The organism is Azospirillum brasilense (genome assembly GCF_022023855.1).
GTDB lineage: Bacteria > Pseudomonadota > Alphaproteobacteria > Azospirillales > Azospirillaceae > Azospirillum > Azospirillum brasilense_F.
In genome coordinates this window covers 474,688-529,321 of record NZ_CP059453.1, presented here as the reverse complement: position 1 = coordinate 529,321, position 54,634 = coordinate 474,688, and the positions used below count along the sequence as shown (strand labels likewise).

Annotated in this window: 58 protein-coding genes (2 of these 58 running past the window's edge); 31 read left to right on the top strand and 27 right to left on the bottom strand. The window is 69.1% G+C overall.

Translation table 11 applies throughout. The features are described from left to right. From H1Q64_RS32215 to H1Q64_RS32180, 8 genes are all read left to right on the top strand, one after another. A protein-coding gene (locus H1Q64_RS32215; protein WP_237907886.1) for a formate/nitrite transporter family protein crosses the window boundary here: on the top strand, positions 1–318 show its 3' end. 597 nt of this gene lie to the left of the window's left edge; only the last 318 of its 915 coding nucleotides appear in the window; the start codon falls outside the window, past its left edge; it ends in the stop codon at positions 316–318. A gap of 134 nt (positions 319–452) precedes the next feature. Beyond that, a complete protein-coding gene (locus tag H1Q64_RS32210) occupies positions 453–1,400 on the top strand; it encodes a DMT family transporter (RefSeq protein ID WP_237907885.1) in 948 nt (315 codons plus the stop codon). A 73-nt stretch (positions 1,401–1,473) separates the two neighbouring features. Next, a complete protein-coding gene (locus H1Q64_RS32205; protein WP_237907884.1) occupies positions 1,474–2,232 on the top strand; it encodes a GntR family transcriptional regulator in 759 nt (252 codons plus the stop codon). A 429-nt stretch (positions 2,233–2,661) separates the two neighbouring features. Beyond that, on the top strand, positions 2,662–3,648 hold the full coding sequence (locus H1Q64_RS32200) for a TRAP transporter substrate-binding protein (RefSeq protein ID WP_237907883.1): 987 nt from the start codon (positions 2,662–2,664) through the stop codon (positions 3,646–3,648). Between the two features lie 63 nt (positions 3,649–3,711). Further along, entirely contained in the window at positions 3,712–4,251 is a 540-nt protein-coding gene (locus tag H1Q64_RS32195; protein ID WP_237907882.1) for a TRAP transporter small permease, read from the top strand. After that, entirely contained in the window at positions 4,242–5,525 is a 1,284-nt protein-coding gene (locus H1Q64_RS32190; RefSeq protein WP_237907881.1) for a TRAP transporter large permease, read from the top strand. The genes H1Q64_RS32195 and H1Q64_RS32190 overlap by 10 nt, the downstream gene beginning before the upstream one ends. Before the next feature lie 78 nt (positions 5,526–5,603). Further along, positions 5,604–6,281: a TerC family protein gene (locus tag H1Q64_RS32185; RefSeq protein WP_237907880.1), complete on the top strand. Its 678-nt coding sequence runs from the start codon at positions 5,604–5,606 to the stop codon at positions 6,279–6,281. Between the two features lie 83 nt (positions 6,282–6,364). Continuing rightward, positions 6,365–8,563 carry a methyl-accepting chemotaxis protein gene (locus H1Q64_RS32180; RefSeq protein WP_237907879.1) on the top strand — a complete coding sequence of 733 codons (2,199 nt, stop codon included), beginning with the start codon at positions 6,365–6,367 and terminating at the stop codon, positions 8,561–8,563. A gap of 48 nt (positions 8,564–8,611) precedes the next feature. Here the strand turns inward: H1Q64_RS32180 and H1Q64_RS32175 are convergent, their stop codons facing one another. Further along, complete coding sequence (locus H1Q64_RS32175; RefSeq protein ID WP_014199687.1) at positions 8,612–8,815, bottom strand: hypothetical protein; 204 nt, start codon at positions 8,813–8,815, stop codon at positions 8,612–8,614. A 192-nt stretch (positions 8,816–9,007) separates the two neighbouring features. Between H1Q64_RS32175 and H1Q64_RS32170 the strand changes: the two genes are divergently transcribed. Next, positions 9,008–10,051, top strand: coding sequence for a DUF2863 family protein (locus H1Q64_RS32170; protein WP_237907878.1), 1,044 nt, complete (start codon positions 9,008–9,010; stop codon positions 10,049–10,051). Positions 10,052–10,180: 129 nt separating this feature from the next. Further along, entirely contained in the window at positions 10,181–10,504 is a 324-nt protein-coding gene (locus H1Q64_RS32165) for a hypothetical protein (protein WP_014199685.1), read from the top strand. 75 nt (positions 10,505–10,579) lie between these two features. Here the strand turns inward: H1Q64_RS32165 and H1Q64_RS32160 are convergent, their stop codons facing one another. Continuing rightward, complete coding sequence (locus H1Q64_RS32160) at positions 10,580–11,188, bottom strand: cold-shock protein (RefSeq protein WP_237907877.1); 609 nt, start codon at positions 11,186–11,188, stop codon at positions 10,580–10,582. 309 nt (positions 11,189–11,497) lie between these two features. On the opposite strand from H1Q64_RS32160, the gene H1Q64_RS32155 reads away from it, so the two are divergent. From H1Q64_RS32155 to H1Q64_RS32120, 8 genes are all read left to right on the top strand, one after another. Next, positions 11,498–12,730: a flagellar hook protein FlgE gene (locus H1Q64_RS32155; RefSeq protein WP_237907876.1), complete on the top strand. Its 1,233-nt coding sequence runs from the start codon at positions 11,498–11,500 to the stop codon at positions 12,728–12,730. 25 nt (positions 12,731–12,755) lie between these two features. Then, on the top strand, positions 12,756–14,153 hold the full coding sequence (gene flgK / locus H1Q64_RS32150) for a flagellar hook-associated protein FlgK (RefSeq protein WP_237907875.1): 1,398 nt from the start codon (positions 12,756–12,758) through the stop codon (positions 14,151–14,153). 4 nt (positions 14,154–14,157) lie between these two features. Then, positions 14,158–15,222, top strand: a complete 1,065-nt coding sequence (locus H1Q64_RS32145) for a flagellin (RefSeq protein WP_237907874.1) — start codon at positions 14,158–14,160, stop codon at positions 15,220–15,222. Positions 15,223–15,262: 40 nt separating this feature from the next. After that, positions 15,263–16,399 (top strand): flagellar basal body P-ring protein FlgI, encoded by a 1,137-nt coding sequence (locus H1Q64_RS32140; RefSeq protein ID WP_237907873.1) that lies wholly within the window; start codon positions 15,263–15,265, stop codon positions 16,397–16,399. Positions 16,400–16,423: 24 nt separating this feature from the next. Beyond that, positions 16,424–16,744: a rod-binding protein gene (locus tag H1Q64_RS32135; protein WP_237907872.1), complete on the top strand. Its 321-nt coding sequence runs from the start codon at positions 16,424–16,426 to the stop codon at positions 16,742–16,744. After that, positions 16,741–17,268 (top strand): flagellar protein FlgN, encoded by a 528-nt coding sequence (locus H1Q64_RS32130; protein ID WP_237907871.1) that lies wholly within the window; start codon positions 16,741–16,743, stop codon positions 17,266–17,268. The genes H1Q64_RS32135 and H1Q64_RS32130 overlap by 4 nt, the downstream gene beginning before the upstream one ends. Before the next feature lie 86 nt (positions 17,269–17,354). Beyond that, on the top strand, positions 17,355–18,356 hold the full coding sequence (locus H1Q64_RS32125; protein WP_237907870.1) for a glycosyltransferase family 9 protein: 1,002 nt from the start codon (positions 17,355–17,357) through the stop codon (positions 18,354–18,356). A 127-nt stretch (positions 18,357–18,483) separates the two neighbouring features. Further along, positions 18,484–18,648 (top strand): hypothetical protein, encoded by a 165-nt coding sequence (locus H1Q64_RS32120; protein ID WP_014199676.1) that lies wholly within the window; start codon positions 18,484–18,486, stop codon positions 18,646–18,648. Between the two features lie 37 nt (positions 18,649–18,685). On the opposite strand, the gene H1Q64_RS32115 is transcribed toward H1Q64_RS32120, so the two are convergent. After that, positions 18,686–21,070 (bottom strand): EAL domain-containing protein, encoded by a 2,385-nt coding sequence (locus H1Q64_RS32115; RefSeq protein ID WP_237907869.1) that lies wholly within the window; start codon positions 21,068–21,070, stop codon positions 18,686–18,688. A 127-nt stretch (positions 21,071–21,197) separates the two neighbouring features. Continuing rightward, positions 21,198–22,091 (bottom strand): LysR family transcriptional regulator, encoded by an 894-nt coding sequence (locus tag H1Q64_RS32110; protein WP_237907868.1) that lies wholly within the window; start codon positions 22,089–22,091, stop codon positions 21,198–21,200. Positions 22,092–22,368: 277 nt separating this feature from the next. On the opposite strand from H1Q64_RS32110, the gene H1Q64_RS32105 reads away from it, so the two are divergent. From H1Q64_RS32105 to H1Q64_RS32095, 3 genes are all read left to right on the top strand, one after another. Continuing rightward, positions 22,369–22,827, top strand: coding sequence for a (2Fe-2S)-binding protein (locus H1Q64_RS32105; RefSeq protein ID WP_237907867.1), 459 nt, complete (start codon positions 22,369–22,371; stop codon positions 22,825–22,827). A gap of 3 nt (positions 22,828–22,830) precedes the next feature. Further along, entirely contained in the window at positions 22,831–25,035 is a 2,205-nt protein-coding gene (locus H1Q64_RS32100) for a xanthine dehydrogenase family protein molybdopterin-binding subunit (protein ID WP_237907866.1), read from the top strand. 141 nt (positions 25,036–25,176) lie between these two features. Next, the gene (locus H1Q64_RS32095; RefSeq protein WP_014199671.1) at positions 25,177–25,824 is read left to right on the top strand and encodes a DUF47 domain-containing protein; all 648 of its coding nucleotides are present in this window, start codon (positions 25,177–25,179) and stop codon (positions 25,822–25,824) included. A gap of 66 nt (positions 25,825–25,890) precedes the next feature. Here H1Q64_RS32095 and H1Q64_RS32090 read toward each other — a convergent pair whose 3' ends face one another. Then, positions 25,891–26,655, bottom strand: a complete 765-nt coding sequence (locus H1Q64_RS32090; protein WP_237907865.1) for an SDR family NAD(P)-dependent oxidoreductase — start codon at positions 26,653–26,655, stop codon at positions 25,891–25,893. 103 nt (positions 26,656–26,758) lie between these two features. On the opposite strand from H1Q64_RS32090, the gene H1Q64_RS32085 reads away from it, so the two are divergent. Both H1Q64_RS32085 and H1Q64_RS32080 read left to right on the top strand, forming a co-directional pair. Next, on the top strand, positions 26,759–27,691 hold the full coding sequence (locus H1Q64_RS32085; protein WP_237907864.1) for a LysR family transcriptional regulator: 933 nt from the start codon (positions 26,759–26,761) through the stop codon (positions 27,689–27,691). A gap of 86 nt (positions 27,692–27,777) precedes the next feature. Next, on the top strand, positions 27,778–28,983 hold the full coding sequence (locus tag H1Q64_RS32080; protein ID WP_237907863.1) for a S41 family peptidase: 1,206 nt from the start codon (positions 27,778–27,780) through the stop codon (positions 28,981–28,983). A 19-nt stretch (positions 28,984–29,002) separates the two neighbouring features. Here H1Q64_RS32080 and H1Q64_RS32075 read toward each other — a convergent pair whose 3' ends face one another. From H1Q64_RS32075 to H1Q64_RS32060, 4 genes are all read right to left on the bottom strand, one after another. After that, a complete protein-coding gene (locus tag H1Q64_RS32075) occupies positions 29,003–29,176 on the bottom strand; it encodes a DUF1328 domain-containing protein (RefSeq protein ID WP_014199667.1) in 174 nt (57 codons plus the stop codon). 147 nt (positions 29,177–29,323) lie between these two features. Continuing rightward, on the bottom strand, positions 29,324–29,638 hold the full coding sequence (locus H1Q64_RS32070) for a hypothetical protein (protein ID WP_237907862.1): 315 nt from the start codon (positions 29,636–29,638) through the stop codon (positions 29,324–29,326). A gap of 100 nt (positions 29,639–29,738) precedes the next feature. Further along, positions 29,739–30,164, bottom strand: coding sequence for a PAS domain-containing protein (locus tag H1Q64_RS32065; protein ID WP_237907861.1), 426 nt, complete (start codon positions 30,162–30,164; stop codon positions 29,739–29,741). Positions 30,165–30,192: 28 nt separating this feature from the next. Next, a complete protein-coding gene (locus H1Q64_RS32060; protein WP_237907860.1) occupies positions 30,193–31,119 on the bottom strand; it encodes a PDR/VanB family oxidoreductase in 927 nt (308 codons plus the stop codon). A gap of 290 nt (positions 31,120–31,409) precedes the next feature. Between H1Q64_RS32060 and H1Q64_RS32055 the strand changes: the two genes are divergently transcribed. After that, entirely contained in the window at positions 31,410–33,164 is a 1,755-nt protein-coding gene (locus H1Q64_RS32055; RefSeq protein ID WP_237907859.1) for a thiamine pyrophosphate-dependent enzyme, read from the top strand. A gap of 33 nt (positions 33,165–33,197) precedes the next feature. On the opposite strand, the gene H1Q64_RS32050 is transcribed toward H1Q64_RS32055, so the two are convergent. Further along, positions 33,198–34,325: a saccharopine dehydrogenase family protein gene (locus H1Q64_RS32050; RefSeq protein WP_237907858.1), complete on the bottom strand. Its 1,128-nt coding sequence runs from the start codon at positions 34,323–34,325 to the stop codon at positions 33,198–33,200. 131 nt (positions 34,326–34,456) lie between these two features. Between H1Q64_RS32050 and H1Q64_RS32045 the strand changes: the two genes are divergently transcribed. After that, complete coding sequence (locus tag H1Q64_RS32045; protein ID WP_237907857.1) at positions 34,457–34,885, top strand: Lrp/AsnC family transcriptional regulator; 429 nt, start codon at positions 34,457–34,459, stop codon at positions 34,883–34,885. A 30-nt stretch (positions 34,886–34,915) separates the two neighbouring features. Here the strand turns inward: H1Q64_RS32045 and H1Q64_RS32040 are convergent, their stop codons facing one another. The 9 genes from H1Q64_RS32040 to H1Q64_RS32000 all read right to left on the bottom strand — a co-directional run bounded on the left by H1Q64_RS32040 (position 34,916) and on the right by H1Q64_RS32000 (position 42,024). Further along, entirely contained in the window at positions 34,916–35,455 is a 540-nt protein-coding gene (locus tag H1Q64_RS32040; RefSeq protein WP_237907856.1) for a hypothetical protein, read from the bottom strand. Between the two features lie 114 nt (positions 35,456–35,569). Then, positions 35,570–36,667 (bottom strand): flagellar biosynthesis protein FlhB, encoded by a 1,098-nt coding sequence (gene flhB, locus H1Q64_RS32035; protein ID WP_145626156.1) that lies wholly within the window; start codon positions 36,665–36,667, stop codon positions 35,570–35,572. 10 nt (positions 36,668–36,677) lie between these two features. Further along, a complete protein-coding gene (locus H1Q64_RS32030; RefSeq protein ID WP_109072436.1) occupies positions 36,678–37,436 on the bottom strand; it encodes a flagellar biosynthetic protein FliR in 759 nt (252 codons plus the stop codon). A gap of 24 nt (positions 37,437–37,460) precedes the next feature. Next, complete coding sequence (gene flhA / locus H1Q64_RS32025) at positions 37,461–39,554, bottom strand: flagellar biosynthesis protein FlhA (RefSeq protein WP_237907855.1); 2,094 nt, start codon at positions 39,552–39,554, stop codon at positions 37,461–37,463. A gap of 70 nt (positions 39,555–39,624) precedes the next feature. Next, positions 39,625–40,395, bottom strand: coding sequence for a lytic transglycosylase domain-containing protein (locus H1Q64_RS32020; RefSeq protein ID WP_237907854.1), 771 nt, complete (start codon positions 40,393–40,395; stop codon positions 39,625–39,627). Between the two features lies 1 nt (position 40,396). Continuing rightward, complete coding sequence (gene fliQ / locus H1Q64_RS32015; RefSeq protein ID WP_145626159.1) at positions 40,397–40,663, bottom strand: flagellar biosynthesis protein FliQ; 267 nt, start codon at positions 40,661–40,663, stop codon at positions 40,397–40,399. A 151-nt stretch (positions 40,664–40,814) separates the two neighbouring features. Beyond that, positions 40,815–41,177, bottom strand: coding sequence for a flagellar hook-basal body complex protein FliE (locus H1Q64_RS32010; RefSeq protein WP_237907853.1), 363 nt, complete (start codon positions 41,175–41,177; stop codon positions 40,815–40,817). 14 nt (positions 41,178–41,191) lie between these two features. Then, complete coding sequence (gene flgC / locus H1Q64_RS32005) at positions 41,192–41,611, bottom strand: flagellar basal body rod protein FlgC (RefSeq protein WP_237907852.1); 420 nt, start codon at positions 41,609–41,611, stop codon at positions 41,192–41,194. Positions 41,612–41,631: 20 nt separating this feature from the next. After that, entirely contained in the window at positions 41,632–42,024 is a 393-nt protein-coding gene (locus H1Q64_RS32000; RefSeq protein ID WP_237907851.1) for a flagellar basal body rod protein FlgB, read from the bottom strand. Between the two features lie 125 nt (positions 42,025–42,149). Here H1Q64_RS32000 and fliI point away from each other — a divergent pair, with 125 nt between their 5' ends. Continuing rightward, a complete protein-coding gene (fliI, locus tag H1Q64_RS31995; protein ID WP_237907850.1) occupies positions 42,150–43,490 on the top strand; it encodes a flagellar protein export ATPase FliI in 1,341 nt (446 codons plus the stop codon). Continuing rightward, on the top strand, positions 43,487–44,086 hold the full coding sequence (locus tag H1Q64_RS31990; RefSeq protein ID WP_237907849.1) for a hypothetical protein: 600 nt from the start codon (positions 43,487–43,489) through the stop codon (positions 44,084–44,086). The genes fliI and H1Q64_RS31990 overlap by 4 nt, the downstream gene beginning before the upstream one ends. Before the next feature lie 6 nt (positions 44,087–44,092). Here H1Q64_RS31990 and H1Q64_RS31985 read toward each other — a convergent pair whose 3' ends face one another. Then, positions 44,093–44,965 carry a LysR family transcriptional regulator gene (locus H1Q64_RS31985; protein ID WP_237907848.1) on the bottom strand — a complete coding sequence of 291 codons (873 nt, stop codon included), beginning with the start codon at positions 44,963–44,965 and terminating at the stop codon, positions 44,093–44,095. A 245-nt stretch (positions 44,966–45,210) separates the two neighbouring features. On the opposite strand from H1Q64_RS31985, the gene H1Q64_RS31980 reads away from it, so the two are divergent. Beyond that, positions 45,211–46,398, top strand: coding sequence for an MFS transporter (locus H1Q64_RS31980; protein WP_237907847.1), 1,188 nt, complete (start codon positions 45,211–45,213; stop codon positions 46,396–46,398). A gap of 24 nt (positions 46,399–46,422) precedes the next feature. Here the strand turns inward: H1Q64_RS31980 and H1Q64_RS31975 are convergent, their stop codons facing one another. The 7 genes from H1Q64_RS31975 to H1Q64_RS31940 form a co-directional block, all read right to left on the bottom strand. Beyond that, a complete protein-coding gene (locus H1Q64_RS31975) occupies positions 46,423–47,457 on the bottom strand; it encodes a hypothetical protein (RefSeq protein WP_237908185.1) in 1,035 nt (344 codons plus the stop codon). Between the two features lie 88 nt (positions 47,458–47,545). Beyond that, a complete protein-coding gene (locus H1Q64_RS31970) occupies positions 47,546–48,340 on the bottom strand; it encodes a DUF1217 domain-containing protein (protein WP_237907846.1) in 795 nt (264 codons plus the stop codon). After that, positions 48,337–48,714, bottom strand: coding sequence for a flagellar protein FlaG (locus H1Q64_RS31965; protein ID WP_237907845.1), 378 nt, complete (start codon positions 48,712–48,714; stop codon positions 48,337–48,339). Before H1Q64_RS31965 ends, H1Q64_RS31970 begins: the two co-directional genes overlap by 4 nt. Before the next feature lie 5 nt (positions 48,715–48,719). Continuing rightward, entirely contained in the window at positions 48,720–49,157 is a 438-nt protein-coding gene (locus tag H1Q64_RS31960; protein ID WP_149167335.1) for a flagellar biosynthesis repressor FlbT, read from the bottom strand. Then, entirely contained in the window at positions 49,147–49,539 is a 393-nt protein-coding gene (gene flaF, locus H1Q64_RS31955; protein ID WP_145703452.1) for a flagellar biosynthesis regulator FlaF, read from the bottom strand. Before flaF ends, H1Q64_RS31960 begins: the two co-directional genes overlap by 11 nt. Before the next feature lie 110 nt (positions 49,540–49,649). Further along, entirely contained in the window at positions 49,650–50,894 is a 1,245-nt protein-coding gene (locus tag H1Q64_RS34055) for a flagellin (RefSeq protein ID WP_035682206.1), read from the bottom strand. Positions 50,895–51,235: 341 nt separating this feature from the next. Beyond that, positions 51,236–52,030, bottom strand: coding sequence for a response regulator transcription factor (locus tag H1Q64_RS31940; RefSeq protein ID WP_237907844.1), 795 nt, complete (start codon positions 52,028–52,030; stop codon positions 51,236–51,238). A gap of 355 nt (positions 52,031–52,385) precedes the next feature. Between H1Q64_RS31940 and H1Q64_RS31935 the strand changes: the two genes are divergently transcribed. The 3 genes from H1Q64_RS31935 to H1Q64_RS31925 form a co-directional block, all read left to right on the top strand. After that, a complete protein-coding gene (locus tag H1Q64_RS31935; protein WP_237907843.1) occupies positions 52,386–52,862 on the top strand; it encodes a hypothetical protein in 477 nt (158 codons plus the stop codon). Between the two features lie 166 nt (positions 52,863–53,028). Continuing rightward, complete coding sequence (locus H1Q64_RS31930; protein ID WP_237907842.1) at positions 53,029–53,985, top strand: DMT family transporter; 957 nt, start codon at positions 53,029–53,031, stop codon at positions 53,983–53,985. 152 nt (positions 53,986–54,137) lie between these two features. Continuing rightward, positions 54,138–54,634, top strand: partial view of a sugar kinase gene (locus H1Q64_RS31925; protein WP_237907841.1) — the 5' portion only. The gene runs 436 nt beyond the window's last position; 497 of the gene's 933 nt are visible here — the first part of the coding sequence; the start codon lies at positions 54,138–54,140; the stop codon falls past the right edge of the window.

The following is a 54,634-nucleotide window of genomic DNA, read 5'->3' as shown; positions in this document are numbered from 1 at the left end:
GTGTGGCTGGCGCTCGGCGCGCGCAGCGTGACCGACAAGATCATGGCGATCGTCTTCCCGGTCAGCGCCTTCGTCGCCGCAGGCTTCGAGCACTGCGTCGCCAACATGTATTTCGTGCCGCTGGGCCTGCTGATCGAATGGGGCGCCCCCGCCTCCTTCTGGGCCGACCTGGGCCGCGCCGCACCAGTGATCCCGGTCGGGCAGTTCCTGCTGAACCTCGCCGCGGTGACGCTGGGCAACTGGTTCGGCGGCGCGGTGCTGGTCGGCGCCGTCTACTGGTTCATCTACCGCCGCCCGAGCCGCCGCACGGCGCATTGAAGGCAGACGTTTTGCCCCCACCCTAACCCTCCCCCGCTGACGCAGGGGAGGGGACCATTCTCCCTCCCCTGCGTCAGCGGGGGAGGGCCGGGGTGGGGGTAAGGTCAACCCATTCCCTCACCCGCAGGGCAACCATGGCCCAACCCATCCCCAGCCATCTCCAGGCGCGCAGCGGCATCGTCTCCATGCTGCTGGCGGTGTTCCTCTACGCGGTGCTGAACGCCCTGGCGAAGCACCTCGCAGCGGACTACCCGCTGGCCGAGGTGACCTTCTTCCGCAACGCTTTCGCCCTGCTGCCCGCCACCGCCATGCTGGCCCGCGCCGGCGGCTGGCGCGGCCTGCGGACGGAGCATCTCGGCGGCCATTTCTGGCGGGCGGCGATCGGCCTGACCTCGATGGTCCTGCTGTTCCTGTCCTATCACCTGATGCCGATGGCCGACGCGGTGGCGCTGTCCTTCTCCGCCCCGCTGTTCCTGACCGCGCTGTCCGTGCCGGTGCTGGGGGAACGGGTCGGCCCCTACCGTTGGGGGGCGGTGGCGGTGGGTTTCGCCGGGGTTCTGGTCATCGTGCAGCCGGGAAGCGGCATGCTGAACACCGGCGCGCTGGTCGGGCTGAGCGCCGCCGTCGCCTACGCCTTCGCCATGATGGCGATGCGGCAGTTGGGAAGGACGGAGGCGCCGGTCACCACCGTCTTCTACTTCACCGCCTTCTCCACGCTGCTCAGCGCCTTCGCCCTGCCCTTCGTCTGGACGATGCCGACGGCGGAGGGCTTCGCGCTGATGGCAGCGATGGGGCTGGTCGGTGGCGGCGCCCAGTATTTCGCCACCCGCGCCTACGCGCTGGCCCCGGCGGCGGTCATCAGCCCGTTCAACTACGCCGGAATCCTCTGGGCCTGCCTGTTCGGATGGCTGTTCTGGGGCGACTGGCCGGGAACCCATGTGCTGGCCGGGGCCGCCATCGTCATCGCCAGCGGCCTGCTGATCCTGATCCGCGAGACGCGCCGCCGGGCGGGGGCGGAGACGTGCGACACTTCGCCCGGGGTGCCCCACACTTTGCCATTCAGCACCGGGCGCAAACACTAATATATTAGCTTTCACACGTTCACCGGGGCGCCGGCCCACGCCCGCGCGACCCGCCTGTCTGACGAGGTGGCTCATGCCATCGGACACACTCACCGCCGCCCCGCCGCGACAGCGCCGGCTCGCCACGGTCCGGCCCGCGCCGCGCTCCGCCTCTCCCATCTACCGCGACCTGCGGAACGATATCCTGGGGATGCGCCGACGACCCGGCGAACCCATTGCCGAGGCCCGCATCGCCGCGGCCTACGGCGTCAGCCGCACCCCCGTGCACGAGGCGGTGCTGCGGCTGGCCGACGAGGGGCTGATCGACGTCTTCCCGCAATCGGGCACCTATGTGTCCCTGATCCCGGTCGCCGCCCTGCCGGAGGCCGGGGTGATCCGCAAGGCGCTGGAGGAGGCCACCGTGCGGATGGCCGCCATCCGCGCCACCGCCGGTGACATCGCCCAGCTGCGCGCGGCACTGGAGGAGCAACGCGACCTCTGCGCCGCCTGCGACCGCGACGGCTTCCACGAGGCCGACGAGAGCTTCCACGCCCTGCTCGCCGAGATCGCGGGATTTCCCGGCTTCTGGGCGCTGGTGGAGCAGGTGAAGGTGCAGGTCGACCGCTGCCGGCGCCTGACCCTGCCCGTGCCCGGCCAGATGGCCAAAGTCATCGCCGAACACGACGCTATCGTGGAGGCCATCGCCGCCCACGACCGCGAGGCCAGCGTCGAGGCGCTCGGCGCCCATCTCGACGGATTGCGGCTTGCCATCGACGATTTGCGCGCCGCCGCACCGCTTTACTTCACCGACGCGCCCACCGCCGCGGGGCGGCAAACCCCGCCCCGGCTTTAATCCCCATCCGGCTTGCGACATTTTGGCGTCACGCTTTCCGGCCTCCGTTTTGCGCTTGCCTTGAAAGCTGATATATTAATATAACTAGCGCAGCGGGATGTGGCACGGGCTTGAACAACCGACGCCGCCCGCTCACCGGACAACACTAGGGCAGCCGCGCGGAAGAACGCCGCGGGCGCTTCGGAACAAAGGACAAGAACAGCCCAGCTTTACCCCCGTCGGCACGCGCCGATGGCGCCGGGATTTTGCGCCTTCATCCCCTTCGGGATTATTTTTTGCCTCCGCTTTCGCAGCGCTGTTATTCGAAGCGCGCAGCCGAACAGCCGGGGCTTCTTCCGAACGCTGGAACTATTCGTTTTTCCATTTTCGGCGGGCCGACACCCCGCCTCCGCTCCAACAGGCACTTCTCCTAAGGCAGGAGTACGGTCCATGAAGAATACTTTCCGTCGCCTCGGCATGGCGCTGCTGGCCGCCTGCGCCGCGGGCGCGCTGCTCGCCGCCCCGGTGTCGGCCCGCGACTTCCGGTCGGCCGACATCCACCCCGGCGACTACCCGACCGTCGAGGCGGTCAAATACATGGGCAAGCTGCTGAGCGAACGCAGCAACGGCAAGCTCGGCGTGAAGGTCTACCCGAACGGCGCGCTGGGCAACGAGCGCGACACGATCGAGCAGATCAAGATCGGCGGCCTCGACATGATGCGCATCAATGTCGCGCCGCTGAACAACGTCGTGCCGGAGACGATGGTCGTCGCCCTCCCCTTCATCTTCCGCGATACCGACCACATGCACACCGTGCTGGACGGCCCGATCGGCGACGAGATCCTCGCCGCCATGGAAAGCCAGGGGCTGATCGGTTTGGCCTTCTACGACAGCGGCTCGCGCTCGCTCTATTCCAAGAAGCCGGTGTCGTCGCTGGCCGACCTGAAGGGCATGAAGATCCGCGTCCAGCAGTCGGACCTGTTCGTGTCGATGATCGAGGCGCTGGGCGCCAACCCGACGCCGATGCCGATGGGCGAGGTCTACACCGGCCTGAAGACCGGCATCGTCGACGCGGCGGAGAACAACTACCCGTCCTACGAATCCTCGCGCCACTTCGAGGCGGCCAAGTACTTCACCCGCACCGAGCACGCGATGGCGCCGGAGGTGCTGGTCTTCTCCAAGGTCACCTGGGACCGCCTGTCGAAGGACGACCAGGCCGCCATCCGCAAGGCCGCCAAGGATTCCGTCCCCTACATGCGCAAGCTGTGGACGGAGCGTGAGGAGGCCTCCCGCGCCATCGTCGAGAAGGCCGGTTCCCAGATCAGCGACGTGAAGAACAAGCAGGAATTCATCGACGCGATGAAGCCCGTGTTCGCCAAGTTCGCGAACACGCCGAAGCTGCAGGGCCTCGTCCAACGCATCCAGGATACGAAGTAAGGCACGCGGTCACGGTGCCGGCCATTCCCGGCCGGCGCCGCGACCCGCGGGAAGGACGGCATCATGAGCATCGAACTTGAATTGGAAGAGGTCCGCCCCCTCGCCGCCCCACGCTTGTTGACGCGGGTGAACGCGCGTCTGGCATGGTCGGGGATGTGCGTGGCGATGGTCGGCCTGATGGCCATCGTCTGTGTGGTGTTCTATCAGGTCTTCGGCCGCTACGTGCTGAACGACTCGCCGACCTGGGCGGAGAGCCTGGCCATCGTGCTGGTCCTCTACGTCACCCTCATCGGCGCCGCCGTCGGGGTGCGCGACGCCGGCCACATCGGCCTGGAATCCTTCCTCGTCATGCTGCCCGACGTCATCCGCCGCAAGGTCGAGATCGTCATCTACGCCCTCGTCGGCGTCTTCGGCGCCTGCATGGCCTACAACGGCTGGGTCCTCGGCACCTCCGTCGCCGCCTACTACATCCCCAACCTGCACGTCTCCGAAGCCGTCCGCTACATCCCGCTCGTTCTCTCCGGCGTCCTGATCGTGCTCTTCGCCATCGAACACGTCGTCGCCATCATCCGCGGCGAGGAGGTCGCACCATCATGGAACTGACCATTCTCGCCGTCACCTTCTTCGGCTTCCTCGTCCTGGGCATCCCGGTCGCCTTCGCCATCGGCCTGTCGGCGCTGTGCACCATCCTCTACGAGGGCCTCCCCGTCGCCGTCATCTTCCAGCAGATGATGTCCGGCATGAACGTCTTCTCCTTCCTCGCCATCCCCTTCTTCGTCTTCTCCGGCGAGCTGATGCTCCACGGCGGCGTCGCCGACAAGATCGTCGCCACCGCCAAGAACATGGTCGGCCACATCCGCGGCGGCCTCGGCATGTCCAACGTCGTCGCCTGCACCCTGTTCGGCGGCGTCGCCGGCTCCCCCGTCGCCGACGTCTCGGCCATGGGTGCGGTGATGATCCCGATGATGAAGCGCGAAGGCTACCACGCCGACTACGCCGTCAACGTCACCACCCACGCCGCCCTGGTCGGCGCGCTGATGCCGACCAGCCACAACATGATCATCTACGCGCTGGCCGCCGGCGGCAAAGCCTCCATCGGCGCGCTGATCGCGGCGGGCATCGTCCCCGCCCTGCTGCTGATGGTCTGCAACCTGGGGGCGGCCTACTACGTCGCGGTCAAGCGCGGCTACCCCGCCGGCACCTTCCCCGGCTGGGCCATCCTGGGCCGCTCCTTCGCCGCCGCCGCTCCCGGCCTGCTCATCGTCGTGATCATCCTGGCCGGCATCACCTCGGGCGTCTTCACCGCCACCGAGTCCGCCTCCATCGCGGTGATCTACGCCCTGCTGCTCACCACCTTCGTCTACCGCACGCTGACCTGGGACCATTTCCTGGCCGCCGCCGCCAAGACGGTCAAGACGACCGGCGTGGTCCTGCTGCTGATCGGCGTCTCCACGATGTTCCAGTACATCATGGGCCTCTATCAGGTGGCCGAGATCACCGGCGAGCTGATGGCCGGCATCTCGACCAACCCGCTGGTCATCTTCCTGCTGATCAACATCATCCTGTTCCTGCTCGGCACCTTCATGGACATGGCGAGCACGATCCTGATCTGCACGCCGATCTTCCTGCCCATCGCCATGCAGTACGGCATGGACCCGGTGCAGTTCGGCATCGTCATGCTGATCAACTGCGCGCTCGGCCTCAACACCCCGCCCGTCGGCACCACCCAGTTCATCGGCTGCGCCATCGGCGAGGTCTCCGTCGGCGAGGTCATGCGCTCCATCACACCCTTCTACGGCGCCCTCTTCGTCACCCTCCTCCTCGTCACCTACGTTCCCACCTTCTCACTCTGGCTCCCCCACCTCCTCATGCGCTGACCGGGCGCCCCAACCGCACAGCAAGGATACCGCGGGGCGCTCCGATCAACGGGCGCCCCGCTGCAATGGAGACGAATCATGATGACCGCCGAACTCTGGCCGCAACTCGTCGCTTTCGGGCAGGTGGTCGCCATCGACCTTGTTCTGGCCGGCGACAACGCCATCGTGGTCGGCATGGCCGCCGCCGCCGTTCCCGCGGAGCAGCGGCGCCGGGTCATCCTGTGGGGCATCAGCGCGGCCATCGTGCTGCGTATCATCTTCGCGCTGATGACCACGCAGCTTCTCGCCATCATCGGGCTGACTCTGGCCGGCGGCGTGCTTCTGCTCTGGGTCTGCTGGAAGATGTTCCGCGAACTGCGCTCCCAGGGCGCCGACGAAATCACGCCGGAAGAGGCGCTGAACGCCCCCGACGTCCTGCCCGGAACCGCCTCCATCAACAACAACACGGCCGTCGCCGCCGTGGGGGCGGCGACCGTGGGCGCCGCCGTCTGGCAGATCGTGGTGGCCGATGTGTCGATGTCGCTTGACAATGTGCTGGCTGTGGCCGGTGCTGCCAAGGAGCATCCGACCGTGCTTGTGCTCGGCCTGCTGCTCTCGGTGGCGTTGATGGGCGCCGCCGCGAACGTAATTGCACGTGTTCTGCACAAACATCGCTGGATTGGTTGGATCGGTCTTGCGATCATCACTTATGTTGCGCTCGACATGGTCTGGCGGGGCTCGAACGAGGTTCTGGCCCACACGGCCTGGCTCGGCTGACGGGAAGAAAGGGATAAGGCCTGCCGCGGACGGCGTGCGGCGGGGCCAACGAGAAGCAAGACCGCCGTTGGGGAAGAGATGACATGTCCAAACCGTTAGAAATTGCCCAGGATAAGGCGGTGCGTCCAAGCCGGCTGGGGGGCGTTCAGGGGCGCCTGTTCACCGGCGTCGGCGCCGTGATGTGCTGCACGCTCGTCGCCATCGGGGTGGCGCTGACCGGATACGCCGGCTTCGGCCGGACGCTGCAGGTCATCACCGCGGAGGCCGTGCCGTCCGCGCTCGGCGCCCTGCGGGCGGCCCAGCACGCGGGCCGCATCGACGCGCTGGCCCCCGCCTTCCGCTCCGTCACCAGCAAGGAGGAGAAGGCGGATCTCGCGGCGCGCATCGCCATGGAGCGGCACGACTTCGAACGCGAGCTGCGCGATCTGGCCGACCTGGAGCAGAACAGCGCCAACGCCGCGTCCCACGCCGGCAATCCGTCCGAAACAGCCGCCGCCAGCAGCGCCGCCCAGGCCCTGCTCGCCAACGTCACGCTGCTCGATCAGGCGGCGGACAAGCGGATCGGGCTGAGCGACCGCCGCTCCGAACTGCTGGAGCAGGTGGTCATCGCCACGCGGCGCCTGTCGCAGCTCGTGGCGCCCTGGAAATCGATCCACGGCAGCGGCGTGGACATGCAGCGCGCCGCCTTCCGGGACGACACCCGCCCGGCGGAGGAGCGACTGAAGGCCGGCGAGGAGTATCTCCAGACCGAGGAGCAGCTCGCCATCGTCCGCGGCATCGACGACGGCGCCACCACCGTCCGCGGCCTGCTGACCGAAGCCGCCGCCAGCTCCGACGAGAACCGGCTGTCGATCATCGAGGCGCAGACGCGCATCCTCGTCACCACGATGACCGCCAACTCCGGACAGTTGCCCGAAGCCTCGCGCGAGGCGATGGCCGAACCGCTGAAGGCGATCGAAACCCTCTCGATCGAGCCGAACGGGCTGATTCCCACCCGGCTGGCCGAGCTGGAGATTCTGAAGGCGCAGCGGGACCTGCTGACCAACAACCTGAGCCTGTCCGAAACGCTGTCCATGGCAGTCGTGAACCTCGTGCACACGCAGGAGGGCGCCATCACCACCGCCGCAGAGGACAGCGAGAAGGCCTTGTCCAACGGCACGATCCTTCAGATCGGGGTCGGCGTGGTCAGCCTGCTGCTGTCGGCGCTGGTCGTTCTGGTCTTCGTACGCCGCATGGTGGTGCGCCGCCTGCTCACCCTCCAGGGCGGGATGGAGCGCATCGCCGCCGGCGACCTCGACGTGACGGTTCCGTCCGGCGGCCGCGACGAGATCTCCGCCATGGCCCGCACGGTGGAGGTCTTCCGCGAGAACGCCCTCGCCAAGCGCCGGCTGGAGGCCGAGCAGATCGAATCCGCCCGCCGCGCCGAGGAGGACCGCAAGCGCTCGCTGGAGGAGATCGCCAGCAGCTTCGAGGGGGCCGTCGGCAGCGTGGTCAGCCGCTTCGTGGCGGAATCCACCGAAATGGAGGAAAGCGCCCGCAGCATGTCGGCCACGGCGGAGGAGACCAACCGTCTCGCCACCAGCGTCGCCGCCGCGACCGAGCAGACCTCGGCCAACGTGGAGACGGTCGCCGCCGCGTCGGAGCAGCTCACCAGCTCCATCGAGGAGATCACCCGCCAGATCACCGAATCCACCAACATCGTCCGCGAGGCGATGACGCTGGCCGAGCGCGCCAACGGGCAGATCGGCGGCCTTGCGGACTCCGTGCAGAGCATCGGACGCGTCGTCGATCTCATCAACGACATCGCCAGCCAGACCAACCTGCTGGCGCTCAACGCCACCATCGAGGCGGCGCGCGCCGGGGAAGCCGGCAAGGGCTTCGCCGTCGTCGCCAACGAGGTGAAGGCGCTGGCCGCCCAGACCGCCCGCGCCACCGGCGAGATCGCCGCCCAGGCCGCCGGCATCCAGAGTGCCACCGGCGAGGCCGTGCAGGAGATCCAGGCGGTTGTCCAGGTCGTCACCCGCGTCGGCACCATCGGCGCCACCGTCGCCGCGGCGGTGGAGCAGCAGAGCGCGGCCACCAAGGAGATCGCCCGCAACGTCCATCAGGCGGCGCTGGGCACCACCGAGGTGACGCAGACCATCGCCGGCGTCAACGCCGCCGCCGACCGCAGCGGCACCGCCGCCCGCACGCTTCTCGACAAGGCCCACGACCTCGCCGACGGCGCCAACGCGCTCAACCGCGAGCTGTCCGGCTTCCTCCAGCGCGTCCGCGCGAGCTGACGGAAACGCCCTTCCCCGCGGCGGTGCGCGGGGAAGGGCGTCCTTCCTTTATTCCGAAATCACGATCTGGCGTTCGCGCCCACCCTTGCCGACGATCTTCAGCACGCGGCGGCCGCGCTCGTCGCGGCTGGATTCGTCCAGCACGACCCGCCCCAGCGCGGCGAGCAGATGCAGAAGCTCACTGTTCGAGGCCACGCCGAAGCCTTTGCGAAGCTCCGCCAGCAGGACCTCGGTCTCATCGCGCGTCGTCACGGGCCCTGCCCTCCGGCTTTTGATTGCGGGCCCCAGCCTGCCGCAGGACGGGCGCCGCTGTCGAGTGCCCTGAAAGCGCAAGACAACGGCTTGACAGGCGGCTTGCCAGCGCGCCCTCCGGCCACTACGGTCACTGCCCGTATCGTCACCCCCGCGCCCGACGGCGCCGGCGGACCAGTCAGGAGAGGCAGCATGGCAAAGACAGGCAACGGGCGGAACGGCGCGGACAAGCCGGCCACCGGAACCTTCACGGGCACGCCGGCGGACCGCCTGGTCCGCTATTGGCGCAACAGCGACCGCCGCTTCGACGAACTGCTCGACGAGACGCTGGACGCCGGCCGCCAAGCGGTGCTTGAGGCCGCGCTGGACAAGCTGCGCGAGGAGGAGCAGCCGGAGTTTCTGGACGAGGTGGAGACCATCGCCGAATCCGTCCGGCGCACCGACTCCCAGGGCGACGACATGATCGCCACCCTCTTCTGGCTGGCGGTGGAGGTGTCCGGCGACCTGTCGCAACCGCCCGCCGCCGCCGCCATCGAAGAGGCGCTGGATTCCACCGGCCTGCTGGAAACCGCCGCCGACACCCGCCTGCTGCCGGTCTGGCTGGAGCCGGAGGCGCTGGTCTATCTGGAGGCCGCCGACCGCCGCACCCTGCTGCTGCGCCTGCTGGATTCGACCGACGCGGCGCTGCGCTTCGTCCGCGAGGCCGACCTGCTGGCCGATCCGGCGGACGCCGGCACCCGGCTGGTCGGCGTCGTCGGGCTGATCGAGGAGGAGGCGGACGCCGTCGAGGCCGCCGGCGAGGATGCGGTTCCCGATTTCCTCGGTCTGGCCCGCATCGGCGAGGACGGCGAACCCGAACTCGACCCCGCGGAGGAAACCCGCATCCGCGAGGCGCTGACCCGCTTCACCGCGGCCATCCAGGGCGCCGACCCGCGCGTCCAGCGCTGCGAACCGGCCGGCGGGCTGAACGATCTGCTCGACCTGATCGCCGAGGCCGACTGGACGGACGACGGCGAGCTGTCGGAACTCGCGTCCTTCATCGACGTGGCGAGCGACGAGACGGCGGACGCGGTGGTGGACGCGGTGGTGACCAGCACCGCGCATGGCCTGTTCGTCCGCGCCTTCAACGCCGATGGACGGCTGCTGGACGAACGGGCCTTTACCCTGCAGGGCGACGAGGCCGCCCAGGCCGTCGCCCTGCTTCAGCAGCGCTGCCGGAGCGTGACCAAGGAGTAAAAAGAGGCGGTTTCCGGGCGTCTTGTGGCGGGACGCCCCTTCGCCACCCTGTTGTTCGGCGCGGAAATCGGGTACACCCCTATTGGCAACCCGGTTTCCCGTCCCCACCCCAGTCTTGGAGCTTCTTCGATGCGCGACCAGTCACTCTCCATCGCCGAGGCGGCGGCCTGGCTGAAGTGCTCGGAAGCCGAGGTGGAGGAACTTGTGCAGGCGGGCCGGCTGCGCGCCGACCGGATGGAGCCAGCGATCGACCGGATCTCGCTCAACACCGTGATCGTCCTGGCGGAGAGCCTGCCAGTCGAACGCCGCATCTTCGAGGTGCGCGAGGCCGCCGGGCGGATGGACTCCTCCGAATCCCGCGGCCACTATCCGTCCCGCCCCTCCGGCGGCATGGACCAGCGCCCGCCGGTGGTCGTCGAGCGCCGCCCCTCGCGGTCCTTCACGCCCCGCTGATCGCGTCAGCCAAGGTTCCGCTCTGAAGCAGGCGCCGCCGGGCAGAGACCCCGACGGCGCCCGAATCCTGTCGGCTCACACCAGTTCGACGCGCAGCGCGGTCGGGCCGCCGTCGCCCGGCACGGCGACGAAACGCACGTCCTCGCCGTCGGCCACCACTTCCAGCCCGGACTGGCGCAGGATCGCACGGTCGAAATAGACGCCGATTCCCGTCTCGTCGTCCCACGGGTCGATCAGGCCGGACTGGCTGTCCAGATTGTACCAACGCACGGTGCCGTAGATCATCTCACCGGTGGGCACCGGCATCAGGGCCGGGGCCGACCGCTCGCGCCGCGGCTTGGGCTCGCGGATGGCCGCCGGAGCGGCGGGGCGCACGGCCTGGGGGTCGCCGCCCTCCAGCTGGCGCTGGCGGCGCTGCTTCGGCGCGCGGGCCGGCTTGGCCTCCGCCGGGTCGGCGGGGGTGATGGAATGGATGGCCACGACCTGCGGCCCCTTCGGGGTCTCGGCGATGTCGCAGACGAGGCCGGTGCCCTCGGTCAGCGACACCTCGCCCAGCGAGGCGAGAACCCGGGAATGCAGAAACGCCTCACCGCTTCCGTCGGCGAAGCGGACGAAGCCGAAGCCCTTGTCGGCCTTGTACCATTTGACGACCGCCGTAACCTGCTGCTTTTGCTCTTCGCTCACTCTGGACACTCGATGCATGGAGGACAACCGGTCCAACAGTGACCGGATTTGTCGATCCGCGCAATGCGGCATCCGTTCGCCGCCCCCGCAATCGCACTTCGGTTTCACCCTTTCCCACGGGAAAGAGGCGCCCCCAGCCGCCGGCCCAACGGACAGCCACAGCAAAAGAGCGAAAAATTTTAAGTAAACGCACAAAAACGCTCTTTAAATCCGCTTTAAAAGCCGCCCTGTACTCTCCCCTCCGAAGTCCATCGCGGAGAATCCCGTGGCTCGCTTCCGGCCCAACCGTTTTAGGATGAGGATCTCCCGATGAGCCTGTTCAGCGCCATGCGGTCCGGTGTGAGCGGCATGTCCGCGCAAAGCTCGCGGATGGCCGCCATTTCGGACAACATCAGCAACTCCGCCACCATCGGCTACAAGCGCGCCGCGGTCGACTTCTCGACGCTGATGACCTCCTCCGGCTCGACGAGCAACTACTCCGCGGGCGGCGTCCGCTCCAACGTGCATTATCAGGTGTTGAAGGACGGGACCATCCAGGGCACCCAGTCCGCCACCGACATGGCCATCGAGGGGCGCGGCTTCTTCGTCGTCGCCGACAACGCCGGCACCACCGGAACCTCGCCCGGCTACGCGCTGACCCGCGCCGGCAGCTTCCTGCCCGACGACCAGGGCTTCCTGCGCAACAGCGCCGGCCAGTATCTCCAGGCCTGGAAGCTGGGCCCGGACGGCAGCCTGCCCGCGGTGAACCGCAGCAGCTTCGATGGGCTGAGCGCCGTCTCCATCGCCGGGCTGGCCTATGGCGGCAGCAAGACGTCGCAGATGAGCTTTGCCGGCAACCTGCCGGCGCAGGCCACGAACGGCACCAGCTTCGACACCTCCACCTCGCTCTACGACGGTCTCGGCAACCCGCTCGACGTCACGATGACCTGGACGAAGACGGCCAACCCGAACGAATGGACGCTGTCGGTCACGCCGCCCGCCGGCTACACCGCGACGCTGTCCACCAACACCGTCACCTTCGACACCACGGGCGCCAACGCCGGCCTGCCGGCGGGTGCCCTGCCGCAGATCACGCTGACCTCGCCGGCCAACCCGACGCCCGACACCGTCAACGTCACCGTCGGCAACCTGACGCAGCTCAACGGCGATTACGTGCCGCAGTTCATGGGCGACGGCGCCCGCGCCGGCCGCGTCAGCACGGTGGACGTCGACAAGGCGGGCACGCTGTGGGCGGTCTACGACAACGGCGCCCGCCAGCCGCTCTATCAGGTGCCGGTCGCCGACGTGGTCAACCCCGGCGGGCTGGTCCCGCAGGACGGCAACACCTACACGTTGGGCATCGACAGCGGCACGATGACGCTGAGCAACGGCAACAGCGGCACCGCCGGCTCGGTCGCCGGCTACGCGCTGGAGCAGTCGAACGTCGACATCGCGGAGGAGCTGGTGTCGCTGATCGAGACGCAGCGCGCCTACTCCTCCAACGCCACGCTGGTGCGCACCGCCGACGAGATGGTGGACGAAACCACCCGCCTGAAGCGCTGACGGACGGGAAAGGGGATAGCCCGCCATGAGCCTCCAACTGGCCCTCAGCGCCGCCCTGTCCGGGCTGCGCGCGACCCAGCAGCAAGCCGCGCTGGTCTCGCACAACATCACCAACGCCACCACAGCGGGCTTCGTCCGCAAGGATCTGGCCGTCTCCACCGCGATCAGCGGCGGGCGCGGCCACGGTGTGCGCGTCGACGGCGTGCTGCGCAGCGTGGACGAGTTCCTGATCCGCGACGCCCGGTTCGAGCAGAGCCGCTACACCGCGCAGGAAACCCGCGCCTCGGCGCTGGCCGACTACGCCACGGCGCTGGGCCAGCCGCAGGACGAGCGGTCCGTCTCCACCGCGCTGGCGAAGCTCCAGCAGTCCTTCAGCCAGCTCCGCAACCAGGCGGACAACGAGGCGGCGCGCACCGCCGTGGTTGATTCCGCGGAATCGCTGGTTCGCCGCCTGCACGACACCGCCGCCGCGGCCATCACCGTGCAGAACGACGCCAAGGCACGGCTCCAGTCCTCCGTCGACGAGGTCAACCGCTCGCTGGTCCGCATCGGGGAGCTGAACAGCGCCATCGCCACCCAGAAGGCCAAGGGCGCCGAGACCGGCGACCTGATGGACGAGCGCGACCGGCTGCTCGATCAGGTGTCGAACGAGATCGGCATCCGCACCCACACCCGCGAGAGCGGGGAGGTCGTGGTGATGACCCGCAACGGCCAGACGCTGCTCGACCGCGAGCTGCCGGCGGGCGCCCAGCCGCTTCAGCTCGTCGGCGGCGATCTGGTGGCCGGTGGCAAGATCATCTCCGACAGCCCGGACCAGGACATCCAGAGCGGGCGCATCATGGGCTATGTCCAGACCGCCCACCAGGACATGCCGCGGGCGCTGGCCCAGCTCGACGAACTGGCGGCGGGCATCGTCCGGCAGTTCCAGGCGGCGGAGATCGACCCCACCCAGCCCGGCCTGTTCACCGACGCCGGCGCCGCCTACGGCACGACGGAAGGGCTGGCCTCGCGCATCGCCGTCAACGGCAGCGTGCGAAGCAACCCCTGGATGGTGCAGAGCGGCGTCCAGGCGGGCGCTCCGCTGGCATCGGGCGATACCACGCAGATCGACCGTTTCCTGAACGCCTTCTCGGCCACCCGCAGCTTCGCCGCGGCGGACCTGCCCTCCTCCGCCACGCTGGGCGACTACGCCACCGGCATGGTCTCCACCCAGCAGGGCTACCGCACCACCGCCGAGTCCGAGATGAAGACCCGCAAGATCAGCGCCGACGCGCTGCAATCGGCGCGTCTCAACCGCGACGGCGTGAACGTCGACGACGAAATGCAGAAGCTGCTGCTGATCGAGCAGAGCTACGGCGCCAGCGCCCAGGTGCTGCAGGCCGCCGGGCGGATGCTCGACACGCTGCTCCAGATCCGGAACTGACGCCATGCTCTACAACGCTGTCTCCACCCTCGGCCTCAGCAAGCGCCTCCAGACCGCCAACACCGAGCTTCAGCTCGAACGGCTGCGCAACAACGACGAAATCGCCAGCGGCAAGCATTTCGACGTCGCCAAGGCGCTGGGTGCGCGCACCGGGCAGGCCATCGCGCTGCGCAACCTGTATGACGAGACCGACCAGACCCTGAAATCCACCGCCCTGCTGCAGGGGCGGCTGGGGACCATGGACAGCGCGCTGACCAACATCCTGTCCGCCGGGCAGGACGTTCTGGCCGCCGCCTCGGTCGGGCTGGGACAGCCCTCGCCTACCGGCAGCTCGCTCCAGGTGCGGGCGCGCGCCATGCTGGACCAGGTGGTGGGCATGCTCAACGCCTCCTCCGGCAACGGCTATCTGTTCGGTGGGGTGGAGGTGAAGGCCGCCCCCATGCGCGCCGTGCAGGGCGACGACTCCGGCCTGCCCTCGCCCATCCAGATCGTGCAGGACGCCATCGCCGCGGCCACCGGGGGCACCGCGTCGCCGCAGACCCCGGCCGAGACCGCCGCCGCCGTGGCGGCCCTGGACGACCTGTTCGCCACGCCATCGGCCTCGCCGCTCGGCTTCGAGGGCGGGTTCTATCGGGGGGCACCGTCGACCGCCCCGCGCCTCAGCGCCCGACCCGACCGCACGACCGAGATCCCCTACGGCATCCAGGCCAACGACCCGGCCATGCGGGACCTGCTCCAGGGCCTCTACATGCTGGCCAGCGTCGACACCAGCCAGCTGCCGCTGGACGCCTACAAGCCCTACATGGAGGCCGCGGTCGCCAAGGTGTCCGGTGGCATCGAAGGGGTGCGCGACGCCACTGCGCAGCTGGGCATCCATCGCGCGCAGCTCGACGACATCGCGGCGATGAACACGACGCAGCTTCGCATCCTCAACGATCAGCTCGACGCGATGGAAAGCGTTGATCCGGCGGAGGCCAGCCTGCGCATGAACCAGCTCGAGGTGCAGATCGAGGCGACCGCGGCGGCCACTGCCCGTATCGCCCGGATGAGCCTCGCCAATTACCTGTAGGACGGCACGGCCTCCCTGCGGGATGATGAAAGACGGTCTGATGAAGCATGGTCCGATCCGCCGAGCCCTCCGCGTGGCAGCGCTGGCCGCGGCCTGCCTGCTGGGCGCCGCCGCCATGGCGGGCGATGGGCTGGCCCAGACGCGGGTGAAGGATCTCGTCACCTTCGACGGGGTGCGCCGCAACCAGCTCATCGGCTACGGCCTCGTGGTCGGCCTGAACGGCTCGGGCGACCGGCTGATCAACACGCCCTTCACCGAGCAGAGCCTGAAGGGCATGCTGGAGCGGCTGGGCATCAACACCCGCGACGAGGTGCTGCGCACCCGCAACGCCGCGGCGGTGATGGTCACGGCTTCGCTGCCGCCCTTCGCCCGCCAGGGTACGACCATCGACATCACCGTGTCGGCGCTGGGCGACGCCACCAGCCTGCTCGGCGGCACGCTGCTGGTCACGCCGCTGCTGGGCGCCGACGGGCAGGCCTACGCCGTGGCCCAGGGGTCGCTGTCGGTCAGCGGCTTCTCGGCCGGCGGGGTGGCCGCCAACGTGACCAAGGGCGTGCCGACGAGCGCCCGCATCGCCAACGGCGCCATCGTCGAGCGTGAGCTGAAATTCGCGCTGGACGAGACGACCGGCGTCCGCATGGCGCTGCGCAACCCCGACTTCACGACCGCCAACCGCATCGCCGACGCGGTGGCGCTGAGGCTGGGCAGCAGCGCCGTCCATGTGCTGGACGCGACCACCGTCGATGTGCGCATCCCGCCCCGCTACACCGGCGCGGTCGCCCGGCTGATCGGCGACATCGAGCAGCTCACCGTGCGCCCGGACGGCATCGCGCGGGTGGTGGTGGACGAGCGCAGCGGCACCGTGGTCATCGGCGACGACGTGCGCATCAGCCGCGTCGCCATTACCCAGGGTAACCTGACCGTCCGCGTGGTGGAAACGCCCCAGGTGTCGCAGCCGCAGCCCTTCTCCGACGGGCAGACCGTGGTGGTGCCGCGCACCGACGTGCAGGTGCAGGAGGGCAACGGACGCCAGTTCGTCACCATCGGCGGCAACGTCAGCCTGCAGCAGCTCGTCAACGGGCTGAACGCGCTGGGCGTCGGGCCGCGCGACATGGTCGCCATCCTCCAGGCCATCAAGGCGGCGGGGGCCCTGCACGCCGACCTGGAAATCATCTGACACCTCCGGCCGGACGACGACACGATGGACATCTCCCCCCTTTCCCCGACCACCCCCACCGCGCGTTCCGCCGCCGCGAAACCCGCCGCCCGAACCCAATCCGCCGAGAAGGCCGGGCAGGAGTTCGAGGCGCTGATGGTCGGGCAGATGTTGGAATCCATGTTCGCCGGCGTGGAGACCGGCAGCGCCTTCGGCGGCGGCCAGGGCGAGCGGACGTGGCGCAGCTTCATGCTCCAGGAGTACGGCAAGGCCATCGCCGAGGCCGGCACGCTGGGGATCGGCCGCATGGTCGAGGCCGACGTGGCCCGCCTCTACGGCCAGACGAGCGAAGGAACCAAGGGATGAGCCGCCGTTTCAAGGACCTGATCCGCGAATTCGCCCCCGACACCAAGCCGGAGGCGGACGCCGCCCCGATCACCGCCCCGGAGCCCGAGATCCCCGCACTGGCTGACGGGCCGACCGCCGTGGTGATGACGGAGTTCCTCGACACGGTGGCGGAACTCAGCGTTCTGCTGGACGAGGAGACGGCGGCGCTCGCCGCCGGCGATCTGGAGGGGCTGGAGGGCTACGCCCGGCGCAAGCAGGCGATGGCCGACCGTCTGGGCGGCATCATGACCCAGGCGCAGTCGGGCACGCTGCGGCTGAACGACGACCTGCGCGCGATGATCCTGGAGCGGGTGGAGCGGCTGGACCGCGCCATCAACGACAACGCGGCGGGGCTGGTCGCCATGCGCAAGGCCGTGCTGTCGATCAACCGCAGTCTTCTGGTGGCGCTGGAGAAGGCGGCCAGCGACGGCCTCTACGCCCCTTCCGGCCACGCCGTGCGCCCGGTCGAGCTGTCGGCGTCGGGCCTGAACGCGGAGCTGTAGACTCCGCCGATGCCAAGGGTTCCGCCGCCGGATGCGGGCCGCTATAGTCCGCCGTCCGCTTGGCCGCATCCTCCCGAGGCTTCCGCATGCCCGCAACCGACCGCGCCGGCTCCCCGTCGCTCGCCGTTTTCACCCATGGCGAGTTGATCGGCGACGCGCTCATTAAGATTCCCTTCGTGCGCGCCCTGCGGGGGATGTTCCCGGATCACCGGATCACCTGGATCACCACCGAAGGCACCCATCTGGCGACCACGCTGCGCCCGATGATGGACGGGCTGATCGACGAGTTCCGCGCCGACACCGGCATTGGGCGGAGCCCGCTCGGCCTGCTGAAGCCGATGCCCATCCGCGAGCGCTTTTCCCTGGTGCTGGACACCCAGGCGCTGCCCTGGCGGACGCTGCTGGCGCGGCGGTTGAAGCACGACGTGTTCGTCTCGGCCTGCGCCGGCTACCGCCTGTCGGACCGCCGCCCGCCGCCCGGCTACAAAGAGCCGCGGCATGTGCTGGACCGCCTGTTCGACCTGCTGGAGGTCGCCGGTGGGCGGCGTCCGCCGCTGGACATGGCCGTGCCCATCCCGGTCGAGGCCGAGGCCGAGGCGCGCGCCGTCCTGCCCCACGGGCCGAACTATGTCGCCATCGCACCGGGGGCGGGCAAGCGCGTGAAATGCTGGCCGCTGGACCGCTTCGTGGAGCTGGCCCGCGCCCAGGTCGCCGGTGGGCGGGTGCCGGTCTTCATCCTCGGCCCGGCGGAGCTGGACTGGCTGCCCAAACTGCGCGCCGCCGTGCCGCAGGCGCTGTTCCCGCTCCAGGACGCCGAACTGGCGGAGCCGCGCTATTCCCCGGTGCGCACCATCGCGCTGACCCGGCGCTGCGCGGCGGCGGTCGCCAACGACAGCGGGACCAGCCACCTGTTCGGCCTCGCCGACGTGCCGCTGCTGACCCTCTACGGCCCGACCATCGCGGAGAAGCTGCGCCCCAAGGTGACGCGGGGTGCGGTGCTGACCGCCGCCGCCTTCGGCGGCCGCGAGATGGAGCGCATTCCCGCCGATGCGGCGATCCGGGAGGTGGAGGCGCTGATCGGTTCGTGAACCGTTCTCGCCATTCGTTCGGCCACCCCGCTTCCCCCCGCAAACGCGCCGTTGGAGAATTCCGGCGCCAAAGCCACCACTCGCCTGTTATGGTTGCGGGAAGCCTCTCGCACCACGGGGTTCGGGCATGGAAGAAAAGCTGATCGCCTACATCGGCCGGTTGAAGGAGCAGATCGCCACCCTGCGCTCCGCCGACTTCACCACCCCGGAGGAGCGGGTGTCGTGCGAGGCCGTGGCCGACAGCCTGGAACTGGTCGTGCGCGAGTTGACGGACCTCATCGAGATCCGCTGACCGGAGCCACGCCGCAAAAAACGTCCGTGACGGCGCCTTACGCCGGCTCGTAGAAGCGCGCCAGCTCGGACGCTGGGACCGGGCGCCCGATCAGATAGCCCTGGAGCTGGTTGCAGGACTCGTTCTTCAGCAGGGTCCGCTGCTCCTCCGTTTCCACGCCCTCCGCCGTAACGGCGATGTCCAGACTCTTCGCGAGCGCCAGGATGGTGCGGATGATCGACAGCGACTCACGGTTCTCCGCCATCAGCTGAACGAAGGAGCGGTCGATCTTCAGCTTGTCGAAGGTGAATTTCTGAAGGTAGCTGAGGCTGGAATAGCCTGTGCCGAAGTCGTCGAGCGCGATGCGCACCCCCGCGGCCTTCAGGGCGGTCAGCGCCGCCAGGGCACGTTCGGTGTCGTCGATCATCACCCCCTCGGTCACCTCGATCTCCAGCCGGTGCGCCGGCATCCCCTCCTCCTCCAGGATGCCGAGGATCGTGGCCGGAAGGTCGGAGTGGCGGAACTGGACCGGCGACAGGTTCACCGCCACCTTGACGGGGTCCGGCCAGTTCCGGGCGTCCCGGCAGGCGGTGCGCAGCACGAACTCGCCGAGCTGCATCACCAGCCCGCTCTCCTCGGCCAGCGGCACGAACTCCGACGGCGGAATCATGCCGCGCTCCGGATGCTTCCAGCGCACCAGCGCCTCGAAGCCCAGGATGCGGTGCGTCCGGCAATCCTCCAGCGGCTGGTAATGGACGCTGAGCGCGCCGTCGCTCAGCGCTTGGCGCAGGTCGCGCTCCAGGCCGCGGCGGGCCTGCAGCCGCTCGTCCATTTCCGCCTCGAAGAAGCGGAAGGTGCCCCGCCCCTCCGACTTGGCGCGGTAGAGCGCGGTGTCGGCGTGCTGGAGCAACGCTTCCGCCCCGGTGCCGTCCTGCGGGAACAGGGCGATGCCGACGCTCGTCCCGACCACCATCCGCTGGCCGTCCAGCTCGGCGGGCACGCCCAGCGCCTTGACCAGCCGGTCGGCCAGGGCCAGCGCCTCGCCGGGCTGGGCGATGCGGTGCAGCACGGCGAACTCGTCGCCGCTCAGCCGCGCCACCGTGTCGTGGCTGGGCACCGCCTCCAACATGCGGCGCGCCATCTCCTGCAGCAGCCGGTCGCCCGCCGGGTGGCCCAGCAGGTCGTTCACCGCCTTGAAGCGGTCGAGATCCAGATAGAGCACCGCCACCCCGGTGCGCGCCCGCCCCGCGCTGGCCAGCGCGCCGTTCAGCCGGTCGAGGAACAGGGAGCGGTTCGGCAGGCCGGTCAGCAGGTCGTGATGGGCCATGTGGCGGATGCGCTCCTCCGCCCGCTTGCGCTCGCGGATGTCGCGCACGGCGACGACACGGGCGGGACGGCCCTCGTGCGTGATGTCCTGTCCGTGCGCCTCGACCATCACCAGAGTGCCGTCGTCGTGCAGCAGGTCCAGCTCCACCCGCTCGGAGGAGGGCTGGGCCAGCTTGCGCTCAATGTCGGAGCGGCGGTTCTGCACCACGAAGCGCAGCATGGACTGGCCGATGAAATCGACCTGCGGCTTGCCCAGAAGCTCCGCCATGGCGCGGTTGACGTCGAGGACCACGCCGTCGCGGTGGATCACGATGCCTTCGGTGGTGGCGTCGGCGAGCTGGCGGAACCGCTCCTCGCTGGCGCGCAGCCGGGCCGCCTCGTGCGCCGTCCTGGCGGCCAGCCGCTGGTCGACGATGGCCCCGGCAAGGCCCAGCGCCATCACCACCGTGGCTGTCACCGCGATGGCGACCGCCAGCAGGCCCGGCTCCATGATCTGGTCGGACATGTCGTGCAGCGGGTCGGGGATCAGCGTGACGCCGGCCATGCCGGTGAAATGCAGCCCGCAGATGCCCAGCGCCAGCAGGGCCGCGCCAGCCGCCAGCCCCTTCAGCGACCCGATCCGCAGGGCGGCGGTAAAGCCCGCTCCGCCCAGCAGGACCCCCAGGCCCAGCGCCACCGCGACGTAGGACGGGTCGTAATGAAGGTTGGCCGGCACCTGGAGCGCCGCCATTCCGGTGAAATGCATGGCGGTCGCCGCGGCCCCGGCGATGGCGCCGCCCAGCGGGGCGGCCAGCCGCCCGCCGCCGATGGCGTGGCGGATGCCCACCGCGGCGCCGCCGATGGCGATCAGGATCGACAGGACCGTAAGGCCGACGTCGTAGCCCATGGGCAGGCTGGTCCGGAAGGCCAGCATGGCGATGAAATGGGTCGCCCACACGCCGCCGCCGGTCGCCGTCGCCGCACCGGCCAGCCACCCCCAGCGCGCCCGTCCCACCGCCGCCGCGGCGCGGCGGGCGAGGTTCAGGGACACCCAGGCACCGAATCCACAGACCGCCCCCGCCAGCAGCACGAGCCACAGATCGTGCTGCTGGGTTATGCAGGCATACACACGCATCATCCGGCGTTCATCCCGTTCCGGCGGCTCGACGCCGCTTGATCCGATTACCTTAATCTTTTGGTACGTTAATAATCCTTTTTCGGATCCGTCCGGAGCGCGGAATCGGCATGTGCAAGTTGCGCGGATGCTACAGTCGGTAGCGCAGCGCGTCGACCAGGGCGGCCAGGGCCGGCGGGATCTGCCGGCGGCTGGGGTAGTAGAGGTAATAGCCGGGAAACGGTGTGCACCAATCGTCCAGCACGCGGACCAGCCGCCCGGCGGCGACGTGCTCCGCCACTTCGTCCTCGAAGATGTAGGCGAGCCCCCGCCCGTCCAGGACAGCGGCCATGATGACGTCCATGTCGTTGGACACCAGCGATCCGGTCACCCGGACGTTCACCGGATGGCCGTCCTCCTCGAATTCCCAGACATAGACGGCGCCGGACGTGGTGAAGCGGTAGTTGATGCAGTCGTGCCCGGCCAGATCCTGCGGGGCGCAGGGCACCGGATGCTGAGCGAAGTAGGAAGGCGCGCCGACGATGGCCGCCCGGATGTCCGGGCCGATGCGCACCGCGATCATGTCCTTCTCGAGTTGCTCGCCCAGTCGGACCCCGGCGTCGAAGCGGCTGGCCACGATGTCGGTCAGGCTGCTGTCAATGGACAGCTCCACCTGCACCTCCGGATAGTCGACGAGGAAGCGCGACAGCACGGGCCACAGCACCCGGACGGCGGCGTGCTTGCCGGTGGTGATGCGCAGCGTGCCGGCGGGCTTCTCGCGCAGTTCCCCCACCGCGGCCAGCCCGGCGGCGATGTCGTCCAGCGCCGGCCGCAGGGTGCGTAGCAGCCGCTGCCCGGCCTCCGTCGTGGACACGCTGCGGGTCGTCCGGGCCAGCAGGCGCAGGCCCAGCCGGTCCTCCAGCGCCTTCATGGCGTGGCTGAGCGCGGATTGGGACATGCCCAGCCGGGCCGCCGCCCGCGTGAAGCTCCCCTCCTCCGCCACGACGGCGAAGGCCGCCAGATCGCTGAGGTCGTTCCGGTTCATTCATGCACCAAATTCATAAGCCCAAGCGGATTGTACCGACTATTCGTCTCGCGGCGAAGCGGTTAGGATGCTCGTGGTTACGCTTGCGGGCCAAACGAACGGATAGGGCGGTCGCTTCCGCGGAAGACCAACTCCCACACTGGGATGTTTGCCACACCCGCCGAACGGGACCACACTGCACACGGTCTTTTCGAAGCTGGGATTCACGCAAGAATTGCCCGCCGAAGGCCCGCACCATAATACCCGACAGGCAGAGTCGAGAGACAGGGATCATCCGATGATTCGTTTGAACATCAACGGGCAGGACCGGGACGTCGACGTGCCCGGCGACATGCCGCTTCTGTGGGTCCTGCGGGACGAGCTGAACCTGACCGGCACCAAGTTCGGCTGCGGCATCGCCCAGTGCGGCGCCTGCACCGTCCATATGGACGGCACGCCGATCCGCGCCTGCCAGACCCCGGCGGAATCCGCCGCCGGCACGAAGATCACCACGATCGAGGGCGTGTCCGGCACGGTCGCCCAGGCCGTCCAGGCCGCTTGGCAGAAGCTGGACGTGGTGCAGTGCGGCTACTGCCAGTCCGGCCAGATCATGAGCGCTGTGGCGCTGCTGACCGACAACCGCAACCCCACGGACGACGGCATCGACGCGGCGATGGACGGCAACGTCTGCCGCTGTGCCACCTACCCGCGCATCCGCGCGGCCATCAAGGACGCCGCCAAGGCGATGGGGGCCTGAGCCATGCTGAACCAGCTCATCAAGCAGGCGGCGGCGGACGTCGCCTCCCCCTCGCGCCGCGGCTTCCTGAAGGGGGCCGGCGGCGCTCTGGTGCTGGGCGCCATGCTGCCCCGGACTGGATTCGCCAGCGAGGCCGCCGCCCCCAAGGTGGTCGGCCCGGCGGACCCGCGCCCGCAGGCCTTCATCCGCATCGCCGCCGACGACACGGTCACCGTGCTGGTTAAGCACCTGGACAAGGGCCAGGGCATCATGACCGGCCTGACCACCATCGTCGCGGAGGAGCTTGACGCCGACTGGGCACAGATGCGCGGCGCCTTCGCCCCGGCGGACGGCGCGCTCTACGCCAACCACTTCTTCGGCATCCAGGGCACCGGTGGTTCCACCGCCGTCGCCAACAGCTGGGACGAACTGCGCATGGCCGGCGCCGCCGCCCGCGCCATGCTGGTCGCCACCGCCGCGGCGCGCTGGTCGGTCCCGGTCTCGTCCATCACGGTGGAAAAGGGCGTCGTCCGCCACGCCGCCTCCAACCGCAGCGCCCGCTTCGGCGAGCTGGCGGAGGACGCGGCGAAGCTGCCCGTCCCGCAGAACGTCGCGCTGAAGGACGCCAAGGACTATAAACTCATCGGCAACCCGTCGCTGCACCGGCTGGACCATGTGTCCAAGACCGACGGCACGGCGATCTTCGCCATGGACATCCGCCGCCCCGGCCAGGTGACGGCGGTTCTCGCCCGCTCCCCCCGCTTCGGCGGTACGGTGAAATCCGTGGACGCCGCCGCGGCCAAGCAGGTGCCGGGCGTTCTGGAGGTGCTGACCCTGCCGATCGGCGTCGCGGTCGTCGCCAAGAGCACCTGGGCCGCCATGAAGGGCCGCGAGGCGCTGACGGTGGAGTGGGACGACGCCAAGGCGGAGATGCGCGGCACCGAGGAGATGCTCGCCGACTACCGCAAGCTGGCCGACCAGCCGGGCAATGTGGCCACCGACACCGGCGACACGGCGAAGGCCCTGGCCGGCGCCGCCAAGGTGGTGGAGGCGGAGTTCGTCTTCCCCTATCTCGCCCACGCCCCGATGGAGCCGCTGAACGCGACCGTGGAGCTAAACCCCGACGGCGGCTGCACCATCTGGGCCGGCTCGCAGTTCCAGGGGGTGGAGCAGAAGGTCGCCGCCGGCATCCTCGGCTGCAAGCCGGAGCAGGTGGTCATCAACACCGTCTGGGCGGGCGGCAGCTTCGGCCGCCGCGCCACCCCGGACGCCGACTACATCGCGGAGGCGGTGACCATCGCCAAGGCCTATGGCGGCAAGGCACCGGTCCATCTGGTGTGGACGCGCGAGGACGACATCCGCGGCGGCCGCTACCGCCCGCTGTTCCTGCACAAGGTGAAGGCTGGCCTGGACGCCTCCGGCACGCTCGTGGCGTGGCGGCAGAGCATCGTCGGGCAGAGCTTCATGATCGGCACCCTGTTCGAAGGCTTCATGGTCAAGAACGGCGTGGACGCGACGGCGGTCGAGGGCGCCTCGGACATGGCCTACGCGGTCCCGAACCTGCACGTCGACCTGCATTCCCCGCCGTCGCCGGTGACCACCCTGTGGTGGCGCTCGGTCGGCCACACCCACACCGCCTACGCCAAGGAGGTGATGATCGACGAACTGGCCGCGGCGGCGGGCAAGGACCCGGTGGCCTTCCGGCTGGAGATGCTGAAGGACCACCCGCGCCTCCAGGGTGTGCTGAAGCTGGCGGCGGAGAAGGCCGGCTGGGACCGGCCGCTGCCCAAGGGCAAGGGCCGCGGCATCGCCGTGCATGAGAGCTTCAGCAGCTTCGTCGCCCACGTCGCCGAGGTTTCCGTGGACGAGCAGGGCCGCGTGACCATCGACCGTGTGGTCTGCGCGGTGGATTGCGGGCAGGTTGTGAACCCCAACATCGTCGAGGCCCAGGTCTCCGGCGGCACCGGCTGGGCCATCGGCCACGCGTTGCGCGACGAGATCACGCTGACCGGCGGACTGGTGGACCAGAGCAACTTCGACGCCTACCAGCCGCTCCGCAACTCGGAGATGCCGCCGATCGAGGTGCACATCCTCCCCTCCACGGCCCGTCCGACCGGCGTCGGCGAACCCGGCGTGCCGACCGCGGCCCCGGCGGTCGCCAACGCGGTCTTCGCCGCCACCGGCAAGCGGCTGCATCACCTGCCCTTCACCCGCTCCGGCATGGTGTAAGGACGGCGCAGGACACGGCAGGCCGGGGCATTTTTCCCCCCGGCCTGTCTGCCCTGTCCTGCCCGTATGACGTTTTTACTGCAATTTCATGACGCCCGGCGTTAAGAGGAAACGGCAGAACCGACCGAGAGAACCGTTTCCATGCTGCTGCTGCGCGCCATCCGCTCCATGATGCCCAAGGAAGAGCGGGTCATTGAGCAATTCATCGAGCAGGCCCGGCACATCGTCGACGCCTCCGCCGCCCTGGAAGCCGTCATGCAGGCCGGTCCGGAGGAGCGCGCCGACCGCACCGCGACGCTGAAGCGGATCGAGAAGGACGCCGACCGGGTCGCCAAGGACGCCGGGCGCGGGCTGCACCGTGCCTTCATCACCCCCTTCGACCGGTCGGAGATCCAAGCGCTGATCAACGCGCTGGATGATTGCATCGACCTGATGGACGAGGTGCCGCGCCTCGCCGCGCTCTACGGCATCGAGACCTTCGACGACCGGATGATGCGCATGGCGGCGATCGGCCGCCGTCAGGCCGCTCTGCTGTCCGAGGTCATGCCGCTGCTGACCAAAATCTCCGTCCACGCCGACCGCATCCTGCACATCTGCGGCCAGATCTCCGACCTGGAGGACGAGGCCGACGAGATCCTGCGCGACGCCATGAAGTCCCTGATCGCCGAGCGTCCGGAGATGATCGACTTCCTGGGCCGCCGCGAGGTCTACGAACTGCTGGAAGCCGTCACCGACCGCTGCGACGACGTGGGCGACCTGATCGAAGGGATCACCCTGGATCAGGCGTAAGGGCGCTTTCCAGTGTTGGGCGGGGGATCGAAAACCGCTCCCCCGGTCCCTCGCCCGGATTTGACTTCAAACCTGGGCCATGCCGCCGTCGGCGAACAGCTCCACGCCGTTGACGAAGCTGCTGTCGTCGGACGCCAGGAAGACGGCGGCCCTGGCGATTTCATCGGGTTCGCCGACGCGGCCCAGCGGCACCTGCGCCGCCAGATAATTCACCAAGCTCTGCTGCTGCGCCGCGTCCGGACCGGCCAGTTCGACCAGACCCGGAGTGCGGATCGGACCGGGGCTGAGCGTGTTGACGCGGATACCGCGGTCCTTCAGATCCAGGATCCAGCTGCGGGCAAAGTTGCGCACTGCCGCCTTGCTGGCGCTGTAGACGCTAAAGGCCGCCGTGCCCATGCTGCCGGCGGTGGACCCGGCGAGGATCACCGACGCGCCCCGGCCGAGCAGCGGCAGGGCCTTCTGCACGGTGAACAGCACACCCTTCACATTGCGGTTGAAGGTGTCCTCATACTGCTCCTCGGTGATGGCGCCCAGCGGCAGCATGCCGCCGCCGCCGGCGTTGGCGTACAGCACGTCGAGACGGCCCGCCTCGCTCTGGATCCGGGCATAGAGGCGATCGAGATCGGCCAGATTGGACGAGTCGGCCTGCACCCCCGTCGCCGTGCCGCCGGCGTCCCGGATCGCCGCGACCGCGGCCTCCAGTTCGGATCGGCGGCGGCCGGTGAGGTAGACGGTGGCGCCTTCGGCGGCGAAGCGCTTGGCCGCGGCAAGGCCGATGCCGCTGGTGGCGCCGGTGACGAGGGCGATCTTGCCGTCGAGCTTGCGTGACATCGGAAGTCTCCTTGGGACTGGGCTGTTCGCTGGAGACAAAGCTATCGACGGCAAGAGCACATCGAAATAGAAACGACTGAAAACCATCGTTGCAGAAATGGCGATGTCGAAGCTGCCGGATTTCGAGGGCTTGGCGATGTTCGCCAAGGTGGTGGAGGAGCGCTCCTTCGCCGGTGCGGCCCGCGCCATGGGCGTGTCGGTCGCCACGGTGTCGCGCGCGGTCGGACGGCTGGAGGAGCGGTTGGGCGGACGGCTGTTCAACCGCACCTCGCGCCGGCTGGCCTTGACCGATTTCGGCCATTCCCTGGCCGAGCGCGCGATGCGCCTTTACGACGAGGCGGAGGCGGCCGAGAACGCGGCGCGCGAGTTGTCCAGCCGCCCGCGCGGCCTGATCCGACTGGCGGTGCCGATGTCGTTCGGGCTGCGCTGGGTGGCGCCCCTGCTGCCGGACTTCTTCCGTCTCTATCCGGAGATTTCCATCGACCTGCATTTGAGCGACGCGACCGTCGATCTGGTGGGCGAAGGCTTCGACGCCGCGCTGCGGATCGCCGTGCTGCCGGACAGCTCGCTGGTGGTCCGGCGGCTGTGCCCCATCGCTCCCGTCGTCCTTGCCGCTCCCGGCTACATCGCCCGCCACGGCCTGCCCCGGCATCCGCGTGATCTGAAGGACCACCATTGCCTGGGCTACGCGTACCGGCGGCGCCAGGACATCTGGCACTTCACCAACGGCGCCGGCGAGGAGGAGAGCGTGACTCCGTCCGGCCCGCTACGCGTCACCAACGCCGATGCCCTGGTGCCGATGCTGCTGGAGGGTCTGGCGATCGCCGAACTGCCGGAGTTCATGGCCGCGGAGCATGTGGCGGACGGGCGGCTGACCGCCATTCTGACCGACTGGTCGCTGCCGAAAGGCGGGCTCTACTTCGTCACGCCGTCGGCCCGCACACGCCCGGCGAAGGTCGGGGTCCTGGCCGACTTCCTCATCGAGCGCCTGTCGGAGCCGGTGTGGCGGCGGACCGTCGGCCTGGGCAAAGACTAACACGCCCCGGTTATGGTTAACGGTACATAAACCAATTCACGGCTAATTTCGAAGCATCGCCGCTCCGATCCCGAGAGATTGCCGCCGTGAAGCTGCGCCTCGTCACCGCCGCCGCCCTTTGCGCCTTCCTCGCGATCCCGGGGGGCATGACCACCGGACGGAGCGCGCAGGCCGCAGGCGACTCCACCCCCTACGGCCACAGCACGGAGGCTGAGGAGGTCGACCGCTTCCTGCGGGCGCTGCGCACCATCCGCGGCCAGTATGTCGAGCCGCTGACCGACCGCGAGTTGGTGGACATCGCCATCAAGGCCATGGCCGGGCGGGACCGCTACTCCGCCTATCTGGACGACGGTGAATACCGGCAGTTGCAGGCGTCGAACGACGGCGCCTTCGCCGGGCTGGGCATCCGCTACGAGGCCCACGGCACCCGCGTCCGCATCGCCGAGACCGTTCCCGAATCCCCCGCGGAGGCCGCCGGGCTGCGCTCCGGCGACGTGATCCTGGCGGTGGATCAGCAGCCGGTGGGCGGGGCGGAGCTGGCAACCGTCAAGCAGATGCTGAGCGGGCCGGAAGGGGCGGCGGTATCTCTGACCGTCCTGCGCGCCGGGACGCCGGACCCCTTCGACGTCAGCGTGGTCCGCGGCAAGCTGCGCATCCCCTCGGTCCGGCTGGCCGCCGTCGGGACGGTGGGCTACATCCGTATCAGCCGCTTCGACCGCCAGACCGCCACCGGGGTCAGCACGGCCATTCGCTCGCTGCGCGAGCGGATCGGGCCGGACATCGGCGGCTTCATCATCGATGTGCGCGACAATCCCGGCGGGCTGGTGCAGGCGAGCGTCCGCGTCGCCGACGCCTTCCTCGACAAGGGAACGATCCTGACCGCCCGCGGTCCCGGGCGCGGGGCGGACAAGACCTACACCGCCACCCCCGGCGACGAGACGGACGGCCTGCCGCTGGTGGTGCTGGTCAACGCGAAATCCGCCTCGGCGGCGGAGATCCTGACCGGGGCGCTGAAGGACCACCGGCGCGCGACGGTGATCGGCACGACGACCTTCGGCAAGGGGATCATCCAAAGCGTCATCCCCTTCGACAGCGGGGCGCTGAAACTGACCACGGCGCGCTACTACACGCCGTCAGGCCAGTCCATTCACCAGATCGGCATCCAGCCCGACGAGACCATCGCGGAGCCGGCCGCGGAGGAGGGGCAATCCGCACCGCCGTCCAACGGCATCCCCAACGCGGCCAACGATCAGGCCTTCGCCCGCGCGCTGTCCATTCTCCGTTCCCGCTGACCGGTATTTCGCCGACGGATCAGAAGATCACCTCGCCGGCCAGCAGGGCGAGGACTAGGAAGACCAGGAAGATGATCAGCGCGATCCCGAAGAGGATCTTCGCGACTCCCGCGGTGGCCGATGACACGTTGGTGAAGCCGAGCGCGCCGGCGACCAGAGACACCACGAAAAAGATCAACGCCCATTTCAGCATGGACCGCTCCTGCGCGTTCTGAAACCCAGCCGGCACGGCCGGCAGGGTAGGAACCTCGCGGACCGCCGCAGGTTCCAGCGCAGGCCGGTCAGGCTCTCCCTATTCGCTCGGGTCCGGAATTCCGCGGGATGGCCGCGCCGTTGCGGGTTACCACCCGGTGCCGGAGCGGTTCGGCAGGGATTGACGCGTCATGCCCTGGTCCATGCCGGACTCGTTGGGCGACCGCGTGCGGCTTTGCGGCTCACTCACACTCGACCCGTTATAGGGGCTGGGGCTTGAGCTGGTCGCGTTCGGGTTGACGTTCGGCTCGTCCACGCCCTGGCTGCCGGACGTGCCGCCACCCGTGAGGCCGCTGCCGGAGCCGCCGCTGTTCATCCCGCCGCTGCCCGTTCCGCCGCCGTCCATACCCGAACAGGCGGCCAGAAGCATCGCGGCCGACGCCGCGATCATCAGATTGCGCATGACGCACTCCCTCAGGCTGATGTCTTGAAGGTACAGCCCTTCTCAACTGCCCCCGCCCGGGAGGGTTCCGATTTCGGAGGCCCGGGCGGCAACGGGCGTTTCAGCGTCCGGCGGCTTGGCGGCGCAGGGCCTTCATCTCGTCGAACCGGGCGGAGACGTCGCGCATGACCGCCGCCATCCCCAGCATTGTCCCATCGGTGTCCTTCAGGGGCACGATGGTGAACTCCACCGAGATGCGGGTTCCGTCCTTGCGCGTCGCCGGCACCGACAGCAGATCGCCGCTGCCGTAACGGCTCTCGCCCGTCTTCATCACCTGATCGTAGCCGTCCCAATGGCGTTGGCGCTGACGGTCCGGAATGATGATGTCCAGAGATTGGCCGAGCGCCTCGTCGGCGGTGAAGCCGAACACACGCTCGGCCCCCGCGTTCCAGAAGCGGATGATGCCCTCGCGGTCGGAATAGGCGATGGCCTCGGCCGGGCTGTTCAGCAGCGCCAGCCCCAGCCGTTGCAGATCGTTCTCGGTCATGAGTTCCCCCCTCGTCCCTGTGTTGCGGTCAAATATCCAGAACCAGACGTGCGCTGCGGGCGCGCGACACACAGATCATCATCGTCTTTCCGGCTGCGCGTTCGGCGTCGGACAGGACGCTGTCGCGATGGTCGGGCTCCCCCTCCAGCACCGCCGTCTCGCAAGTGCCGCAGATGCCCTGCTCGCACGACGAGGCGACGGAAACGCCCGCGGCGTCGAGCGCGTCCAGCACGCTCACCCCCTCCTTCACCGCGACGGTCACGCCGGAGCGGGCGCAGACGACCTCGAAGCGATCATCCGGTGCCGCGTCACGCCCCGCATCCGAGCGCGGCGTGAACCATTCGAAGCGCACGTCCTGCGACGGCCGTGCGGCGCTTGCGACCGCGTCCATCAAGCGCTGCGGGCCGCAGCAATAGATCAGGGCATCGTCGGGCGTCGCCGCGAGCAGGTCGGCCACCGCCAGCCGCCGGCCTTCGTCCGCGGCGTGGACCACCACCTCGCCATTGCCCAGCTCGCGAAGCTCGGCGAGGAACGGGGCCTCGGCCGCGCTGCGCACGCAGTAATGCAGGACCCAGTCGGCTCCCCGGCGCGACGCCTCGCGGATCATCGGCAGCAGAGGCGTGATGCCGATGCCCCCGGCGATGAACCGGTAGCGCGGGGCGGCGTCGAAGCGGAAGTTGTTGCGGGGCGGAGCGACGGTGACGGCGGTGCCGAGCCGCAATTCCCCATGGATGAAGCGCGATCCCCGCCCGCCCGGCAGATTCAAAACGGCGATCCGATAGGCGGAGCGATCCGCCGGGTCGCCGCACAACGAATAGGAGCGCACCGCCCCGTCCGGCAGATGCACGTCGATGTGCGCGCCCGGCTCGTAGGGCGGCAGGTCCTCGCCGTCCGGGTCGCGGAGTTCCACCAGCAGGACTTGCGGTGTGACGCGCGCCATATGATGGACGCGCATCGACCGCGTCGTTGCCGGCGACCGCTGCGCATTCTCCCTTAGACCGGTTGTCGTCATTCTTTCGCCCGCCCGGGTGGTTGCTCCATCCTGCACCCCGCCCTGCCTTCGGACACCCGGGCTGAGCGGGGCATCGCTGGCATGCCAGATACATTATGGCCACTCTAAAACCTCAACTTAACTTGAGGTCAAGGGCTAAGAACGTCCCATTGTTCGGGGAACCGTCCCGGCTCCGCTCGGTTGCCGATGGATCGAGCGACTTCATCACGACCGTTTGCGACGGAGACTCCCTCATGGCGAGCACGGCTTCCGACATCCTGGTGGATGTTCTGGTGGATTGGGGCGTGGACACGATCTTCGGCATGCCCGGCGACGGCATCAACGGCATCGTCGAAGCGTTGCGCCGCCGCCAGGACGAGATCCGCTTCATCCAGGTCCGTCACGAGGAGGCGGCGGCCTTCGCCGCCTGCGGCTACGCCAAGTTCACCGGGCGGCTGGGCGTGTGCATCGCCACCTCCGGCCCCGGCGGGCTGCATCTGCTGAACGGTCTCTACGACGCCAAGCTCGACCACCAGCCGGTGCTGGCGATCACCGGGCTGCAATACCACGACCTCGTCGGCACCTACACCCAGCAAGACGTGGAGCTGGACAAAGTGTTCCAGGACGTCGCGCTCTACAACCAGCGCATCATGGGGGCGGCGCATGTCCGCAACATCGCCAACCTCGCCTGCCGCACCGCGCTTGCCCACCGTGGCGTGTCGCACATCACCATCCCCGTAGATCTACAGGAGCAGGGCATCGGCGCCGACATGCGGGCGCCACGCAACGTGAAGGGCCACAACACCGCCCTGTTCGCTCCTCAGCTTCCCGTCCCGTCGGAGGCGCAGACCCGCCGTGCCGTGGAGATCCTCGACGCCGGCAAGCGCGTCGTCATCCTGGCCGGCCAGGGCGCGCTGAAGGCGACCGATCAGCTCGAACGGCTGGCCGACAAGCTGGGGGCGGTGATCGTCAAGGCGCTGCTGGGCAAGGCCGCGGTGCCGGACGACAGCCCCTTCACCACCGGTCAGGTCGGGCTGCTCGGCACCGCTCCCTCGCAGGAGGCGCTGGAGACCTGCGACACGCTGCTGATCGCCGGCTCGACTTTCCCCTATATCGAGTATTACCCGAAGCCGGGACAGGCCCGCGCCATCCAGATCGACATCGACGCGGCGCGCATCGGCCTGCGCTATCCGGTGGAAGCCGGGCTGGTCGGCGATTGCGGGCTGGCGCTGGACATCCTGACCGAGCGGGTGCGGCGGCACGAGGACCGCTCCTTCCTGAAGACGGCGCAGGCGGGCAAGGCGGAGTGGATGAAACTGATGGAGGAGCGCGGCACCCGCCCCGACCTTCCGATGAAGCCGCAGGTCGTCGCGTGGGAACTGGGCAAGCGCCTGTCCGACACGGCCATCGTCGCCTGCGACAGCGGCACCATCGCCACCTGGTGGGCGCGGCAGATTCCGGCGCGGCGCGGCCAAATGCACTCCCTGTCCGGCAACCTCGCCACCATGGCGCCGGGCGTTCCCTACGCCATCGCGGCGCAGCTCGCCCACCCCGGACGGCAGGTGATCGCCTATGTCGGGGATGGCGGCTTCTCCATGCTGATGGCCGACTTCGCCACGGCGGTGAAGTACAAGCTGCCGATCAAGGTCATCATCAACAACAATAACTCGCTCGGCCAGATCAAGTGGGAGCAGATCGCCATGCTCGGCAACCCCGAGTATGTCTGCGACCTCCAGCCCATCGACTTCGCCAAGGTGGCGGAGGCCTGCGGCGGCCGGGGCTTCACCATCACCGATCCGAAGGACTGCGGCGCCGTACTGGACGCCGCCCTCGCCCATCCCGGACCGGTCGTGGTGGACTGCCTCGTCGACACCAACGAGCCGCCGATGCCGCCGAAGGTCCAGGCCAAGCAGGCGCTGCACTTCACCGAGGCGCTGGCCCGCGGCACCCCCGACGCCCTGAAGATCGCCGCCACCGTCTTCAAGGGCCGAGCCCGCGAGGTGATCTGAGGCGCGGCCCGGTGGGGTTGGTGAGGCGCCCGCTCAGGCGGCGCGCCCCACCCCCTGCTGGGCGCCCTGCTGGGGTGCCGCGTCGGTCATCGCGTAGTTGCGCCCGAAGCGGTTGGCGATGAAGTCGGCGTAGCCCACCTCCTCCTGCTTCACGAAGCCCCGCTGCGGCAGCGTACCGTCGGCCAGCAGGTCGAGCACGGCGCACATGCCCGACGCGGTGGTGATCTGGATGCCGTTGTAGAAGGTGCCGCCGATCTCCCGCCCGTAGATCTTGTTGGCGTAGGTCTCCTGGAGCAGCCGCCCCCGCTTCGTCCCGGTCACCGTCACGAAGATCAGCACCACGTCCTGCAGCGTCGCCGGGATCGAGTGTTCCAGGATGTCCTTCAGCAGTTCCCGCCGGCTGCCCAGCCGCAGGTCGTACAGCAGCGCCTTCATCAGGTCGCGGTGCCCCGGATAGCGGACGGAGCGGTAGTTGAGCGTCCGCACCTTCCCCGCCAGCGTCTCGCACAGCGTGCCCAGGCCGCCCGAGGTGTTGAACGCCTCGTACAGCACGCCGTCGAGGGAGAACTCCTCGCGCTCCTCCAGCGGCGGCACGGAGACGAGGCGGCCTTCGACGATGGCCTCGCAGGGTTCCAGATACTCGTTGATGACGCCCTCGGTGCTCCAGGTCAGGTTGTAGTTCAGGGCGTTGGATGGGTACTTCGGCAGCGCGCCGACGCGCATCCGCACCGTGTCCAGCGCGTCGAAGCGCGAGGCCACGTCGTTGGCGACGATGGAGATGAAGCCCGGCGCCAGCCCGCACTGCGGAATGAAGGCGCAGGGCGCGCCGTCGGCCAGCTCCTTGACGCGCCGCGTGCTCGCCACGTCCTCCGTCAGGTCGAGGTAATGGGTGCCGGCGTCCCGCGCCGCCTCCGCCACGCCGACCGTCAGGTGGTAGGGCAGCGCGCTCAGCACCGCGAACTTGCCGCGCATCGCGTCGGCGAGATCGGCGGGGTCGGCGGCGTCCACCACGCGCGTCTCCATCCGCGGGTGCGTCGGCAGCCGCTCCAGCGCATCCGCCGAACGGTCAGCGACGGTCACCCGGTAATCGCCCGTGGCCTTCAGGAAGTCGCCGATGGTCTCGCCGATCTTGCCGCCGCCCATCAGAAGAATGTCGCGCATCGTCCCGTACCCCCTGTTCGTTGGCTTGCGTCGTTATGACGCAATCTTGACCGGACGGCCTGTCGATGTGCAGGGTGCAGGGTGCCGAAACGCCTGACGTTGATCGGCGGATTGACGGAGAGGTTGGCGATATGATGGACGAGCTGGATCAGCATCTTCTCGACGCGCTTCAGGACAACGCGCGGGAGCCCACCGCCGCGCTGGCCCGCCGCCTGCGCGTGTCGCGCAGCACGGTGCAGAGCCGCATCCAGCGGCTGGAGGAGCGCGGGGTGATCGCCGGCTACACGGTGCGGCTGTCGGACGAGACGGCGCGCCGGATGATCCGCGCCCATGTCTCCATCAACCTGTCGCCCAAGCTGACCGCCGCCGTGGTCCAGGCGCTGAAACGGCTTCCGGAGGTGCGGGCGCTCCACGCCATCAGCGGCGCGCACGACCTGATCGCCGTGGTGCGGACCGGAACGATGGAGGAGATGGACGCATTGATCGACCGCATCGGCGCCATCGACGGCATCGAGCGGACGACCTCGTCGATCATCATGGCAACGAAGTTCGAGCGGTGAAGAAAGGTAACGGCCGCCCGGCCGCCGCGGTCAGCGCTTCACGGCGGGCGTGATCTCCCCCGCCTCCTCCAGCCGCCGCAGGCAGGCGACCAGCGCGCGTTGGAAGTTGCGGCCCTCGGAGGGAAGATTCACCCCCTGGCCGGTCGTCCAGAACTCCACGAAGGCGCAATCGGCGGCACGGTCCGCAGTGGGCCACTCGACGGCGACGCCCAGACCGAGTTCCACCGTGCGGCGGCGGCTGTCGGTGGCCAGGATCTTCGCTTCCCAATGCATCCCGCCGCTGCCCGCCTCGGCGCGGCGGTGGCTCCACAGGCGCAGGTAATCGCGGAAACTTTCGGACGAGCGGTCGTGCTGGACGTAGGCGCTGCGGTCCACCACCGCGGGGGCGAGGCGCAGCGCGTAGCGGGCCTGGGCCAGCGCCTGAGTCACCTCCGCGATCAGCCGGTCCATCTCGGCGAAGCTGCGCCGCACATTGTCGGCCAGCGCGGCGGCCAGCGCCTCTCCCTTCAGCGCGCCGGAGGCGGCGCGGTCGGAGCGGTACATCTCGAACAGGTCGTCGCTGTCACTCATTGCCGTGATGCGCCGCGGAAGGGGAGGAGTTCCTTCGTCTACCGCCAAACCCGTTGAGAAGACATTAAGCTGAATTCCAAACCATCCGGCCTGCGCCCAATCACGCCCGCCCGTTTACGCCCTCTGCGCCGGCTGCGCGGCCCCGCCGTTCTTGAGGCGCAGCACATACATCATCACCTCGGCCACCGCCTGGTAATGCTGGAGCGGGATCACCGCGTCGACCTCCGACGCGGCGTAGAGGGCGCGGGCCAGCGGCGGATTCTCGATCACCGGGACGCCATTCTCTTCAGCCACGGCGCGGATGCGCAGCGCCACGAGGTCGGCCCCCTTGGCGAGGCAGACCGGCGCCGGCATCTTGGCACGGTCGTATTCCAGGGCCACCGCGAAGTGGGTCGGGTTGGCGATGACCACGGTGGCGCGCGGCACGTTCGCCATCATGCGGCGCTTTGAGCGGTCGCGCCGGATTTCGCGCAGCTTCGCCTTCAGATGCGGGTCGCCCTCTGTCTGCTTGAACTCGTCCTTCAGTTCCTGGAAGGTCATGCGCAGGCGGCGCCGCCATTCCAGCCGGTTCCACAGCACGTCCACGGCGGCCATCACCACCGTCGCCAGGAGGACGGCCAGAAGCAGCCGCAGGGTCAGGTCCCGCAGCAGGTCGGGAAGCGCCGCAACGTCCATGCCCACGATCCCCTCCGTCCAATCGATGTAGGGCGCCACGGCGAACCAGACGGCGCAGGCGATGATCGCCAGTTTCACGAGACTCTTCACGAATTCGACCAGCGCGTGGCGCGCGAAGATGCGGCGCCAGCCGCTGAGCGGCGATAGGTGCGACAGCTTGGGCCGGATGCGGTCGCTCGCCGCCAGCAGCGGCCCCTGCCCCACCGCCGACACCACCGCCCCGCCGACCAGCAGGCCCAGCACCGGCAGCATCGCCACCGCCACCCCGCCGATCAGCCAGCGCAGGCTGTTCATCACGTCGTAGGGACCGCCGTCGAGCCGGATGTCGTTCGGATTTTCGATCAGCGGCAGCAGCACCTCGGCGATGCGGGAAGCGGCGAGCGGCCCGCCGGCCGCGGCGATCAGCCAGGCCGCCGCCATGGTGGCGGCCAGACCGACGTCGCGGGCGCGGGGGACGTCGCCCTTGTCCATTGCCTCGCGCAGCCGTTTCTCGGTCGGCTCCTCGGTTTTCTGTTCCTCGTCCTGACCGTCGGACATCGCCGCCCCCTCACCGCCCGCCGAGCCAGCCGGCCAGCGCCGCCAGCGTGGCGGTGACCATGGCGCCGGCCGTCACCAGGAAGACCAGCATCCCGCCGCCGACCATCGCCGGGGTGGCGACGAAATAGACGGGCATGGAGGGCATCACCCGGTTGACCAGGGCCAGCGCCATGTTGGCGATCATGCCGAAGACCAGGAAGGGTGCCGCCATCTGCACCCCCAGCCGGAAGGTGACGCCGACGAGCTGGGCGTAGCGGCCCGCCACCATGCCGGGATCGGGCAGCGTCGCCGCCGGCCAGCTTCCGTAGGAGCGCACCAGCGCGTCGATCATCAGGTAATGCAGGTCGAGCGCGAACAGCAGCGCCAGCCCGGCGATGACCAGCGTCCCCGACAGGATCGACCCGCTCTCGAACCCCGCCGCATCGGTGCCGAAGGGGTTGGCGAGGCCCATCGCTTGGGCGGCGATGTTGCCGGCGACCTGAAGCGACGCCAGGAACAGCTTGGCCCCCAGCCCGAGGAAGGCGCCGGCCACCGTCTCCGCGAAGATCTGCTCCAGCATCACCGCGGCATCGGGAGGCAGGCGATCGGGCAGGCCGGGCACCGTCGGAGTCAGCGCCAGCGCCACCGGAATCGCGATGCACAGCCGGACGCGCGGCGGCACCGCCAGCTCTCCGAAGCCCGGCAACAGGCTGACCGCCGCCGCGACGCGGGCGAAGACCAGGAAGGCGCGGTAGACCTCCAGGCTGAGCAGGTCGGCGAGCGTGTCCATCACTGTTCCTTACTTCCCGGCCCTTCACACTTGGTCGATCGTCTTGACGGACACCTTGCGGTGCAGCTCGGCGTGGCTGATGACCGGGGTCATCGGGCTGACCCGCTCCAGCAGGGAGCGTACGAAGGGCCGCACCTCCGCCCCGACCAGCAGCGCCGGCCAGACCTGCGGCGTGGCGTGCTTCTGGATGGTGATGCGCAGCGCCGTCAGGAACTCCTGCACCTGGGTCGGCGGCATGGCGAATCGGCGGTCCTCGCCCTCCGCGATGACGCTCTGCTGGAGCGCCTGTTCCCAGCGCGGGGTCAGGACGATGACCGGGACGAAGCCGTCGGGTGCTGTCAGCGACTGGCAGATCTGCTGGCCCAGCCGCGCCCGCACATGCTCGGTGACCAGCGTGATGTTGCGCGTCCAGTTCACCGCCTCGGCGATGGCCTCGACGATGGCCGGCAGGTTGCGGATCGACACCCGCTCCGCCAGCAGCGCCTGGAGCACGCGCTGCACCACCACCAGCGTGATGCGGGAGGGCACCATGTCGGCGATCAGCTTCTGGTACTCCCGTCCCAGCCCGTCGAGCAGCTTCTGCATGGCCGCGAAGGTCAGCAGGGTCGAGAGATGGTCCTTGATGACCTCGGTCAGGTGGGTGGTGATGACGCTTTCCGGGTCGACAACCGTGTAGCCCTTGGCGATGGCCTCCTCGTGGCGGGCCGGGTCGATCCAGCGGGCCTGGAGGTTGAAGGTCGGCTCCCGCGTCGCCTCGCCGGGCAGGTCGGGGGCCGCCCCGCCGGACGGGTCGATGGCGAGAAGCTGCTTGGGCCGCACCTCGCCGCTCGCCACCTCGACGCCCATCACGCTGACGACGTAGCCCTTGGGCGGCAGGAAGCTGCTGTCCTTGATGCGCACCGACGGCAGGATGAAGCCGAACTCCTTGGCGAAGCGCTTGCGCAGCGTCTTCACCTTGCCGGTCAGCGGGCCGTTCTTGTTGAGGATCAGCGGGACGAGGTGGTTGCCGACCTCCACCTTCAGCTCGTCCACCTTCAGCATGTCCTCCACCGCTTCCTCGGCCGGGGCGGTGGGCGTCTTGCGGCTTTCCTCCAACCGGGCGAGTGCGGCGCGGCGCATCTTGCCGCGCATCGCGTACCAGCCCGCCGCGCCGAAGCCGCCACCAAGCAGGACGAAGGGGGCGGCGGGCAGGCCCGGCGTCACGCCCAGCGTGACGAGCAGCCCGCCCGCCACCATCAGCGCCTTGGGATAGCCGCCGAGCTGGGCGAGCACCGCCTGATCGGCGGAACCGACGTTGCCGCCCTTGGTCACCAGCAGGCCGGCGGCCAGCGAGACGACCAGCGCCGGGATCTGCGTGGCCAGACCGTCGCCCACCGTCAGGATGGTGTAGACCGACGCCGCGGACTCGAAGGACATGCCCTGCTGCGCCATGCCGATGGCCATGCCGCCCAGCACGTTGATGGCGGTGATGACCAGCCCGGCCACCGCGTCGCCGCGCACGAACTTCGACGCGCCGTCCATGGCGCCGAAGAAGGTGCTCTCGTCCTCCAGCTCCTTGCGGCGGCGGCGGGCCTCGACGTCGTCGATCATGCCGGCGGACAGGTCGGCGTCGATGGCCATCTGCTTGCCGGGAATGGCGTCCAGCGTGAAACGCGCGCCGACCTCCGCGATGCGGGAGGCACCCTTGGTGATGACCACGAAGTTGATGACGATCAGGATGGCGAAGATCACCACGCCGATCACGAAGTTGCCGCCCATGATGAACTGGCTGAAGCCCTCGATCACATGGCCGGCGGCGGACGGGCCGGTGTGCCCGTGGCTGAGGATCAGGCGGGTGGACGCGATGTTCAGCGCCAGCCGCAGCACCGTGACGACCAGCAGCACGGTCGGGAAGGAGGAGAAGTCCAGCGGTTTGCTGATCCACAGCGAGACCATCAGGATCAGTACGCTGACCGCCAGCGACAGCGTCAGCCCGAGGTCGAGGAACCAGGTCGGCACCGGCAGGAACAGCACGGCCAGCACCAGCAGGATGGCCAGCGCGAACAGCACGTCGCGGTTCGCCAGCCCGGCATCGCCGAGGCTGGTCATCCGGTTCCGGAAGGTGTCCGTGAAAGCCATGCGGGAACTCCAGGGTGCGGCACCGTTGGTACGCTAGCGCCCCGCGGTAAAACCGGCTTTTACGTCTGCGCTACTCCGCCGCCGGCAACAGCGGTTTCACCACCGCGTTGGCGTAGAGGCTGGACAGGAAGGACAGCCGGCTCAGTTCCGCCTTGCCCCAGGCGGGCAGCGCGCCGGGAGCCGCTTGGGGGCCGGCGGTTTGGGGACCGGCGGCCAGCGTCTTCAGGTAATCCATGGCGCCGGCCACCCAGCGTCGGTTGCCGCCGACCCGCTCGCGGTAGGCCGTCCCGCGCTCCGACTGGGCGGAGTGGTAGCGGGCGATGGCGGCGTCCAGCGTTCCCTGCGCGCGGTGCAGGTCGCCCAGAAAGCGCGCGGCGTAACGGGCGTTGGCGCGCGGGTCGAAGGCGGTCTCCAGGTCGGGGAAGGCGTCGGGGTGCCATTTCAGATTGACCTGAAGGCAACCGACGTCGATGGAGCGCGTGCCCCGCGCCTGCGCCGCGCGCACGAAGGCGATGGCCTCCTCCCGCGTCGGGAAGTAGTGGGAGGCGCCTTCGGTGTTGACGGTCCAGGGCCAGACGGTGAACAGCCGGTCGGCGGTCATCCGCCCGGCCTCGGTGAAGCCCATGGCGAGCAGCATGTGGTCGGTCACCCCCGCCTCGCGCTCCGCCGCCAGGATGGCGTCGATGCAGGCGGCTTCCGGCGGCAGGCTGCGCGCGGGCAGGACGCGCGGCGCGTAGAGGGCGGTGGACCATGTGCCGATCTGCGCGGCCGGTGGCTTCACGTCCGCGGCGGTTGCGGTTCCGGCCAGGAGCAGCGCCGCCAGTCCGGCCAGCCGGCGCATGTCACCGCACCGCGACGATCAGGCTGCCCAGCCGGTCGGCGTAGGTGGTCAGGGCGCCGTACATGAAGGGCAGCGCCAGAACGGTGGTGACCAGGATGGCGACGATCTTCGGCACGAAGGTCAGCGTCATCTCCTGCACCTGGGTCAGCGCCTGGATCAGCGAGATCGCCACGCCCACCAGGACCGCGATGACCAGCGGCGGCGCGGCGATCAGCAGCATCGTCCAGATGCCCGTGCGCAGGACTTCCAGCACGTCGGCTTCGTTCATGGGGTTCTCCTGGGGGAGCGTGTTGCCCCCACCCTTCCCGCTTCGCGGACCCCTTCCCTCCCCCGCTTCGCAGGAGAGGGAGTTCATCCCCTCCCCTGCGAAGCGGGGGAGGGTTAGGGTGGGGGCGATAACGCTCCAACCACCGCACAGCTCAAATCGCCATCCGCATGACGTCCTGATAGGCCTGCACCATGCGGTCGCGGATCGACACGACCGTCTGCACGGTCATCTCGGCGGCGAGCACGGAGCGCACGACCTCGTGCGTGCCGGCCTTGCCGGCGACGGCGGCGACGGACATCCGCTCGCCCTCGTTCAGCGTCTCCACCGCCTGCGACACCTGACGGTCGAGGAAGGCGCCGAAGCTGCTTTCCGCCGACGCCGCTGTCTCGGCGGACGGCGACGCCACAGCAGCAGCCGCAGGAGGCGTGGCGAGCGACGCGGCGGGCGCCGGCTGGGCCAGGGGCGCGCGGTGGAGGCCGTAGGCGGCGGCGGCGCGGCCGATGGGTTCGATCATGCTCTTGGGTCTCCTCAGCCGCGCAGAAGGTCGATCATGCGGCTCATCATGGTCCGCGACTGCTCGATGACGTTGACGCTCGCCTCGAAGGAGCGGCTGGCCTCGCGCATGTCCATCATCTCGATCAGCGGCTGGACGTTCGGGCGCTTGACGTAGCCCTTCTCGTCGGCGGCGGGGTGCGAGGGCTCGTAGACGAGCTGGAAGTCGCTGCGGTCGCGGCCGATCTGCTTGACCTTCACGATCTCCGAACCGGCGGCGCGGTCCATCGTGGTGGCAAAGGAGACAGTCTTGCGGCGGTAGGGATCGCCGCCCGCGGTCATGGCGGTGGAGTCGGAATTGGCAATATTTTCAGCGACCACGCGCAGCCGGGTGCCCTGCGCCTGCAGGCCCGAACTGGCGATCCGCATCGTCGCGGCGAGGGGATCGGTGAGCATGGGAGGGGACTCCGAAGTCGTCAGCCGGCGCGCCAGGCGGCGCGCAGGATCTGCAGGTTGCGCTGGAACAGGCCGGCGGTCAGGGCGAAGGCGTCGCGCGTCTCGCTGCCCTTGGTCATCTCCTGCTCCAGCGACACGGCGTTGCCGTCCGGCGTGGTTTCCCACTGATCGGGCTTGCGCGCCTCCTGCACCGCGCCGGACGGGTTGAAGCCGGTCAGGTGCATGGGCGAGGTGAGCACGGGCGCCACCGTCTGCGGGCCGTCCATCAGCGCCGCGAAGGGCTTCAGGTCCTTCGGCTGGTAGCCGGGCGTGTTGGCATTCACGACGTTGGCGGCGATCAGCTTCTGCCGCTCCGCCAAGTAATCGAGGCGCGCGCCGGTCAGCCGAAACACCGAAATATTGCTAAAATCCATTGGAACGGCCCTATCGCAAAGCCGGAAAGCAAGGCAGGACCAAGATGACTCCCGGCGTTTAAAACCGGATTTAAAATCCTCGTGTCAGGATCACCGCATTCCGACACGGCGGAGACGTCCCGGCGATGCGCGTGCTTTCCAACCTTCTGTCCGAGATCGAGCGGATGCCGACCCGATCCTGGCGCGGCGAGATCCGCAGCGCCACCGGCATGACGCTGGAGGTGGAGGGGCTGCGCCGCGTCCTGGCGGTGGGCGACAAATGCTGGGCGGAGACGGCGCGCGGCCAGCGGCTGCTGTGCGAGACCATCGGCTTCCGCCAGGGCCGCACGCTGCTGATGGCCTTCGACAACCTCGACGGCGTGGCGGAGGGATGCGCCGCCGTTACCGACGACACCGCCTTCACGCTGCGCCCCGGCCCCGGCTGGCTGGGCCGCGTGGTCAACGCGCTGGGGGAGCCGATCGACGGGCGCGGCCCCTTGCGCAACGGCCATCACGCCCGCTCGCTGCGCGCCGCCCCGCCGCCGGCCTACGCCCGCCGCCGAGTGGGGGCGAAGATGGACACCGGCGTGCGCGCCATCGATGTCTTCACGCCCATTTGCCGCGGCCAGCGCATGGGCGTCTTCGCCGGGTCGGGTGTCGGCAAGTCGACCTTGCTGTCGATGGTCGCCCGCCACGCCGGGGCCGACGCCATCGTGATCGGGCTGGTCGGTGAGCGCGGGCGCGAGGTGCAGGAGTTCATCCAGGACGATCTGGGGGCGGACGGCCTCGCCCGCTCCGTCATCGTCGTCGCCACCTCGGACGAGCCGCCGCTGATGCGCCGGCAGGCCGCCCATCTCTGCCTGACCGTGGCGGAGGAGTTGCGCGACCGCGGCCTGCACGTCCTCTGCCTCATCGACAGCGTGACGCGCTTCGCCATGGCCCAGCGCGAGATCGGGCTGGCCGCCGGGGAGCCGCCGACCGCCAAGAGCTACCCGCCCAGCGTCTTCGCCGAACTGCCCAAGCTGATGGAGCGCGCCGGGCCGGGGCAGGAGGGTCAGGGCGACATCACCGGCATCTTCACCGTGCTGGTGGACGGCGACGACCATGACGAGCCCATCGCCGACGCGGTGCGCGGCATCCTGGACGGCCACGTCGTTCTGGACCGCCGCATCGCCGAGCAGGGGCGCTACCCCGCCGTCAACGTGCTGCGCAGCGTGTCGCGCCTGCTTCCCGGCTGCCACACGGCGGAGCAGAACGCCCTGCTGCGCCGCGCGCGGAGCCTCGCCGCCACCTACGACAACATGCGGGAGCTGGTGCGCATCGGCGCCTACAAGCAGGGCACCGACGCGGAGGTGGACGACGCCGTCGCGCTGAACCCGGCGCTGGAGGAGTTCCTGCGCCAGGGCAAGGACGATGCCACGCCGTCCCTCGACTCCTTCCGCATCCTCGACCGCATCCTCGCCGTTCCCGCCGGAGCCACGCCATGACCAACGCCACCGCGCTCGCCGCCCGCGCGCTTGCCCCGACCACCGCCGCACGGGACGCCGTGAAGGCCCCGACCAAACAGGAGGCGACGGACCTCAGCCTGGATTTCGGGGACCTGCTGGACGCGGTAAATCCGCTGCAACACCTGCCGGGGGTATCGCAGGTCTACCGCCATGCCACCGGCGACGATATCGGCCTGCCGGCGCGGCTGGCCGGCGGCTTCCTGTTCGGCGGCCCCGTCGGCCTGCTGGGCAGCGCCGCCATGGCCGCCTTCGAGGCGGTGACCGGCGATGACCCGCTGGGCCACCTCGTCGCCCTGGCGGAGGGCGGCGCCGAGGAGACGACAAGCCCGGCGAAGGACGCACCGGCCAACGCGCCACCCCTGCCCTTCCTCGCCGGTCCGGCGCAAGAGCCGCCGGCGGACCATCGCCCGTCCCCCGCCGTGCTGGCGGAAGCGCTTTCCCGCAAGGCGCCGAGCACCGACGCCGCGGCGGACGCACCAGCGCCCAAGGCGGAGCAGCCCGCCCCGCAAATCCTCGCGAAGCTCTACGAACTGCATGCCACCCAACCGGCGGACCGCCCGGCCGTCCGACTCTGACCCGGTTCAGCGCAACGCCTTCGCCAGCGCGTCCATGAACAGCCGCACCTTCGGCGGCACGAAGCGCGCCGAGGGGTGGACGCCCCACACCGCCAGCGGCTCAAGCTCGCCATCGCAGAGGCGGAGCGCGACCAGCGCGCCGCGCGCCGCCTCCTCCCGCACGTCCCACTCGGACAGGACGGCGATGCCAAGCCCGGCGAGGCAGATGTCCCGCAACCCCTCGATGGAGTTGGCGGTGAAGCGGCCGCGCACCCGGATGCGCCGCTCCCGCCCGTCCCCCACGAAGCTCCAATGGGTCGTGCCGGACAGGCACAGGCACTCGTGTTCCGCCAGATCCGCGACGGCGGCGGGGGCGCCGCGGGCCGCCAGATAGCCGGGCGTGGCATAGAGGCCCCGCGGGTTGTCGGCCAGCCGCCGCGCGATCAGCGCGCTGTCCTTCAGATGGGCGATGCGGATGGCGAGGTCGATCCCCTGCCCGACGATGTCCACCACCGTGTCGGTCAGCAGCAGATCGACCGAGACCTGCGGGTTGTCCGTCAGAAACTCCGCGACCACCGGCACCACCACCTTGCGCCCGAAGGCGGCTGAGGCGGTCAGCCGCAGCAGCCCCGACGCCCCGGCGGAGGACGGTCGGACGCTGGCCCGCGCTGCCGCCTCGTTCTCCAGCATCGCCTGGGCGAAGGGCAGCATCGCCTCCCCCTCCGGCGTCAGCGCGAGGGAGCGGGTGGTCCGCTGCATGAGCCGCGCGCCCAGGACGTCCTCCAGCGCGGCCAGCCGCCGGGTCGCCATCAGCGGCGAGATGCCCAGCCGCCGCGCCGCGCTGGCCAAGCTGCCGGCTTGGGCGGCTTCCACCAGAACGGCGAGTCCGGCGAGATCCATTGCTTCATGTTCCGATACGCAGGCCCTTCATTCTGCATGACTGATGCGGATTGTGAAAGTGCGATAGGGTCCGTTTCAGAAATCATCGCCTTGGGCTCAGTAGCCCTCTCCCCTCTGGGGAGAGGGTGGCCCGGAGGGCCGGTGAGGGGGTCCCGCCACGGCGCTACGTCCGGCACAAGCGCAACCCCCTCACCCTAACCCTTTCCCTAGAGGGGAGAGGGGATCTTGGGAAAGGATCGTGGATTATGAGCATCGCCGACACAGTGTCCTCCCACGCACCGGAACAGACCCGGCTCGGTCGCGGACTGACCTTCGCCATGGCGACCGCCGCGGGGCTGGCCGTCGCGAACATCTATTACAACCAGCCCATGCTGGGCCTGATCGAAGGCGACCTGCCCGGCCCGCTGACCGGCATGATCCCGACCGCCACGCAACTGGGCTACGCCGCCGGCCTGCTCCTGCTGGTGCCGCTGGGCGATCTGGTGGAGCGGCGGCGGCTGATCGTCGGGCAGTTTCTGCTGCTCGCCGCGGCGCTGGTCGCGACGGCGCTGGCGCAGGGTCCGGCCCTGCTGGTCGCCGCCTCGCTGCTGCTCGGCGTCTCGGCGACGGTGGCGCAGCAGATCGTCCCCTTCGCCGCCCATCTCGCCTCGCCGCAACGGCGCGGGGCGGCGGTGGGAACCGTCATGTCGGGGGTTCTGACCGGCATCCTGCTGAGCCGCACGCTGGCCGGCTTCGTCGGGACGCACGAGGGCTGGCGCGCCATGTTCTGGCTGGCCGTGCCGCTGGCGCTGGCCGCGGCCGCGCTGATGGCCGTCATGCTGCCGCGCAGCCACCCGAACGCGTCCTTGCGTTACCCGGCGCTGATGCGTTCGCTGGTCCATCTGTGGCGGGAGTTCCCGGCCCTGCGGCTGGCCGCGGTCACCCAGGGGCTGCTGTTCGCCGCCTTCACCACCTTCTGGACCATCCTGGCGCTGCGTCTGGCCGAGCCGCGCTTCGGCCTGGGCGCCGACGCCGCGGGGCTGTTCGGCATCGTCGGCGCGGTCGGCATCCTGGCCGCTCCGATGGCCGGGCGGATCGCCGACCGCAGCGGGCCGCACCGGGTGATCCTGCTGGGCACGCTGCTGACGCTCGCGTCCTGGCTGCTGTTCGGGCTATGGACGTCGGTCGCCGGTCTGGTCGCCGGGGTGATTCTGCTCGACTTCGCGGTCCAGGCGGCCCTGGTGTCGAACCAGCACATCGTCTACGCCCTGCGTCCCGAAGCCCGCGCCCGGTTGAACACCATCTTCATGGGCGGCATGTTCCTGGGCGGCGCGCTGGGGTCGAGTGCGGCAACGCTGGCCTGGAACTCCGGGGGCTGGACCGCGGTGACCGGTCTGGGCATCGCCGTCGCCGCGGCGGCCACCGCCCTGCAGCTCGCCGCACGGCGCCGGTAGGAGGTCTGTGGAATGCCGGGGGCCTTACCGCCCCCCGCTCCGCGCCGAGCGTTCCAGGGAGCGGATGTGCGACAGGCCCGGCAGGATTTCGGAGCGGATGAACTCCAGCCGGCGGACCGGGCCGCCGCCGCTGGAGAAACGGGCCTTCCAAAGGGCCATCTTCACCGCCAGCCCGCACAGCACCCCGCCGATGGTGACGTGGTGGTTGGTGATCAGGTCGCGGATGCTGCGAAAGCTCTGGGCGTTGATGTTGCGCCAGAAGTCCTTGGAGCGGTTGTCGAAGCTCTCGAACCGCCCAGTGATCGAGGCGGCGATCTCCGTCAGGTCGCGCCCCACCTCGTCCAGCATCCGGGAGTGGCGGGCGTCGCGGCGGACCTCGCTGAAGCCGCGCACCGCGTCCATCCAGGCCAGGAAGGCTTGCACGTCGGGGACGATCTCGTCCAGGCACTGCTTGAAATAGGCCAGCGACAGGAAGATGTCGCCGTATTCCTCCAGGAAGGCCGGGATGTCGGCCATGGCGATGTCCAGCCGGTCGGCCATCATGGTCAGCCGGCGGCGCACCTCCGCCAGATCGGGTTCGGCGAACAGGCGGATCAGGTCCTCGACATTCTGCACCTGCACATCGTCGCTGCCGTAGACGCTTTCGATCAGCGGGCGGGTGAAGACGCGCATGTAGCGGGTGAGCTGGTCCTTCCGGCGCTGCGACAGGCGCAGGGCGGCGTGCTCGTCCACCGCGATCTTCAGGCGGCGCAGCTCGATGCGCAGGGAATAGACGTCGAAGCTGGCGGCCTGGGCGATCTGCCCGATCATCAGCAGGTCGCGGTCCAGTTCGGGCGAACGGTTGCCGAAATGCAGCGGCAACTGGCTGGGCACCACCTGCCCGCTGCCGGCGTGGACGTCGTTGAACAGCTCCACCACCGTCTGGAGCCGGACGTTCTTGATCAGCCGCGCCCGGCGCAGGCCCGGAGTCTCCAGCGGCAGGATGGTCATCGGCAGGATATGAAGGGAGTCGCGGGCGGTGTCCTCGTCCCGGTCGTCCGGGCCGGGCAGCAGGGCCACGACGTGCGGCCAAGTGCCCGGCGGCCTGGCCTGTCGGCTCGGCTGCACAGCCAATCTCCCGAAATTCGGCCTGCCGGAACGCCGCCGCTCAGAAGCGCGGGAAGTTCAGCAGCGACATGGTGATGGACGGGTCGATGGCGATGATCGAGGAGCGTCCGCGGCTGTTGATCGGCCCGATGTAGGGGAGATTTGTGGAGGCCCCGGCGGGCCCGCCGTTCTTCAGGTCGTACATGGCCGAGAAGCGGTCCAGGAACTTCCCGAGCTTGGCCGGATCCTTGAAGTCGGCGATGTCGAAGCGCTTCTTCAGCTTGTCGACCAGCCGGTCGAGGTCGCCCAGCGCCGACTGCTCGGGAATGTCGAGCGCAGTGAAGACCACCTTCTGGAGCGCGCGGTCGGCCATCACCTGATACCAGTTGGTGATGCGCGGCGCCTTGCGGTCGAAGTAGAGCGCCAGACGGACTGCCGGATTGCTCTCCTCCGCCTTCACCTCCAGCGACACGTCGACGTAACGGTCGACGATGGCCTTGACGATCGCCGGCTCCTTCAGCGTGGCGCCGCCCGTCTCCTTGAAGGACAGGACGGTGGCCATCTCCTTGAACTTGGCGTCGTTCATGCGGTTGGCCAGCGCCTCCGGGTCCTTCACCCCCTGGTCCAGCACCTTGCGGATGAGAGCACGCGCGTAGGTCTGGCTTTCCAGGTCGAAGGCCACCATGACGAAGCGGTAGAGTTTGTCGTCCTTCAGCAATTCCTCGGCGCTGGAGATCTTGCCGATGTTGGCCTCGAAATAGGCGATGTTGCGCTTCACGTCGGGGCGCGAGCGGATCATCGCGTCGTGGCGGTCCTGGTTGCGGACGATCTGGCGATAGTCCTGGAGCGTGCTCATGCCTTCACCTCCGGGGCCTTCGGCCGCCCGCTCTCCTCCGCCGCATCCTCAGCCGGATCGGCGTAGGAGGGCGGGATGCGCAGGATCACCTCGCCGGTGTGGGTGTCGAGCACCTCGGTGGACAGGCGGCCCGTGCCGGGGTCGAGGTTGACTCGGTAGGGCGGGATGGGGTCGGGCCGGCGGCCGTTGTCGGATTCCGCCGGCGCGCGGGTTTCCTCGACCACCTCGGTGGCCTTGACGGCTTCGGCCTGGGCGGCGCGCAGGCGGTCGGCCTGGCGCTGGCGGGCTTCGGCGATCAGGTCGGCGCTGGCGGTGCCGCGCTCGCCGTTGACGCCGGACACGCCGCCGGTCAATCCCTGGATGGGTGCGGGCATGGCGGTCACGCCTCCACGCGAGTCTCGGGGGCGCGCTCGTCCCGTGGGGGGCGCTGCGCGTTCAGCAGCCCGTCCTCGTAGGCCATCACCGGCCGCAGGCAGGCCAGCGCCTTGTAGTAGTCGCGGTCGCTGACGTTGCGCATCGCCTGCATGATGCGGTCCTGCATCTCCGGATGCATGAAGGCGGTGTAGAGCTTCGCCATCATGCCGGCGACGACGCTGCCGTACTCCTCCGCGGCCTGGGGGTCCAGAAGCATGCTCTGGATCACGAAATAGGCGCGGCGGACGGGGGTGTCGGCCTCGTCCTCCTGCATGATGTCGCTGCCGCGGATGATCTGGGCGAAGTTGCTGACGGTCAGGGTGTAGCGGCGGTTCTCGTTCTGCACGACGCAGCCGTTGATGACCACGCGCTCACAGGGCTTGAGACGGAGCTTAAGCGCCATAGGACGCCTCCATCGGAGCGGGGGCCTCCGTGCGGGCCACGCCCTGCAGGCCGCGCATGACCGACCGGTTGATGTCGATCAGCGTGCCCGCGTCGGCCTCGCCGCGCAGCACCTGGGTGGTCTGGCGCGCCACCGAGAAGGACAGCGAGACCAGCCCGGCGCGCAGCGCCTCGGGCAGCGCGTTGCCGTCCTCCAGAAGGTCGGCGCGCAGCGTGTTCCAGAGTTCCAGGTTGCGCCACAGCGCGTCCTTCAGCGCCGCCGACCGCCAGCCGGCGTCGCGGTTGGCCTCCAGATCCAGGGTGATGCGGAGGAAGACCAGATATTCGATGCGGCGCGGGTCTTCGCACTCGGCCATCGTCTGCTGGTAGGCGGCGATGCTCATGGTCGCACCTTATGCAACGCGCACGGGGGCGCCGGAATGGGGCTGGGACTGGATGTGAGACGAGAAAATGGCCGGCGCCCCGTCGGGAGCGGGACGCCGGCCGGACCGGGTTAGCGGAACAGCGAGAGAATGTTCTGCGGACCCTGGTTGGCGATCGACAGCGCCTGGGTGGCGAGCTGCTGCTGGACCTGGAGGGCCTGCAGGCGGCTCGATTCCTCGTTCATGTCGGCGTCCACCAGGGAGCCGATGCCCTTGTTCATCGAGTCGGTCAGCTTCGACACGAAGTCGTTCTGCACCGACACGCGGTTCTCGATGGAACCGATCACCGCGGCCTTGCCGATGGCCTTGTCGAGCAGGCCGTTGATGACCTCGAGCGACTTGGTGGCGTTGGAGGTCACGTCGATCTGCGTCAGGTCGGCCAGGCCTCCGAAGGCGTCGCTTTCCTTCGAACCGACCCACAGGCTGTCCACCTTGGCGGTGAAGTTGCCGTCGGTGTTCAGGTCCTGGTCGGTGAATTCCAGCTTGTCGCCGTTGAAGGCCACCTGGAAGTCGCCGCCGGCCGTGGTCAGGGCCGCGTTGACCGCGGTCTCGATCAGGCCCTGGGTGGTCGCCAGGTCCGTGGTGTAGTCGATGCCCGACAGGTCCACCGTCACGGCGGTCTTGGTGCCCGCCTCGTTGGTGACGTTCAGGGTCAGGTTGCCCAGGCCCAGGTTCTGGCCGTCGATGAAGGTGGTGTCCGGCGCACCGATGGCGATGCCGACGCTGGCCTTCAGGTCGTTGGTGGAGTCCACCTGCTGCTCGATCGTGGCCTTGCCGACGATCGAGGTGACCTGCATGTCCTGGCGCTGGAAGCTGATGTAGCTCGGATCGACCGTGCCGGCGCTGCGGCTCAGCGACGCCAGGATGTCGACGTTCTGGTCCTTGGCCGTGCCGTCGTTGGAGTAGGTGATGCGCAGCAGGTTGTCGCCGTTGAAGGAGGCGTCGGCGGCGGCACCCTTCACCAGCTTGACGAGCTGGTCGATGTCGTTCTGGATCAGCGACTTGTCGACGCCGTTGGTCTGGCCGGCGATGACGCGGGCCTTCAGCGTCTGCAGATTTTCGACGATGTTCTTGGACGCCACCGACGCGGTGTTGGTCGTGCCCGAACCCAGTTCCAGCGATTCCTTCACCGCCTTGAAGCCGGCGACGTCGGCGCGCATGGTCGTGGCGATGGACCAGTAGGCGGCGTTGTCCTTGGCGTTGTTGACCTTGAGACCGGTCGAGATGCGATCCTGGGTGGTCGCCAGATCGTCGGTCACGCGGCGCAGCGTCTGCAGCGCGGTCATCGCCGAGGTGTTGGTCATGATCGAGGCCATGTGTATCTCCATTCGCGAGATGCAGAGCGCCTTTCTGACGCTGGGGCCGGGCTGCGCGGGCCTTCCCACTTGGTTCTTATGGGCGCGCAACCGACCATTCGACTGTGACCGACCCCGTTTAAACCGGAGTAAAAAACCGCAGCATTTCCAGGGTGACGCATTCGTCTTTCAAAGATGGGCATCTTTTAAAAGTAATCGCGCATTTTATAAAAATGCGGCGACCGCGCACAGCGGTTCAGCCGCCGTGCCCCGAAGGGCCGCGGCCATGGCGTCTTTCCAAATGTCGGAGGACAAAATGTCGGAAGCAGAAAGTAGGGCGGGACTTTGAAATTAAGGCGCCGTCACTCGGCGGCGACGAGACAGCTGGGGTGCAGGCCGGACGCGGCGAAGGGGATGGCCGGGAAGCGGCGGGCGGTGGTGGCGGGTGCGGCGGCCGGAACGGCCTCTTCATGCTCGGGCGGGGCCTCGAACTTGTAGCCACGCCCATAGACGGTCTCGATGTAGCGGGCGCCGCCGGTGGCTTCGGCGATCTTCTTGCGCAGCTTGCAGATGTAGACGTCGATGACCTTGTCCAGCGGGTCGGCGCCGGACAGGCCGTAGACCTCGTCGTAGATGTGCTCCTTGGACACGACGCGGCGATGATGGGCGGCCAGCACGCCGAGGATGGCGTGCTCGCGCTGGCTCAGCCGCAGCCGCTCGCCGCCGACCTCCGGGTCGCGCCCGTCGAGGAAGACCGTGAGCTGGCCCACCCGCACCGCGTTGCTCAGCAAGCCGCGCGAGCGCCGCCGCGCCACCTCGATGCGCGCCCGCACCTCGGCGCTGACCACCGGCTTGACCAGCACGTCGTCGGCCCCGGCGTGCAGCAGTTCCACCGTCGTCGTCACGCAGCGCCGGTCGAGCAGGCAGAGGATCGCCGCCCCGACCTGATGCGCCCGCAACGCCGCCACGCAGCGCGCCGGGTCGTCGACGCTGCCCAGGACGATGGCGTCGTAGCCCAGCCCGTCCGCACCCTGCTCCTGCAGCAGTTCCTCCAGCCCGGCCCAATCCTGGCGGTCGTAGCGGATCTTCCCCATGCCGAGCTGACGGCCGAGCGCGTCGGCGATCAGGGGGTTCGGTTCAACCAGGACAGCGCGCATGGGATTCTCCGCAACAGGGGTTTCAACTAGAGGGCGGGAGGACAAGGCACTTAAAATTTTCCTTAATTCCGAGTGCTTTATTTTCTCACACCCCCAGGTAATAGCCTTCCTGTACCGCGAGTCAACCATCCGGCTTACCTCAAGGGATAATGTTACGGCCTGCTTTTATATGACTTTTAATATCCGTTAAGGCGTAGATTCTTGGCTGCTCTTTGCCTCGAAATTCGAAGCATTTTCCTCCCGAGTTGCCCGCAACGCCGCACATCGGCGCACGCCACCCCATAGGCTTGAACCGGGCTTTAACCCGGTTGTATTTCACTGGTGGCGAGAGGATGCGAACGGGGGAGAGGAACCGATGCCGACCCGCAACCGACAGGCGATTGCCGGAACCGTCCTCGCGGGCGTCCTCCTGCTGGCGGGCGGCTGCGCGATGACCTCCCCGCCCCCGGACACCGCCTACCGGCAGGCGCTTGAGGCGGCGGTGGAGGCCGGGCGGTGCGAGGGGCCGACGGTGGAGGCGCTGTGGACCGCCTACGACCGCTGGTTCGCCGTGGCGGCCAACCTCGCCTCCTATCACCGCGGGACAGAGGCCGGCGCCCTGCTGCGGCAAGGCGAGGCGTTCCGCATCCTGGGCTGCCCCGCCGCGGCGCGCGACACGTACGAGACGCTTCTCCAGCGCTTCCCCGATCCCGATTACGAGCTGGAGCGCAACGCCGCCCGCCGCGGCCTGATGGACTTGCCGATCACCCCGCCGACGCCCCTGCTGCGCCCGGCTCCCGCCGTCACCTCGGCCCTGCGCGGCCCCGTCGCCGTGGATCGCGGCGACGGCTGATCTGCAGGCCCGTCTTGTGGATGCGCGGGGCCGGTCCGTATGGCTGCCATGACGCTCCGCACCATTGTTCCCAGGCATGATATATCAGTAACCTGACGGTCAACCGGGCCGAGACCCGGGCCATCCTTCCGATTGCTGCCCTCCTGCCTGGAAGCGCCCTCCGGCCATGCCCGACTGCTCCCGACCCCCGGAAGGGGTGTCCGCCGCTCAGACCGTGTCATCACATGGCCGCGAGCGCCGCGACGATCCCGTGCGCGGGATCTTGATGGTCGTCGCCGCGGTCTTCTTCTTCTCCTGCTCCGACGCAACGGCGAAGTATCTGGCCCAGACGCTGCCCTCCATCGAGATCGGCTGGATGCGCTACGTCGGCTTCACCACGCTGCTGCTGCCGCTGATGATCCGCGGCGGCCCGCCGGTTATGAAGACCGCCAGCCCCGGTCTCCAGGTTCTGCGCGGTCTGGGGATGCTGGGGTCGGCGCTGTTCTTCATCATGGGCATGCATTACCTGCCCCTGGCCGAGGCGGCGGCGACCAGCTACGTCTCGCCGGTCTTCGTCACCGTGCTGTCGATCCTGGTGCTGGGCGAGAAGATCGGGCCGCGCCGTTGGGCGGCGGTGCTGGTCGGGCTGCTCGGCGTGCTGATCGTCATCCGGCCCGGAGGGGCGGCCTTCCAGCCGGCGGCCATCTTCCCCATCCTGTCGGCGATGAGCTGGGCGACCGGCGTGGTCATCACCCGCAAGATGACCGGGCAGGAGCACCCCACCACCACCCTGATCTGGTCCGCCCTGACGGGCCTTGCCGTGCTGACCGTGCTGCTGCCCTTCAACTTCACCATGCCGACCGGAACGGAAGTGGCGCTGGGCGCCCTGATCGGGCTGGTCTCGACCATGGGGCAGTGGCTGATGGTCCAGGCCTACCGCTTCGGCGAGGCGTCGGTGCTGGCCCCCTGCTCCTACGTACAGATCGTCTGGTCCACGCTGCTGGGCTTCCTGATCTTCGGCGCGCTGCCCGACCACTGGACCTTCCTGGGCACCGGAATCATCATCGCCAGCGGCCTCTACACCGCCCACCGCGAGCGGCTGCGCAAGAAGCAGCAGCAAAACGCCGCAGCATCCGTGCCATGACCGGCGATTGGCATGGCCAGCACCCGAAAAGCCTTGCCTCGCTCATTGATATATTAGTATACTTGCTCTCGGGAGGCACGGGACTAAAAACCCGTGTTGTTCGAACTCTTTAGCACAGACCGGCGGATCGGACCGTCGGACGGGGGATGGCGATGGGTGAGTCCGCGCGCCGGGTTGCGGCCCTTGGCGAATGCATGATCGAACTGGTGCGCCGTCCCGACGGGACCTTCACCATGGGCTTCGGCGGCGACACCCTGAACACCGCCGTCTACATGGCGCGGCTGGGCGTGGCAACGGATTACGTGACGGCGCTGGGCGACGACGGCAACAGCGACGCCATGGTCGCCACTTGGGAGGCCGAAGGGGTCGGCACCGGCCATGTGCTGCGCGTTCCCAACCGCGTCCCCGGCCTCTACATGATCGAGACGGACGACAGCGGCGAGCGGCGCTTCCTCTACTGGCGCGATTCCGCGCCGGCCCGCGACCTGTTCGTGCTGCCCGACAGCCCGGCGCTGGTGGCCGATCTGGAAGGCTACGACCTGCTCTACATATCCGGCATCAGCCTGGCCATCTGGGGCGAGCGCGGGCGGGAGGTGCTGTTCCCCATGCTCGACCGCCTGCGCGAGCGCGGCGGCCGCGTCGCCTTCGA

What these genes read in the sequence shown, in the direction of transcription:
- H1Q64_RS32210 (WP_237907885.1), top strand. Translation starts at nt 453, where the DNA reads ATGGCCCAACCCATCCCCAGCCATCTCCAGGCGCGCAGCGGCATCGTC.
- H1Q64_RS32205 (WP_237907884.1), top strand. Translation starts at nt 1,474, where the DNA reads ATGCCATCGGACACACTCACCGCCGCCCCGCCGCGACAGCGCCGGCTC.
- H1Q64_RS32200 (WP_237907883.1), top strand. Translation starts at nt 2,662, where the DNA reads ATGAAGAATACTTTCCGTCGCCTCGGCATGGCGCTGCTGGCCGCCTGC.
- H1Q64_RS32195 (WP_237907882.1), top strand. Translation starts at nt 3,712, where the DNA reads ATGAGCATCGAACTTGAATTGGAAGAGGTCCGCCCCCTCGCCGCCCCA.
- H1Q64_RS32190 (WP_237907881.1), top strand. Translation starts at nt 4,242, where the DNA reads ATGGAACTGACCATTCTCGCCGTCACCTTCTTCGGCTTCCTCGTCCTG.
- H1Q64_RS32185 (WP_237907880.1), top strand. Translation starts at nt 5,604, where the DNA reads ATGATGACCGCCGAACTCTGGCCGCAACTCGTCGCTTTCGGGCAGGTG.
- H1Q64_RS32180 (WP_237907879.1), top strand. Translation starts at nt 6,365, where the DNA reads ATGTCCAAACCGTTAGAAATTGCCCAGGATAAGGCGGTGCGTCCAAGC.
- H1Q64_RS32170 (WP_237907878.1), top strand. Translation starts at nt 9,008, where the DNA reads ATGGCAAAGACAGGCAACGGGCGGAACGGCGCGGACAAGCCGGCCACC.
- H1Q64_RS32165 (WP_014199685.1), top strand. Translation starts at nt 10,181, where the DNA reads ATGCGCGACCAGTCACTCTCCATCGCCGAGGCGGCGGCCTGGCTGAAG.
- H1Q64_RS32155 (WP_237907876.1), top strand. Translation starts at nt 11,498, where the DNA reads ATGAGCCTGTTCAGCGCCATGCGGTCCGGTGTGAGCGGCATGTCCGCG.
- flgK (WP_237907875.1), top strand. Translation starts at nt 12,756, where the DNA reads ATGAGCCTCCAACTGGCCCTCAGCGCCGCCCTGTCCGGGCTGCGCGCG.
- H1Q64_RS32145 (WP_237907874.1), top strand. Translation starts at nt 14,158, where the DNA reads ATGCTCTACAACGCTGTCTCCACCCTCGGCCTCAGCAAGCGCCTCCAG.
- H1Q64_RS32140 (WP_237907873.1), top strand. Translation starts at nt 15,263, where the DNA reads ATGAAGCATGGTCCGATCCGCCGAGCCCTCCGCGTGGCAGCGCTGGCC.
- H1Q64_RS32135 (WP_237907872.1), top strand. Translation starts at nt 16,424, where the DNA reads ATGGACATCTCCCCCCTTTCCCCGACCACCCCCACCGCGCGTTCCGCC.
- H1Q64_RS32130 (WP_237907871.1), top strand. Translation starts at nt 16,741, where the DNA reads ATGAGCCGCCGTTTCAAGGACCTGATCCGCGAATTCGCCCCCGACACC.
- H1Q64_RS32125 (WP_237907870.1), top strand. Translation starts at nt 17,355, where the DNA reads ATGCCCGCAACCGACCGCGCCGGCTCCCCGTCGCTCGCCGTTTTCACC.
- H1Q64_RS32120 (WP_014199676.1), top strand. Translation starts at nt 18,484, where the DNA reads ATGGAAGAAAAGCTGATCGCCTACATCGGCCGGTTGAAGGAGCAGATC.
- H1Q64_RS32115 (WP_237907869.1), bottom strand. Translation starts at nt 21,070, where the DNA reads ATGATGCGTGTGTATGCCTGCATAACCCAGCAGCACGATCTGTGGCTC.
- H1Q64_RS32110 (WP_237907868.1), bottom strand. Translation starts at nt 22,091, where the DNA reads ATGAACCGGAACGACCTCAGCGATCTGGCGGCCTTCGCCGTCGTGGCG.
- H1Q64_RS32105 (WP_237907867.1), top strand. Translation starts at nt 22,369, where the DNA reads ATGATTCGTTTGAACATCAACGGGCAGGACCGGGACGTCGACGTGCCC.
- H1Q64_RS32100 (WP_237907866.1), top strand. Translation starts at nt 22,831, where the DNA reads ATGCTGAACCAGCTCATCAAGCAGGCGGCGGCGGACGTCGCCTCCCCC.
- H1Q64_RS32095 (WP_014199671.1), top strand. Translation starts at nt 25,177, where the DNA reads ATGCTGCTGCTGCGCGCCATCCGCTCCATGATGCCCAAGGAAGAGCGG.
- H1Q64_RS32090 (WP_237907865.1), bottom strand. Translation starts at nt 26,655, where the DNA reads ATGTCACGCAAGCTCGACGGCAAGATCGCCCTCGTCACCGGCGCCACC.
- H1Q64_RS32085 (WP_237907864.1), top strand. Translation starts at nt 26,759, where the DNA reads ATGTCGAAGCTGCCGGATTTCGAGGGCTTGGCGATGTTCGCCAAGGTG.
- H1Q64_RS32075 (WP_014199667.1), bottom strand. Translation starts at nt 29,176, where the DNA reads ATGCTGAAATGGGCGTTGATCTTTTTCGTGGTGTCTCTGGTCGCCGGC.
- H1Q64_RS32070 (WP_237907862.1), bottom strand. Translation starts at nt 29,638, where the DNA reads ATGCGCAATCTGATGATCGCGGCGTCGGCCGCGATGCTTCTGGCCGCC.
- H1Q64_RS32065 (WP_237907861.1), bottom strand. Translation starts at nt 30,164, where the DNA reads ATGACCGAGAACGATCTGCAACGGCTGGGGCTGGCGCTGCTGAACAGC.
- H1Q64_RS32060 (WP_237907860.1), bottom strand. Translation starts at nt 31,119, where the DNA reads ATGCGCGTCCATCATATGGCGCGCGTCACACCGCAAGTCCTGCTGGTG.
- H1Q64_RS32055 (WP_237907859.1), top strand. Translation starts at nt 31,410, where the DNA reads ATGGCGAGCACGGCTTCCGACATCCTGGTGGATGTTCTGGTGGATTGG.
- H1Q64_RS32050 (WP_237907858.1), bottom strand. Translation starts at nt 34,325, where the DNA reads ATGCGCGACATTCTTCTGATGGGCGGCGGCAAGATCGGCGAGACCATC.
- H1Q64_RS32045 (WP_237907857.1), top strand. Translation starts at nt 34,457, where the DNA reads ATGATGGACGAGCTGGATCAGCATCTTCTCGACGCGCTTCAGGACAAC.
- H1Q64_RS32040 (WP_237907856.1), bottom strand. Translation starts at nt 35,455, where the DNA reads ATGAGTGACAGCGACGACCTGTTCGAGATGTACCGCTCCGACCGCGCC.
- flhB (WP_145626156.1), bottom strand. Translation starts at nt 36,667, where the DNA reads ATGTCCGACGGTCAGGACGAGGAACAGAAAACCGAGGAGCCGACCGAG.
- H1Q64_RS32030 (WP_109072436.1), bottom strand. Translation starts at nt 37,436, where the DNA reads ATGGACACGCTCGCCGACCTGCTCAGCCTGGAGGTCTACCGCGCCTTC.
- flhA (WP_237907855.1), bottom strand. Translation starts at nt 39,554, where the DNA reads ATGGCTTTCACGGACACCTTCCGGAACCGGATGACCAGCCTCGGCGAT.
- H1Q64_RS32020 (WP_237907854.1), bottom strand. Translation starts at nt 40,395, where the DNA reads ATGCGCCGGCTGGCCGGACTGGCGGCGCTGCTCCTGGCCGGAACCGCA.
- fliQ (WP_145626159.1), bottom strand. Translation starts at nt 40,663, where the DNA reads ATGAACGAAGCCGACGTGCTGGAAGTCCTGCGCACGGGCATCTGGACG.
- H1Q64_RS32010 (WP_237907853.1), bottom strand. Translation starts at nt 41,177, where the DNA reads ATGATCGAACCCATCGGCCGCGCCGCCGCCGCCTACGGCCTCCACCGC.
- flgC (WP_237907852.1), bottom strand. Translation starts at nt 41,611, where the DNA reads ATGCTCACCGATCCCCTCGCCGCGACGATGCGGATCGCCAGTTCGGGC.
- H1Q64_RS32000 (WP_237907851.1), bottom strand. Translation starts at nt 42,024, where the DNA reads ATGGATTTTAGCAATATTTCGGTGTTTCGGCTGACCGGCGCGCGCCTC.
- fliI (WP_237907850.1), top strand. Translation starts at nt 42,150, where the DNA reads ATGCGCGTGCTTTCCAACCTTCTGTCCGAGATCGAGCGGATGCCGACC.
- H1Q64_RS31990 (WP_237907849.1), top strand. Translation starts at nt 43,487, where the DNA reads ATGACCAACGCCACCGCGCTCGCCGCCCGCGCGCTTGCCCCGACCACC.
- H1Q64_RS31985 (WP_237907848.1), bottom strand. Translation starts at nt 44,965, where the DNA reads ATGGATCTCGCCGGACTCGCCGTTCTGGTGGAAGCCGCCCAAGCCGGC.
- H1Q64_RS31980 (WP_237907847.1), top strand. Translation starts at nt 45,211, where the DNA reads ATGAGCATCGCCGACACAGTGTCCTCCCACGCACCGGAACAGACCCGG.
- H1Q64_RS31970 (WP_237907846.1), bottom strand. Translation starts at nt 48,340, where the DNA reads ATGAGCACGCTCCAGGACTATCGCCAGATCGTCCGCAACCAGGACCGC.
- H1Q64_RS31965 (WP_237907845.1), bottom strand. Translation starts at nt 48,714, where the DNA reads ATGCCCGCACCCATCCAGGGATTGACCGGCGGCGTGTCCGGCGTCAAC.
- H1Q64_RS31960 (WP_149167335.1), bottom strand. Translation starts at nt 49,157, where the DNA reads ATGGCGCTTAAGCTCCGTCTCAAGCCCTGTGAGCGCGTGGTCATCAAC.
- flaF (WP_145703452.1), bottom strand. Translation starts at nt 49,539, where the DNA reads ATGAGCATCGCCGCCTACCAGCAGACGATGGCCGAGTGCGAAGACCCG.
- H1Q64_RS34055 (WP_035682206.1), bottom strand. Translation starts at nt 50,894, where the DNA reads ATGGCCTCGATCATGACCAACACCTCGGCGATGACCGCGCTGCAGACG.
- H1Q64_RS31940 (WP_237907844.1), bottom strand. Translation starts at nt 52,030, where the DNA reads ATGCGCGCTGTCCTGGTTGAACCGAACCCCCTGATCGCCGACGCGCTC.
- H1Q64_RS31935 (WP_237907843.1), top strand. Translation starts at nt 52,386, where the DNA reads ATGCCGACCCGCAACCGACAGGCGATTGCCGGAACCGTCCTCGCGGGC.
- H1Q64_RS31930 (WP_237907842.1), top strand. Translation starts at nt 53,029, where the DNA reads ATGCCCGACTGCTCCCGACCCCCGGAAGGGGTGTCCGCCGCTCAGACC.